Genomic DNA, 53,833 nt, shown 5'->3' with positions numbered 1-53,833 from the left:
GGGTAATCGAGTACGCCGGACGTATCGACCATCAAGTGAAGATTCGCGGCTTCCGTATCGAACTGGGTGAAATCGAGACGCGCCTGCTGGCTCAGGCCAGCGTTCGCGAAGTCACCGTGCTGGCGCTGGACGGGCAACTGGCGGCGTATCTGGTGCCTCAGGATTCAAGCAGCGATCCGCAAACCCTGCGCGAAGAACTGAAAGCCGAACTCAAGGCGCATCTGCCGGATTACATGGTGCCGACTCATTTCGTGTTGCTGGACGCCATGCCGCTGACCGGCAACGGCAAGCTGGACCGCAAGGCCTTGCCGAAACCGGATGCCAGCCAGTTGCAGAACAGCTATGTGGCGCCGCAAAGCGAACTGGAGCAGCAACTGGCAGCCATCTGGGCAGACGTGCTGAGAGTCGAGCGAGTCGGGCTGAATGACAACTTCTTCGAGCTGGGCGGCCACTCGCTGCTGGCAACTCAGGTGATTTCCCGGATTCGTCAGCAGCTGAACCTCGAACTGTCATTGCGTAACCTGTTTGAAGCTCAGAGTCTGGCCAGTTTTGCTCAGGCTGCGGATCAGGGCCAGAGCAGCCAGGCTCCCGGATTCGTTAAAGCAGACCGAAGCCAGCCGCTGGGCTTGTCCTATGCCCAGCAACGTCAGTGGTTCCTCTGGCAACTGGAGCCGGAAAGCACCGCGTACAACATGCCTGCGGCCTTGCGCCTGAGCGGGTCGCTGGATATCGAGGCGCTGGAGCAGAGCTTCACGGCCCTGATTGCCCGTCATGAAACCCTGCGCACGACCTTCCGCCAGAACGGCGAGCAGGCTGTACAGATCGTGCATCCTGCGTCGCTTTTCACCCTGCCTGTCGAACACGTGCCTGCGGGGCAGACACTGCAAGCCTGCGTGCAACAGGAAGTGCAGCGTTCCTTCGATCTGGAGCAAGGGCCGCTTTTGCGGGTCAAGCTGCTTAACCTGGGCGAGAACGAGCATGTGCTGGTGCTGACCCAGCACCATATCGTCTCCGATGGCTGGTCGATGCCGATCATGGTCGATGAACTGGTGCGCCTGTACGAAGGTTACAGCCAGGGGCGTGAAGTCGATCTGGGTGAGCTGGCGATTCAATACGCCGATTACGCCCTGTGGCAGCGCACCTGGATGGAGGCGGGTGAACAGGCCCGTCAACTGGCGTACTGGAAAGAACAGCTGGGCGACGAGCAGCCGATTCTGGAATTGCCTGCGGACCGGCCAAGGCCCGTCGTGCAAAGCCATGCTGGTGCAAGATTCGGCCTTGAGCTGGAAAACGGTCTGGTGGATAGCCTCAGAAACGTGGCGCGTCAGGAAGGCGTGACGCTGTTCATGTTGCTGCTGGCCTCTTTCCAGAGCCTGCTGCATCGCCATTCGGGACAAAACGATATTCGGGTCGGTGTGCCGATTGCCAACCGTACCCGTGCTGAAACCGAAGGTTTGATTGGCTTCTTCGTCAACACTCAGGTGCTGCGCGCCGGGTTCGACCTGCACACCACGTTCAGCGAGCTGTTGCAGCAGGTCAGGCAGACGGCCTTACAGGCTCAGGCCCATCAGGAACTGCCATTCGAGCAACTGGTGGAAGCCTTGCAGCCACAGCGCAGCCTGAGCCATAGCCCGTTGTTCCAGGTGATGTTCAATCACCAGACCCAAGGCAATGCCGAGGTTCGTGAGTTGTCCGGGCTGAGTGTTCAGGGCCTTGAGTCGGACAGCCATGCGGCGCAGTTCGACCTGAGCCTTGGCACCACGGAGCATGCCGATGGCGTGAGCGTAGGCCTGACTTACGCGACCGCGCTGTTCGACAGCGCCACCATCGAGCGCATGGCCGAGCACTGGCTGAGCTTGCTGAAAGCCATCTGCATCAACACCCGCCAGCGGGTCAGCGAACTGCCGATGCAAAGCGAGGCCGAGCGTCAGCAGATTCTGCAAGGCTGGAACCACAGCGCCGCCGCTTACCCGAGCGAGCAATGCCTGCCGGCACTGATCGAGGCTCAGGTTCAGGACACGCCGGATGCGGTGGCATTGGTTCTCGGCAATGAACAACTGACCTATCGCCAGCTCAACAGCCGCGCCAACCAACTGGCCCACAAGCTTCGCGAACTGGGCGTCGGCCCGGATGTGCTGGTGGGTGTCGCGGTGCAGCGCAGCCTGGAGCAGGTAGTCGGTCTGCTGGCAATCCTCAAGGCGGGCGGTGCCTATGTGCCGCTGGACCCGGATTTCCCTCAGGACCGTCTGGCCTACATGATCGAAGACAGCGGCCTGCAATTGCTGCTGACCCAGACGGCGCTGCGCGAGCGTCTGCCGATCCCGGCATCTGTCCAGAGCCTGTGCCTGGATCAGGCCGGTGAGTGGCTGGCAGGCTACAGCGACCAGAACCCGATCAACCCGGCGTATCCGCAAAACCTGGCCTATGTGATCTACACCTCCGGCTCCACCGGTCTGCCAAAAGGCGTGACCATCGGCCATCAGGCGCTGGTCAACTTCCTCCATAGCATGGCGGAGCAGCCGGGGCTGAGTGCTCAAGATAAAGTCCTGTCCCTGACTTCGCTCTCGTTCGATATCGCCGGGTTGGAGCTGTACCTGCCGCTGATGCGCGGAGCTTCGGTGGTGCTGTTGCGCCCTGATGAAAACAAGGACCCGCAAGCCTTGCTGGCGGTGATCGAGCAACAGGTTGTCAGCGTGATCCAGGCCACACCGTCTACCTGGCGCATGCTGCTGGACAGCGCTCCGGCAGGCGCCTTGCACGGCAAGACTCTGCTGTGTGGCGGCGAGGCCTTGAGCGTCGAGCTGGCCCAACGGCTGATCGATCAGGCCGGGCATGTCTGGAACGTCTACGGGCCGACGGAAACCACCATCTGGTCGGCGCGCCATTACCTGACCCGCAGTGACGATATCTGGCTGGGCCGGCCTTTGGCCAATACCCGTCTGCACATCGTCAGTGACGATATCAATGTGTTGCCGATCGGCACCCGAGGCGAGCTGCTGATCGGTGGCGATGGCCTGGCTCGCGGTTATCACCAGCGTGCTGCGTTGACCGCCGAGCGCTTCATTCCCGATCCGTTCGGCCCGCCCGGTTCGCGGCTGTACCGCACCGGCGACCTGACGCGCTATCACGCCGACGGTGTGATCGAGTACGTCGGGCGCCTGGACCATCAGGTGAAGATTCGCGGTTTCCGTATCGAACTGGGTGAAATCGAAGCCAGCCTGCAGGAACACCCAGGCGTGCATGAAGGGGTGGTCATCGATATCGACGGGCCGGCGGGCAAGCAACTGGTGGCTTATCTGGTTCCCGCCCAGGAGGGGCAAGACCCCAACACCCTGCGCGATGAACTGAAGGCGCATTTGCGGGCCGGTCTGCCGGATTACATGGTGCCGAGCCACTTCGTCTGCTTGCAGCATATGCCGCTGACCCCCAACGGCAAGCTGGACCGCAAGGCTCTGCCCAAGCCCGATGCCAGCCAGTTGCAGCGCAGCTATGTCGCGCCGTCTACCGAGCAGGAGCGGCAGATCGCCGAGATCTGGGCGCAGGTGCTGAAGGTCGAGCGTGTCGGCCTGACTGATGACTTTTTCGAGCTGGGCGGGCACTCGCTCTTGGCGGCCCAGCTCATTTCCAGAATCCACTCGGGCCTGGGGATCGATGTCCCTCTGCGCCTTATTTTCGAGAAGCCGCAATTGAACGAATTTATCCAGGCATTTGAAAACAGCGGCTTGTCGCTGACCGAGGACGGTTTGTCCGATATCGAAAAAATGATGAATGAAATGGCGGGTATCTGACATGGACAAGTCTGCAGCAGAACGTATTGCCCAGCGCTTCGTCGGTTTGCCCGTGGAGCAGCGTCGCCAGATCCTCGCCAAGATGAGCGAGACCGGGCAAAGCTTCAGGTTGTTGCCCATCGCGGTAACCCGCCATGACGTGCAACGTATCCCGTTGTCCTACGCGCAGCAGCGCATGCTGTTCCTCTGGCAACTGGAGCCGGGCAATATCGCCTACAACGTTCCGCTGGCTGTGCGTCTGAATGGCCCGCTGGATGAGCGCTCCCTGGCGCAGGCTCTTGAACTGCTGGTGCAGCGCCATGAAACCCTGCGCACCCGATTCGTATCGGTAGACGGCGAGTTTCATCAGGAAATCCTTGAACAGGCGACCGTCGCACTGGACGTCGCCTATGCCAGCCACGACGACATTGAGGCGCAGGTCAAAGCCGAATTGCAGGCGCCCTTTGATCTGCTGAGCGGCACGCTGCTGCGGGTGAAACTGTTCCGCCTGAACGACGCCGAGCATGTGTTGACCGTGTGCATGCATCACGTGGTCTCCGATGGCTGGTCGGGTGAGTTGCTGATTCGTGAATTCGTTCAGCTCTATCAGGCGCAGGTCGCCGGACAGCCTGCTCAATTGCCGCCACTGGCGATTCAATATGCCGACTACGCCATCTGGCAGCGCGCCTGGCTGGAAGCCGGCGAGGGTGAGCGTCAACTCGAATACTGGAAGCAACAACTGGGCACCGAGCATCCATTGCTGGAATTGCCGCTGGACCATGAACGGCCTGTCCAGCCGAGCTATCGCGGTGCCATTGTGCGGGCAGACCTGCCGGAAAAACTCTCCGCCCGGCTCAAGACTCTGGCGCGCAACAACGGTCAGACCGTATTCATGCTGACCCTGGCCGCGCTGTCGGTGGTGCTGTCGCGCTACAGCGGTCAGGCCGATATCCGCATCGGCGCGCCCAATGCCGGTCGTACCCGCAATGAACTGGAAGGCCTGATCGGCTTCTTCATCAATACCCAGGTGCTGCGCATTCAGGTGGATGAGCGCCAGACCTTCGTCGAGCTGCTGGATCAGGTCAAGAACGTGGTGATGGGCGCGCAGTCTCATCAGGAGTTGCCGTTCGAGCATCTGGTGGATGCCTTGGCCCCCGAGCGTAATCTGGGCCACAACCCGCTGTTCCAGTTCAAGATCAACCAGCATGTCTTTGCCGGTGATCAAGGCAACGCCGGTACGGCTGTGGCCGGGCTGACCGTGGCCGAGTTCCCGGTGGGCGGCGGTGATGCGCGTTTCGACCTGGCCTTTGACTTCACCGACACCCCGTCGGGGTTGCGCGGTTATTTCACCTACGCCACCGACCTGTTCGAGGCTTCGACCATCGAGCGTATCGCGGCGTCGTTGCATGACGTGCTGGAAGCGCTGGTGGCGCATTCCGGCGAGCGCCTGGCGGATCATCCGCTTGCCGTCACGGCTCCGGCTGCACCTCGAACTGCCGATTTCGCCAGTTCCGATTTCCTGACCCTGTGGCAAAAAGGCCTGCAAGCCGGGCAGGGCAAGCCGGCATTGCGTGTTGGTCAGCAAGTGCTGAGCTATGACGAGCTGGAACAGCGCTCCAGCCAGTTCGCCCGTTACCTGCAAGGCGAAGGCATTGCCTCTGGCATGACCGTGGCACTGTGTCAGGACCGTTCGGTGGAGTGGGTGGTCAGCCTGCTGGCTGTGCTGAAACTGGGTGCGGTTTACCTGCCGCTGGATACCCAGCAACCTGCCGAGCGCTTGCAGCAACTGGCCAGAGACAGCGGCGCGGTGCTGCTGATCCACGCCCGAGGCGATGACAAGGCTGCCAGCCTGGGTGTCTGCCCGGTGCTGGCCTATGACGCCGGCCTGTGGGCCGATTTCGATACGAGCCCGTTGAATATTCAAGTGCTGGCGCAGCAACCGGCCTACATCATCTACACCTCCGGCTCCACCGGGCAGCCCAAAGGCGTGGTCATCAGCCATGGCGCGCTGGCCAACTATCTGCAAGGCGTGCTCCAGCGTCTTTCTCTGAGCGCCGAGGCGAGCATGGCCATGGTGTCCACCGTGGCTGCGGACCTTGGGCATACGCTGTTGTTCGGCGCCCTGGCATCCGGTCGTCAACTGCATTTGCTGTCCCATGAACAGGCATTCGATCCCGATGGTTTCGCCGCGTACATGGCCGAGCATCAGGTGGCAGTGTTGAAGATCGTGCCGAGCCACCTGCAAGGCTTATTGCAGGCAGCAAGGTCCTCCGATGTGCTGCCGGAGCAGATGCTGATTCTGGGTGGCGAGGCCAGTTCCTGGGCCTTGATCGAACAGATCAGAACCCTCAAACCGGGTTGCAGGATCGTCAACCACTACGGCCCGACCGAAACCACGGTGGGCATTCTGACCCATGAGGTGCAGGAAAAACTCGAGGCCTGCCGCAGCGTGCCGGTGGGACAACCCCTGGCCAACGGCAAGGCGCGGGTGCTGGATGCCTGGCTGAACCCGATGGCCGAGCGGGTGGCCGGTGAGTTGTATCTGGGTGGTCGCGGTCTGGCGCAGGGCTATCTGGGGCGTGCGGCCATGACTGCCGAGCGTTTCGTGCCGGACCCGGAAGGCGATGGCGAGCGTCTGTATCGCGCCGGTGACCGTGCGCGCCGGGTAGACGGTTTGCTGGAATACCTGGGCCGTGCCGACGATCAGGTAAAGATTCGCGGCTATCGGGTCGAGCCGGGTGAGGTCGGCCAGGTGCTGCAAGCGCTGGATGGCGTGGCCGAAGCCGTGGTGCTGGCCTTGCCGCTGGAAAGCGACGAATCCCGCCTGCAACTGGTGGCCTATTGCGTGCCAACGGCGGGTACGAAGCTGGAAGTGGAAGCCCTGCGCGAACAATTGACCGCCAGCCTGCCGGAATACCTGGTGCCTGCGCAGTTCGTGGTGCTGGAACGCCTGCCGCTGACCGCCAACGGCAAGCTGGATAAACGCGCCTTGCCCAAGCCGGGCGTGGTCAAACAGCGCTATACCGCACCGGTCGGCGAGATCGAGGAAAAGCTCGCCGCCGTCTGGGCCGATGTACTCAAGCTGGAGAAGGTCGGCACGACCGACAACTTCTTCGAGCTGGGCGGGGATTCTATCCTCAGCCTGCAAATCATCGCCCGTGCCAAGCGTCAGGGCCTCAAGCTGAGCCCCAAGCAACTGTTCGAGAAACAGACCATCGCCCAGTTGGCGACGGTGGCCAAGCTGATCCAGAAGAAGCCTGCTGCGGTGGTCGAGCAGGTCAGCGGAAGCCTGCCGCTGCTGCCGATCCAGGCACGTTTCTTCGAGATGAACATTCCCGAGCGCCATCACTGGAACCAGTCGGTGATGCTCAAACCCAACAGCCTGCTGGAAGCCAGTCATCTGCTGGCCGCCTTGCAGGCCTTGATCGAGCAACATGACGCCTTGCGCCTGGGTTTTGCCCAACAGGATGGCGAGTGGCAGGCGACCTTCGGGCCGTTGAACACCCGTGACCTGCTTTGGGAACACGAACTCAATGATCTGTCGCGCCTGACCGAACTGGCCGACGAAGCCCAGCGCAGTCTGGACCTGAAAAATGGCCCGCTGCTGCGAGCAGTGCTGGTGGGCCTGCCCGAAGGCGAACAGCGCCTGCTGCTGGTCATCCATCACTTGGTAGTGGACGGCGTATCGTGGCGTGTCTTGCTGGAAGACCTGCAACAAGCCTATGTCGCCCTGAATACCGGCAAGGCTCTGGCGTTGCCTGCCAAGACCAGCTCTCTCAAGGCCTGGGCTGCGCAGTTGCACACTTACGCCCAAAGCCCGGCGCTAGAATCGGAACTGGCTTACTGGCAAGCGCAGTTGCAGCACGTCAGCGATGCCTTGCCGGTCGACCATCCGGACGGCGGGCAGCAGCAGAAACACGCCACCTCCGTGACCACTCACTTGAACGGCGACCTGACACGGCAATTGCTACAGGACGCTCCGGCCGCCTATCGCACCCAGATCAACGACCTGCTGCTGACCGCACTGGCCCGTGTGATCAGCCGCTGGACCGGCCAGCCCGATGCCTTGATCAAGCTGGAAGGCCATGGTCGCGAAGACCTGTTCGACGACATTGACCTGAGCCGCACCGTTGGCTGGTTCAGCAGCCTGTATCCGGTCAGGCTTACTCCGCATGCGGAGCTTGCCGATTCGATCATGTCGATCAAGGAGCAACTGCGTGCCATCCCCAACAAGGGCATCGGTTACGGCGTGTTGCGTTATCTCGGCGCAGAACCTGTGCGGCAGAGCCTGCAACAACTGGCGCAGGGCAGCATTGTCTTCAATTACCTGGGCCAGTTCGATGGCAGTTTCGATGCCAGCGATGCGCTGTTCGCACCCTCGGGGGAAAGCAGTGGCACGTCCCAGAGCAGTGAGGCCCCGCTGGCGGCCCCGATCAGTATCAATGGTCAGGTCTACAACGGCGAGTTGCGCCTGAGCTGGAGTTTCAGCGCGGCGGTTTTCGAGCCCGATACCGTGCAGCGCCTGGCCGATGAATACGCCCGGGAATTGCAGCAACTGATCGCCCATTGCACCACCGAGGGCGCGAGCGGCATTACCCCGTCCGACTTCCCGCTGGCCCGTTTGAGCCAGAAACAACTGGGGCAACTGTCGATCAATCCGCGTGAAATCGAAGACATCTACCCGCTCTCGCCGATGCAGCAAGGCATGCTGTTCCACACTCTGTTCGAGGAAGAGGCGGGCAACTACATCAACCAGATGCGCGTCGATGTGGCCGGTCTTGAAGTCGGGCGCTTCCAGGCGGCGTGGCAGGCGACAGTGGATGCTCATGAAGTGTTGCGCAGCGGATTCGTCAGCCATCTGGAACACTCGCTGCAAGTAGTGCAGCGCACAGTGAACGTGCCGTTTGTCGAGCTGGATGCTCAGGGGCAATCCTCTGTCTGGCTGGATAACTGGGCACAAACGGATCGGCAGAAAGGTTTCGATCTGGCTCAGGGGCCGCTCTTGCGTCTGGCGGTATTGCGCACCGGCGACAATACCCATCACCTGGTCTACACCAGCCATCACATCCTCATGGATGGCTGGAGCAGTTCGCGTCTGTTGGGCGAAGTGCTGCAACGCTACAGCGGTCAGCCAATGCCACAACAGGGCAGCCGTTATCGCGATTACATCGAATGGCTGCAACGCCAGGATGCACAGGCCAGCGAGCGCTTCTGGACCGAGCAGGTGGCCGAGCTGGATGAGCCGACCCGCCTGGTGCAGGCGCTCAAGTCCCATGCCGGTGGGCAGGGCCATGGCGATCACTTCCAGTTGATCGATGCTGCCAGCACTCAGCGCCTGAGCGAGTTTGCCCGCGAGCAGCGTGTGACACTGAACACGCTGGTGCAATCGGCATGGCTGCTGCTGTTGCAGCGCTACACCGGGCAATCCAGCGTGACCTTCGGTGCAACCGTGGCAGGACGCCCGGCGGATTTGCCGGGGGTTGAAGAGCAGCTTGGCCTGTTCATCAATACCTTGCCGGTCATCGCCAGCCCGCGCCCTGAGCAGACAGTGGCGGACTGGGTGCAGCAGGTGCAGGCCAAGAACATTGCCCTGCGCGAGTACGAACATACACCGCTGTACGAAATCCAGCGTCTGGCTGCCAGCGGCGGCGAGGCGTTGTTCGACAACATTCTGGTGTTCGAGAACTACCCGGTGTCCGAAGCCCTGCAACAGGCTTCGCCTGACGGCCTGGCCTTCAGTGGCCTGATCAACCAGGAACAGACGCATTACCCGCTGACCCTGGTGGTGAATCTGGGCGAGACGCTGTCCCTGCGCCTGAGCTACGCCCGTCAGTACTTCAGCGAAGAGGTGGTGACGCAACTGGCCACCCACTTCCAGCACCTGCTTCAGGCGCTGGTGCGTGATCCGGCTGCTGCCATCGGCGAGCTGTCGTTGCTGGATGAACGGGAGCAGCAACAGATTCTGCACGAATGGAACGCCACCTCTGCCGAGTTCCCGGGCGAGCGGTGCGTACAAACCCTGATCGAAGCCCAGGTGCTGGCGACCCCCGATGCTCCGGCGCTGATCTTCGACAATCAGCAGATGAGCTATGCGCAATTGAACGCACGCGCCAACCAGTTGGCCCACAAACTGCGCGAGTCGGGTATCGGCCCGGATGCGCTGGTGGGGATCTGCATAGAACGCAGCCTGGAACTGGTGATCGGCTTGCTGGCGATTATCAAGGCCGGTGGGGCTTATGTGCCGCTGGACCCGGATTATCCGCAGGATCGTCTGGCCTATATGCTGGCTGACAGCGGCATTGGCCTGTTGCTGACCCAGACTTCGCTGCTGCAAGGCCTGCCGGTGCCCGATCATGTTCAGTCGTTGTGCCTGGATCAGGAAGGTGACTGGCTGGAGGCTTACAGTCAGGACAACCCGGTCAATCGCACCCATCCCGAAAACCTGGCGTATGTGATCTACACCTCAGGCTCGACGGGTAAACCCAAAGGCGCTGGCAATAGCCATCGCGCCTTGGTCAACCGCCTGCACTGGATGCAGAAAGCCTACGGGCTGGATGCCAGTGACACCGTGTTGCAGAAAACCCCGTTCAGTTTCGACGTCTCGGTCTGGGAGTTCTTCTGGCCGCTGCTCACCGGCGCACGTCTGGCGATAGCCTTGCCGGGGGATCATCGGGACCCTGAGCGTCTGGTGCAGACCATTACCCGCTACAACGTCACGACCCTGCACTTCGTACCCTCGATGCTTCAGGCCTTCATGACCCATGAGCAGGTGGAAAACTGCCACAGCCTGCGCCGCGTGGTGTGCAGTGGTGAGGCCTTGCCGGCTGAGCTGGCGTCGCAAGTGCTCAAGCGTTTGCCGCAAGCCGGTCTGTTCAACCTCTATGGCCCGACCGAAGCCGCCATCGACGTGACCCACTGGACCTGCACGCCGGACGATACCCTGAGCGTGCCGATCGGCCAGCCTATCGATAACCTCAAGACGCACATTCTGGATGACGGCCTGCTACCGGCAGCCCGTGGCGCTGCGGCCGAGTTGTACCTGGGCGGTGTGGGGCTGGCGCGGGGTTACCACCAGCGTGCTGCGCTGACTGCCGAACGCTTCGTGCCCGATCCGTTCTCGGCCAATGGCGGTCGCCTGTATCGTACTGGCGACCTGGCACGCTACGGTGCCGATGGGGTGATCGACTATGCAGGCCGGATCGACCATCAGGTCAAGATCCGCGGGCTGCGCATCGAGCTGGGTGAAATCGAGGCGCGGCTCAATGAACATCCGGGCGTGCGCGAAGCCCATGTGATCGATATCGACGGCCCGAGCGGCAAGCAGCTTGCAGCCTACTGGGTCGCGAACGATGGCGCGCAGGATGCGAATGGATTGAAGGAGCACCTCAAGACGCTGCTGCCGGATTACATGGTGCCGACGCACTTTGTCGCGCTGGAAGTCATGCCGCTGACCGCCAACGGCAAGCTGGACCGCAAGGCCCTGCCAAAGCCCGATGCCAGCCAGTTGCAACAAGGTTATGTGGCGCCACGTACCGAACTGGAAGAGCGGCTTGCCGGTCTCTGGGCGGACGTGCTGAAAGTCGAGCGTGTGGGCCTCAACGACAACTTCTTTGCTCTTGGTGGCCACTCGCTGTTGGCGGTGTCCCTGGCGGGCAGGATTCGCGAAGCGTTCGATATCTCCATCAAACTGCATGATTTCCTGCTGATGCAGACCCTGGGCGAACTGGCTGACTTCCTGCGGGCAGGCGAGGCGAAGGTCAAGTCTGCGGTCATCCGCATGAACAACAGCCAGTCTGACAAAACCCCGCTGTTCTGCTTGCCGCCCGGTGGCGGCGGCACTTACTCCTATTACCCGCTGGCAGGCAGGCTGAGCGAAGATCGGCCGGTGTATGGTCTGGTCAACAAGGCCTATGTGGTGCCGGGCTGGTTCGACAGGTCATGGGAGGAAATGGTCGGTTACTTCGTCGAGCAGATCAGACTCACCCAGCCTGTCGGACCATACAACCTGCTGGGCTGGTCCCTGGGCGGAGCCTTGGCCATCGATGTCGCTCATATCCTGGAACGCGGCGGCGACAAGGTGAACTTCCTGGCGCTGGTGGACACGATGCTGCCAGCTTGCGCAGGCCTGAGCTGGATCGAGGAAGACCCTGAAGTCCGGGCACAGAATCAGGACCAGAACCTGTTCCAGAGCCTGATCCAGAGTCTGGTGGCGTTCGTGCCGGGGCTGGCCCGTGAGCGTGTTATCGAGTTGATCGCAAGCGCCAGGGTATCGCTCAAGGATGAACGTGAAATCGCTGACCGGGTGATCGAACAGGTTGCACAGGATGCCGGTATCGGCGTCGAAAGCCTGCGCAGCGTGTTCCAGGACATCGCGATCCAAGATGAAATCGAAACCGGCTACAAACTGCTGCACGCCAATGCCGTACTGGCCGAAGCCTTCACCCTCAAGACACTGGACGTGAAAGTGGATTGCTGGTGGGCAGGACAAAGCCGCGAACCGGATCAGATCCTCAAGGCGCAAGCCGTGGTTGAAGAACAATGCTCGGTAAACGGGCTGCGCTCCTCGACCACAATTCAGGAGCGACACGACAATATTGTGATAGGGGAGGCGTTTTTGGATGGGGTTGTAGAAGAACTGAAGGGGAGGTGAGCGGCAAGTGGCAAGCTTTAAGCTTTAAGCTTCAAGTCAAAAGCTTGTAGCTTGTAGCTTGTAGCTTGTAGCTTGTAGCTTGTAGCTTGTAGCTTGTAGCTTGCCGCTGCTGCCTTCGGCAGCTCTAAAACTCCCCACGCAATGTGAGCATGTAATTGCGCGGGTCGCCGTAATAATTCCCTCGGTCGACATCCCCGGTCGCCTTGTAATACTTGCGATCCAGCAGGTTATTGCCGTTCAGGGCCACGCTCCAGTTTTCGTCGATTTTCCAGGAGGCTCTGGCGTCCCAGATGGCTCGGCCGGGGTTTTTGATTTCTGCTGATGATTCCGCTTCCGAATAGCCGCTCTGGGCCGAAACCCCGGCGCCGAGGGTCAGACGGTTCCAGGTGCCGGGCAGGGTGTAGTTGCCGGTCATGCGGAACAGGTGTCGGGGTGTTTCGGCCGAAATGGACTGGCCGTCGCTGCCACGGGTCATATTGAAGGTGTAGCCCGCCACGGTTTGCAGGCCGGGCAAGGGTTCGCCGCTGGCTTCTACTTCAAAGCCCTTGCTGCGCCGGATATTGCCGTTCAGGTAGCAGGTGCCGTAGATATCGTTCATCAGGCACTCGCCAGGGTGGGTGTTGTCCTCTATGGCCACATCCTTTTGCTTGACGTAGAACAACGCAAACGAAAGGTTCAGGCGCTGATCGAACAGTTCGCCCTTGATGCCGGTTTCGTAGTTGGAGCCTATGGCCGGTTCCAGCAGGTTGCCAGCGGCATCCCGGTAAACGCTTTGCGGCAGAAAGATATCGGTGTAGCTGGCATACAGCGACCAGTTCGGGTCCAGGTCGTAGATCGTGCCTATGAACGGCGTGACTTCATGTTCCTCCCTGGACTTACGGGTGACGCCTGCCGCCTGGGTCTGGTAGTCATACCAACTGAGGCGACCGCCCATGACCAGGCTCAACGATTCGGAGAGATGCAGGCGCAGATTGGTGTAGGCACCATAGCGTTTGTCGCTGAAATCGGTGATGGAAGTCCAGTCGGGCTGTGCCGGTTCGGCAATCAGGTGGTTGTCGGGGTTGAAGATGTCGATTGGCTGGTTGGACGTTACGTTGACCTGCCTGGACTTGCGCGTCTGCTCCGACCAGTTGCCGCCGAAGGTCAGTTGGTGCTCCAGGCCGAAGGCCTCGAAATGACCATCCATGTGCGCGTCGAAGCCGTTGCTTTGCAACTGGTCGGAGCGAAACAGGGTCCGGGCGATACGGGAGCCGGTCAATGTCGTCGGGTCGATGGCGCCTTGGGCATAAGCCACTTTCTGCTCGAATGAACCCGTGGAGTGGGTGGCGGACAATGTGCCCGACCAGCTCTCGCTGAAGTGATGATCCAGCTCCGTGAACACTTCGTCCGTACTGGTCTGGTGACGGTTCCAGTCCTGAGCCAGAGAGGTCGAGCGCGGCAGGTCGATGGCACCGCCATCGCTGTAGCGGGGCAGGCCGAAGATGGTGAATCCTTTGATGTCGGCTTCCTGGCGACGCAGACCTACAGCCAGGGTCGTGTCGTCACTCAGATCGGTTTCCAGGATGCCGTACAGCAGAGGTGCAGACTTCTCCAGGCCATCGATGAAGTAACCACGATCCGCATAGGACGCCACGAAACGGCCACGAATGCTGCCTGAATCGTTCAGCTTGCTGCTGCCATCCAGATCGACCCGATAGTTGTCCCAGGTGCCGGCGCGGGTAGTGATCGAAAACTGCGGTATGGCGGTAGGACGTTTACGTACCAGATTCACCGTGCCGCCGGGGTTGCCTGCGCCGATCAGCAGCCCTGCAGCGCCCCGGAGGATTTCCACCCGGTCATAGATTTCCATATCGGGGGTCATCCAGCCGGTCACGCTATAGCCCTGACCGGATATGCCGTCGATGGTGTAGCTCTCGTCCTCCATGGCAAAGCCACGGGAACTGAAGACATGGGAACCGAAATTGCGCTGGGAAAAGGTGACGCCGGTGGCCTGGGCCATCACGTCTTCCAGGCTGTAGAGGTTCTTGTCGTCCATCAACTGGCGGGTCACGACACTCACCGACTGCGGAATTTCACGCAGGGACTGGGCGCTTTTGGTGATGCTCACTGCGGACGTGGTGTAAGAACCCGAGCCTTCGGTCGTCAGGCCTGTCGGCGGCGCCTGAATCGACAAGGGCTTGAGGCTGACCGGAGGCACAATGGCGGTTAGCGTCAGGGTGTTGTTTTCAAGGCTGTAAGGCACTCTGGCCTGTTCGAGCAGGTTTCTGGCTGCCTGCTCGGGGGTGAACCTGCCGCGCACGGTCTGGCTGCTTTTGCCCTTGATATCGTCCGGGTTGTACAGCACTTGCAGATCACCCTGGCGCCCCAGCTCATTCAGGGCGCTGTTCAGGGGTTGGGCGGGGATATCGAACTCGATTTCCTGAGCCAGGGCCTCACCCTTGAACGCCATCAGCAGCGCAAGGCTCACCACTCTCATCGCAGGCCTTGGCTGGAGCAGCAGGCGGACAGGCAGTGGAGGGCGGGTGCGTGATTGCATAGTGATGGCTCTTCGATCAGTAACGCAGGGTAAACCATACAGCCGTATGGGGCACTGCCTCTGGTCGTCCTTTACCAGGCTATGTGAAAACTACTGCGTTCGGTCATGCTGCGTTGAAAGCAGTCTGTTCACGGCACGTTTTTTCAGCGTGATTCATAAAGAATCCATACGAATGAGGTCGGAATCAATTTAGTGAATTCTGTAAATAAAAAAGACCAGAGGTTGGCCTCTGGTCTTTTTGTGGTGCGCTGCGGATCGATTCATCCGCAGACAGTGAGCGGGATCAGAAGTCGCCGCGCAGGGTCAGGACGTAGCTGCGTGGTTCGCCGTACAGGTTGGAGCGATCCAGAGCCACGGCTGTGGTGTAGTACTTGCGATCAAACAGGTTGTCGGCGTTCAGAGCGACGGTCCAGTGCTCGTCGAGCTTCCAGGAGGCGCGTGCATCCCAGATGGCGCGGCCTGCAACACCCAGTTGATCGTTGGACGGTACTGTATAACCGGAGTCAGCCGATACGCCAGCGCCCAGAGTCAGACGGTTCCAGGCGCCGGGCAGGTTATAGCTGGTGTTCAGACGCAGCATGTGTTTTGGCGTCTCGTAGGCCACTTCCATATCGGAACTGTTTGCCAACTGGTTGAAGGTGTAGCCGCCAAAGACCTGAAGCCCTGGCAGTACTTCGCCACTTGCTTCGATTTCAACACCTTTGCTGCGCTTGATGCCGCCCTGGACGTAGCAGGTGTTGTCAGAGCCGCCTGGGCAGAGCTCTTCTGTCGTCTGGTCGACATAGGCCACGTCTTTCTGCTTGATATAGAACAGAGCCATCGACAGGTTCAGTCGCTTGTCGAACAGTTCACCCTTGATACCCGTTTCGTAGTTGGAGCCAATGGCCGGGTCCAGCGGGGCGCCGCCGACCTGTCTGTAAGCGGCTTGCGGGGTGAAGATATCCGCATAGCTGGCATACCAGGACCAGTTGTCGTTGATGTCATAAATCAGGCCGGCGAAAGGTGTAAATTCCTGAGTCTGTTTGGATTCATAGGACAGGGCCGGGCCGTATTTGGCGTTGTAGTCATACTCGAACCAACTGAGGCGTCCTCCCAGTACCAGGCTCAAAGGCTCGGTCAGGTGGATGCGGGTATTGGCGTAGAGGCCAGCTCGTTCTTCAGTCGAGACGTAATTGCTTGTCCAGCCTGTATTCACCGGTTTGGCAAGTGAGCTGGTGTCGACATCGAAGATATTGATGGCAAGGGGAGTCGCGATTGTGACGTTCTTGTTGTCTGCTCTCTGTCTCGACCAGTCAGCACCCAAAGTGACCTCATGGGACAGGCCGAAGGCGTCGAACTTGCCTTCCAGCTGGCTGTTCAAGCCCAGGCTGTTGACTTCATCATCGCGAAACAGCGTGCTCTGGAAGCGTGAGCCAGCCAGTGTTGTCGGGTTGACTGCACCACGTGCAAATGCAACGGCCTGATCGAATCCGCCTTCGGAGTAGGTCAGGGAGGTCTTGTTGAGCCAGTTTTCGTTGAAGCGATGCTCGACTTCAAAGAAGGCTTCGTTCATGTAGGTTTCGAGACGGTTCCATTTGGGAGCCAGGTTCGTCGAACGGGAAAGATCCAGCGACTGCCCGTTGCTATAACGCGGCAGGCCGTAGATCGAGTAGCCGTTGATGACCTTTTCCTGACGACGCAGGCTCATGGTCAACGTGGTGTCGTCGGTCACATCGGCTTCGAGGATGCCATACAGCAGGGGCGTGCGGCTGTTGCGGTTATCCTGATACGAGCCGTTGTCTTCATAAGCGGCCACCATGCGGCCACGGACAGTGCCCGAATCATTGAGCTTGCCGCTGCCATCCAGATCGACGCGGTACTGATCCCATGAACCCGCACGGGTGGTGATCGAGAACTTGTTCTCGGCGGTCGGACGCTTGCGCACCAGATTCACCGCACCACCGGGTTGGCCTGCGCCCACCAGCAGGCCCGAAGCGCCGCGCAATACTTCAACGCGGTCATAAATCGCCATGTCCGGCTGCATCCAGCCGGTGATCTGGTAGCCCTGGCCGCCAATGCCATCGACCAGAAAGCTTTCCGCCAGCAGCGAGAAGCCGCGGGAGGTATACACGTGACCACCGAAGTTACGGTACTGGAAGCTGATGCCTGGGGTGTCTTCCAGCACTTCGCTCAGGCTGGTGAGGTTATTGTCGTCCATGACCTGACGGGTCATGACCGTGACCGATTGCGGCGTTTCACGCAACGATTGTGCTGCGCCCTTGCCGATAGTGGTCGCACCGGTGGTGTAGGAGCCGGTGCCGTCAGTGGTGGTGCCCAGAGACTGGGAGTCAATCGCGGTCGGTGCCAGGTTGATGGCCGCCGATGAGTCCTGCGCACTCAGGGTCAGTGCATTGCCTTGCAGGCTGTAGGTCAGGCCTGCTCCGGCCAGCAGTTTCCCCGCTGCCTGTGCCGGAGTGAACTTGCCTTGTACTGCGCCGCTGGTTTTACCTTGTACGTCCGCCGGGCTATAAACCGCGCGCACACCACCCTGGCTTTCCAGTTGACTCAGGGCACTGCTCAGCGGTTGGGCCGGGATACTGAACTCGATTTCCTGGGCTTGTACCTGGGCGGCCATGGGCATGCTCAGCGCCAGACCAATTGCTGCCATGGCAGGTCTTGGGCGGAACATGCGGCTGATCAGCAAGGCCTTGCTCAGTGGTGTGAGTCGTGATGGTGTGTACATGGAGTGGCTCTTTCTAGTTGGTATTGGCAGGGAGATCAAAGAGCGTTGTTCAGGCCTGTCCGGAAGCTGGCTTGTGCAGAATCGGAGCAGACGCTGTTCAACTTTTTACAGGGAGCCAGGCTGACGACAGATGCCCGCGCAGGTTTGTTGCTAAAGAGAACGAAAATGCCTCTCAGTTATTTAATGAATTTTTCACATTTGCCTTTAAAAAGATAGCGCAAGGCCATTTCTGGTGTTTCCCAAGAGCAAAAAAAGCCCCGCTCGCGGTCTGAGCCGGGCGGGGCCATGTCATGGATAACGGGCTGGATTCAGGCAGATACCTGTTCGGCCTGCACCTGTTCCACGTCGATCTTGCCGGCCTGCATGCGCACCAGTTGGTCGGCAATCGGGAAATACCGGTCGTCGTGGGAGATGACGATGATGGTCTTGCCTTGCTGCTTGAGTTCGGGCAACAGCTCGGTGTAGAACACGCGGCGGAACGCCGGGTCCTGATCGGCGGCCCATTCGTCGAACACCAGCACCTGGCGCTCGTCCAGCCAGGCATTGATCAGGGCCAGGCGCTTGCGTTGGCCGGTGGACAGGTCGGTGGTGGTAAAAGCGCCATCGCGGATGCTGACCTTGTGAGCGATATCCAGACGCTCCAGGTATTTACCCGCATCGGCAGGCAGTTTCGCTTCGCCCTGCATCGGTTCGTCGAACAGGTGGTAGTCGGCAAAGATGGTGGTGAACAACTGGCGATAATCGTCCAGCTCTTCTGGCATGACCGCTTTGCCGTTGAGGCGGATTTCACCTTGCTGTGGCTTGTAAAGCCCTAGCAGCAACTTGATAAGCGTGGTCTTGCCGCAGCCGTTCTCGCCCACAATGAATACGATATCGCCCTGTTTGATGCTCAGGTTGACCGGGCCGAGATGGAAGGACTCGCTGCCTTCCACGGGTGGGTAGTCATAACGCAGTTGATGCAATTCCAGGGTCTGCATGTTTGCCAGCGTATTGGGGCGATCGCTGACCAGCAGGTGCGGCTCGGGGCTGGAGAATTTCCACGACAGTTCGGCGATGCGGCGCATGGCGATCTGGGCGCGGCTGATGCCGGGCAGGGCGGTGATCAGGCGTTCCAGCGGGCCTTTCATATACAGCATGACCAGCACGAAACCGCCCAGCACGGTCTTTTCGGTGCTTGGCCATAGCGCCTGAAAGGCAATGGCGATGCCGATGACGGCGAAGAACAGCATCGAGCCGAAGGTTTCTGCGCTGACGAAAATGTTGGCGGCGCGCACGTTGGATCGGCAGATGCGCTCGGTCGCGCCATGGATCTGCTCATCAAGCATGTGCTGACGGCGTTTGCGCTGGATGCGCAGTTCCTTGGCACCGGCCGACAGGGCCTGATAGTGCTTTTGCAATTCGTCTTCGCCGTTACGTGCTGCGATGATGCTGCGGGTTCCGAAATGATGAGCCAGGTACTGCGCGCCAGTGCCCAGCACCACGGTCAGTACCGTCAGGGCCAGAATTTGCCACGAGAGCAGGGCCAGATACGTCAGGCAGCCCAGAGTGACGGTGAACGAAATCACCATCGGCGCAATCGACAAGGCGAAGGTGCTGAGGGTGTTCACGTCATTGAGCAGCACCGGGATCAGGCGATGTGAGCGGTAGCGCTCCAGTTGCTCGATGGGCGCGACCAGCACCTTGGCGGCCAGCTCCCGGCGCAGGTTGGCGACCACACGCTGGCCGACATAGTTGGTCGACAGGTTCGAGACAGTAGAGCAGGCCAGGGTCAGCACGCACAGGCCGGCGAACAGCAGAGCGGTGTGGGTGTCGGGGCCGCCTGCCATGTTCATCGCATTGTTGATGGTGGCCAGCAGGGCGGTCACGCTCAGGCCGCTGACAACCCCCAGCACAGTGGAGAGAACCACCAGCCACCAGAATGGCTTGAGGATCCTCAGGGTTTCCCGGGCGAGGCTTTCTGATTTGGGTGTCATGCTGTTGTCTCGTTATTGTCCGTTGTAGCGGTAATGCCGATCAGTCAAGGCACAAGCAAAACCTGTGGGAGGCAGCTTGCTGGCGAAAAAGGCCTGAAAACTGGCAGATATTCTGCGTCTGTACGCCAGAGTCGCCAGCAAGCTGCCTCCCGCAAAGTGATTCATTGACCTTGACTGATCGGCATTGCGTTGTGAAAGCGTCAGAGTTCGCGAACGACCCGAAAGCCCAGCCAGTCGCCACGTACATCGGGCTTGCGGCTGTTACGGTTACCGGAGCGGGAGAAGATCGGCGCTTCGGTCCAGTCGTTGCCGCGAATCATCTTCCAGCTGCAATCACCGGCCAGCCAGGCACTGCCATCGGTGGGGGCGCCGTTGTAGTTGCTGGTTTCGCAATCGGCGGTCCACTCATACACGTTGCCGTGGGCGTCATAGATGCCGAAGTCATTGGGGCTGTAGCTGCCGGCGGGGGCTGTGACGCTGAAGCCGTCTTCCGGGCCGTAGGTGTTGGCATGCTTGGCGATGCCGTATTGCTTGCCTTCATCCATGGGGAAGGGGAACGGCCCGGTGCTGCCGCCACGGGCTGCATACTCACGCTCGGCCTCGCTGACCAGCCGGTAGGTTTTGCCGGTCTTCTTCGACAGCCAGGCGGCGTAGGCCTTGGCTTCGTTCCAGTCCATGCACACCGCAGGCTGGCGATCGGTCAGTGGATAGCGCGGCTGTCCGGCCTTGCACTCGCGACCCGGACGGGTATCGCCATCGGGCATCTTGTAGCCGGTGCTTTTGATATAGGCCTTCCACTCGCCGCTCAGCACCTGGAATTGGCTGATGGCGAACGGTTTGGCAAAGGTCACTTCATGCAGCGGGCCCTCGTCGGGCTGGCGGCCGAGTTCGGATTCCGGTGCGCCCATGGTGAAGGTGCCGGCAGGCAACACGACCATTTCCGGACAGTCCTTGCAGTCCTTGAACACCTTGCCCGGTTCGGGCATGGCGGCCATGGCGGCTGCGGGCAACAGCGCACCCAGCAGGGCGGTCAGGGACAGAGTGGACAGCATGTTGTTCATAACGGGCCTCAAGGCAGAAAACTGAAAGCGGGTGACAAGCGTCATGGGCGTTGGCCGAGGACGGCCAGGAAGCGATCTATTTCGGCCTCGTTATTGAGCAGGCCCGGAGCGGTGCGCACGACCGGTCCGATATCCCGATCCACGGCATCGACCACTACATGGTTTTTCATCAGCCAGGCCGCCACGTCGTCGCAGTTGCGGTCCTTGACTCTGAAGAAACTGAACCCCGACGACAGTTCGGGCGCCATGGGCGTGACCAGTTCTATGCCCGGCTGTTCTTTCAGGCGTTGCTTGATGTAGGTGTTGAGCTGGTGGATGCGCGACTGGACATCGGCCTTGCCCAGTTGCAGGTGCAACTCAAAGGCCTTGTCTACCGCCCAGCGGTGCTCGAATGAGTGGTAGCCGCCGGGTGTCATGATCGTGCCGAAGTTGGTCGCTTCCGAAAAACTGGGGATCAGCGGGGTGACATCTTTCAACTGCTCCGAGCGGGCGCAGATGATGCCGGTGCCTCGTGGTCCGAACATCCATTTGTGGGTCCCGGCGACGAAGAAGTCGCAGTTCATGCTCGGGAAGTCCAGGTTCTCGACCCCGAAACCGTGTACGCCATCGATCACGTACAGGATGCGGTCCTTGTCGTCGCGATTACGGTTCTGCTCCTGAACCAGGGCACCAATCTCACCGACCGGCAGCTTGACGCCGCTGCCCGATTGCACCCAGGTCATCCCCAGTACGCGGGTTTCGGGACGAATGGCCCGGGCGATATTGCCGATGATTTCGTCGCTTGAAACAGTGATGGAATCCTTGAACAGGCGGATCTTGCGGACCTGTGTGCCTTCTCTCTTCTTGCGCGAGTTCAGGATGTTGCGGGTACAGAAGTGTTCATGTTCGGTGGTGAGGATTTCCTGATCCGGCCGTACATGAATGCCGCCATAGATAATGGCCAGACCTTCGGTTGTGCTGCCGGTCAGGGCGATCTGACCGGGCCTGGCATTGAAGTACTTGCCGGCCCACTCGCGAACCTTGTCTTCGCGACGGCTGGTTTCCTGCAGGTCCCAGTCCATGGCCAGGCCGGGGTTGCGGTCGATATTGGCCCGGTGTTGCTCGATGGCATCGCTCACCGGCCTGGGGTGCGAAGTAATCAGGAAGTTGGCGAAGTGGATATAGTCCGGGTCCTGATTGAACAGGCCGCGCAAGGTGGTCCATTTGTCCTTGGGAGCCAGTTCGATAGCGGCCGCCGTGGCCGAGTGGGTCAGGCTGGCACCCATGGGCAGTGCAGCCGCGAGCAGGCCAGCCTGTTTGAGAAAGGTTCTGCGGTCAGTCATGAGCGGCCATACCTGAAATGTCGGTGTGCAAGCTGTAGAGGTTCATTGGCGGGTGACCGGTCTGGCCGAGTTCTGCACCTGCTCCCAGACCCGCAGGAAGTTGCCACCCCAGAGCTTGGCAATGTCGGCATCGGCATAGCCGCGCTCGATCAGTTCGGCGGTCACGTTGCGGATCTCGCTGACATCCTTGAAGCCATCCACGCCGCCGCCATCGTTGAAGTCGGAGCTGATGCCCACGTGATCGATGCCGATCTTCTTCACCGTGTAGTCAATGGCGTTGACGAAGTCCTTGACGGTGGCCTTGGGCTCTTCTTCGAGGATGGCGTACAGCTTGCTGGCGTAAGCACCGAAACGTTGCTCCGGCCAGACGGTAATGATCGCGTCGCCCGGCATCAGCGCCATGGCCAGGTTCGGCAGTGGCGGCAGGTCGAAGTCCTTGCGCAGCTTGTTGAGCTTGTCCTGGGTCTTCTGGGTCAGGGGTTTCAGGTAGGCCGGGAACGCCACGACCTGCACCACGCCGCCACTCTGCTTGATGAGCTGCAATTCCTCGTCGCTCAGATTACGTGGAATGTCCACCAGCGCCCGTGGCGCGGAGTGCGAGGCGACCATGGGTGTGCGGCTCAACTGGCTGACCTGCTCCAGGCCCTTGGTCGACATCTGTGACACGTCGATGATCACGCCCAGATCATTCAGGCGATGCACCGCCTGCTTGCCGATCTCGGACAGCCCGCCCAGCGGGTCCTGGGAGTCATTGAAGAACGGCAACGGACGAGAAGAGTCCGCCCAACTGTTGTTGCCCACATAGCTGAAGCCGAACATGCGCATGCCGCGCGCCGTCCACTGGTCCAGCAGATTGATGTCGTTGCCCAGCGGGTAGGCGTTGAGCATGCTGATGAAAATCGCAAACTTGCCTTCGCCATGCAGGCGGCGCATGTCGTCCGGGGTGTAGGCGATGCCGACCTGGTTCGGGAAATCGCGGACCATGCCGGTGATGATCTTGTAGCGGACCTCTTGCTGATGGCGCGCCTCATCCACGAAGCCCGGTGTCGGGCGGTGCGGTGCATTGGGGCCGTTCCAGATTTCCGGCCAGCCAAATACCGTCAGTGCCGCACCCGACAAACGCCCGCGTGCGGTCTTCACCAGATCGAATTGCCCGGAGCCATCCTTGTCCGCTTCGTTGCGCTCGCTGCCGAACTTCAAAGGCACGGTGATGTGGCTGTCAAAGGAAATGATTCGTTCCTGCAGCTCTTCGGCCTGTTTCATCACCTTGACCGGGTAACCCGATGGCGACCAGTAATTCCAGGCCAGCCAGCCTGCGCCTGCACTGATCGCCAGAGCCAGGGGCAGGCCAATGAAAAGAGCCTTTTTCCAACGCGGTTTTGTCATTGCCATCTCTTTCAGGTTCGCCGTTCAGAAGCACGCACAAGGGCCTTTGCTATCTGGGGAGAACGAGCGGATGACGGAAAAATTTAGCGCGGATGCAGTTCGCGGTTCTGCCCCTAAATTTCTCCGTCGATGCTACGTCCTAGCTTGGATAAAGACCGTTTCGGGGCGTTAACAGGTAGGGCAATGACGATTTCTCGACGAGGTTTTATAGCGGGCCTGGCGCTGACCGGTGCTGCGGTACCGGCTGCTTATTACGCACATCGCGAACTCACGCGCGTCGAAGAGCCCGTTACACCGGGGGAAGCGACTGCCGCAGCGGCCGACACCGCCACCCAGAGGCTGGCCGATAAGCTGCGCGGGATATGGGATATCCGTTTCGAGGGGCGTGATGCTGGACTGGCCGGAGCACCGCTCAAGGGCCTGGAAATGTTCCTGGACATTGCCCCGCGTGGTCGTGGCCTGCGGGGTTATATCGACACCGCTGAGCGTCTGCGTGGCGAGGCTGAGCCGCGCTTCCGGGTGATCGGCGACCTGCGTTCTGCCGACGCCTCGAAGCTGTATTTTCGGGTCATTGACGGCCATCTCGATGACAGCCCGCAAAGCGATGCGCCGGACTATGAATTCAGCATGGTTCTGGATGAAGTCTGGGGCAGCTTCGGTAATGCGGGCAGCGGCACCTTGAGTGGGCGCATCGAGCGTCTGGATCGTCCGCTGGCGTTGCCTGAGCTGGAAAATCGTTTTATTGCCACCAAGCAAGTGTTCCCCGAAGCCCGTGACCGTATCGGGCTGACGCCGCCGTTTCTGGCCTGGCTGGTTTCAAAGGAGCATCGCCTGTTTCACCAGCTCTGGCATGCCAGCCGCGACAAGTGGCATCGCCTGCCCGAAGAAAAACGCAATGCCCTGCGCGGTATCGGCTGGCAGCCAGGTCCGCGAGACAAGGAGCGCGATGCCCGTGGTGAGCGCAAGGACCGTAATGGCTCGGGCATCGACTTTTTCTATATGCATCGGCACATGCTGATTCAGGCCCGTCAGTTTCAGGAGCTTCCTTCCTGGCCGCGCTTTCCCTTGCCGCAACCGGAGCTGGAGCGGGATCGTCAGGGCTTTGCCCGTTACTTCGATAATCACGATGGCTGCGCGTTGCCACCGCCCTGGCAGGCCAATGGCGATGCGGAATATAGCCAGTTGGTCAGCGATATCAAAAGCGACGAGACATTCAGCACGCATTTTCAGGCGTGGGAATCCCAATACCGGGACCCGCGCTTCTTGTCGAAACTGACCCTTGGCCAGTTCGGTTCCCAGGTTGAGCTGGAGCTGCATGACTGGTTGCACATGCGCTGGGCGTCCGTTGCGCGAGACCCTTCAAATGGCGAGCCGGTGCCCATGGCCCGTGACTCGGCGGATTTCGCGGCACGCTGGTTCGAGCCGGAAAACGACTTTCTCGCTGACCCGTTTTCATCCCATGTGCATCCGGTGTTCTGGATGTTCCATGGCTGGATCGATGACCGGATCGACGACTGGTTCCGTGCCCATGAGCGCTTTCATCCGGGAGAGGTGAGCCGTCTTGAGGTCAATGGCGTGCCATGGTTCGCGCCGGGGCGCTGGGTTGAGATCAGCGATCCCTGGCTCGGCCCGCAGACTCATGGATGCAGCACCACACCGGGCCTGAATGCCGGGACCACCATGGAAATGGACCCGGAGGTCATGAAACTGGCGCTGCGCATTACTTTTGCGGCCGATGACAAGCTCGGCAACCTCCTGCGCCGCGTGCCGCGTCGGCCGTGGTATGCGAGGAACCTGCTGCCGGAGAAGTGGTTTGGCGGGGTTTGATTCCTGAATCTGTAGGATCGAATTTATTCGGGAAGGCATTATTTCTTCAGATAAAGATGCGGCGGATGTACAGGCCCTTTCCCGGATAAATCCGGTCCTACTCTAGTACGGTGCAAATCTGTAGGAGCGAATTTATTCGCGAGACATTAGTGAAGGGTTTGTGTCCAACCGCCACCCAGGGCCTTGTACAACGCAATACTTGCCTGCACCCTCGACAGCCGAAGCTGCACGCTCACATCCTGGGCCAGATACAGCGTGCGTTGGGTTTCCAGCACGGTCAGCAAATCCTCCGCGCCAGCCTCGTAACGGCTCTGGGCGATGCGGAATGCGGTCTGGGCCTGTTTGAGTTCTTCGTCGTGCCAGTACCTTTGCTGGTCCAGGCCGCTGATGCTGTTCAAGGCTTTCTCCACGTCGGCGAAGCTGTTGATGATCGCGCCGCGATAGGTTTCCAGCAGTTCTTCCTGACGGGCCGTGGCCTTGTCGCGCTCTGCGCTCAGGCGTCCGTTATTGAAGATCGGTCCGGTCAGGCCGGCAGCCAGACTGCTGAAGGGCGCTCGCAGCCAGTCTTCGGCCCGAACCACCTCCGTGCCTAAAGTAGCGCTCAAGGTCAGTTTGGGCAGCAGGGCAGCGCGGGCTACGGTGACATCGGCTTGGGCGGCGGCCAGTTCGGCTTCGGCCTTGGCGATGTCAGGACGACGGGTCAGCAGTTCGCTGGGCAGCCCTGTGCCGATCTGTGGCCAGCTCAGGTTCTCGAAATCCTGATTGCCCAACTGCAGATGTTGCACGGGTTGGCCGAGGAGGGCAGCGAGGGTGATCTGTTGCTCACTGGCCAGTTGCTGAATACGCGGCAGTTCACGTTGTTGAGTTGCAACCAGGTTCTTCTGCTGAGCCAGTTCCAGTGCCGTGGCGGAACCCGAGTCGTAGCGAGTCTGCACCAGTCTCAGCACGTTCCTGGCATTGGCCAGGTTCAGCTCGGCGATATGGCTCTGCTCTCTGGCTGACAGGGTTTGCGCGTAGCGATCGGCCACGCTGCTGAGCAGGGTCAGTTCCACCGTGGCCCTGTCGAACTCACTGGCTTTCAAACTTTGTAGCGCACTGTCCCGAGCGGCGGATACGCCACCCCAGAAATCCACTTCGTAACTGGCGGTCAGGCTGGTGGTAAAGGCGTCGGTATTGTTGTCATCCGAAGGGCTGGCCTTGCGGTCGCTGCTGCGCAGGAACTTGTTGCGCTCGCCCCGGATGTCGTAGGTGAGTTCAGGGCGCGTGGGTGCTCCGGCGATGGTCGCCGTTGCCTGAGCCTGACGTACACGGGCCATGGCGGCTGCGACTTCATGGCTGTTGACCCGGGCCTGTTCGATCAGGCGGTTCAGGTCCGGGCTGCCGAATTGTTGCCACCACTGAGCATCAGTGCGCTGCAAGGCGGCGCCTTGGGCGAACTCCCAGCTTGGCGGTGGCTGGATGCCGCTGTCGATGGAGGGGACAGAAGTGTTGCAGGCCGCCAGAAGCAGGCAGCAGGTCAGCAGGGTCAGGGTTGGCTTCATCGATAGATCATTCGCTGGTGAGGGCCGCAACCGGGTCGAGCCGGGCAGCTTTGCGGGCAGGCATGAAACCGAAGACCACGCCGGTCACCAATGCACAGGCAAAGGCCCCGACAACGGCAAACAGCGAAAACGCCACGGCGATCTTGCCGAGCAGCAGCGCTGCGCCCATGCCGAGGGCCAGTACGATGCCAGCCAGCCCGCCGACCACCGAGAGCATCACGGCTTCGGTGAGGAACTGACGCAGAATGTCGCCCTGGCGTGCGCCGGTGGCCATGCGGATACCGATTTCCCGAGTGCGTTCCCGTACGGTCATCAGCATGATGTTCATTACGCCGATACCGCCCACCAGCAGCGAGATGGCGGCAATCGAGCCGAGCATCAGCGACAGGGTGTTCTGGGTCCGGGCTTCGGCCTGGATCATTGCGGCGTTGTTGGTCAGTTCATAATCGTTCTTGCCGTTGTGCAGGCGCTGCATCAGGTCATTGATCGAACGTTCGGCTTCCTTGACCTTGCCGGCATCCTTGGTGGCGATGGCGATGTATTCCGGGTTCTGGGTACCGAACAGCCGGATGCTGGCCGAGGAGTAGGGGATGGCAATGCGGTTGTCGCTGTCCAGGTCGCCGGAACTGGCGCCTTTTTCCTGCAGGACGCCAACCACCTGGAAGGGCACGTTCTCGATCAGGATGTACTGGCCGATGGGGCTGGCCATATCCTTGAACAGCTTTTGCCGGACCTTATGGCCGATCACTGCCACGGCTGCTGCGTTTCTTTCGTCGGCTTCGGTGAAGTAACTGCCTTCGACCACCGGCCAGTTGAAGATGGCCGGGAAGTGCGTGTCGTTGCCGCCCACGTAGCTGGAGTGATCGGCATTGCCAAAGCGCACGCCTGCCTGTCCGCCATTGACCGGCATGATCATTTTCACCTCGGGCAGTTCGCCCAGTGCGGCGACTTCCTCCAGCGTGATGATGCCTTTGGGAGTGCGCGGGCTGGGGGACTTGCCGTTGAGGTAAATGATGTTGGAGCCGAAGGACGACATCTGCGCCATGACCTGACGCTTGCTGCCTTCGCCCACCGCCAGCATGACCACCACCGAGGCAACGCCGATCACGATGCCCAGCAAGGTCAGTGCGGTACGGAACCGGTTGATCCACATCACCCGCCAGGCGGCCTGGATGGCATCGAGCAATTCACCTTTCCAGGCGCCATTGCGGGTACTGCCTTCGCTCAGGCGCTGGCGCAGGTCGACGGCCTGCAAGGCGGCCGGATTGGTCGGGGCTTGTGCCTGCGGGTTGCCGGATGCCGTATCGCTGACGATCAGGCCATCACTGACTTCAATGACGCGCCTGGCGCGGGCGGCGACTTCCCGGTCGTGGGTGATCAGAATCACCACATGCCCCTGGCTGGCGAGTTCGTCCAGCAGGGTCATGACTTCTGCGCCGCTATGGCTGTCCAGTGCGCCGGTAGGTTCGTCGGCGAGGATGATATGCCCGCCATTCATCAATGCGCGGGCAATGGAAACCCGTTGCTGCTGGCCGCCGGAGAGTTGGTGCGGGCGGTTGCCGGTGCGCGAGGCCAGCCCCAGTCGGTCGAGCAGGGCGGCGGCGCGGGCATGGCGTTCAGCAGCGGGAGTTCCGGCGTAGATGGCCGGCATCTCGACGTTTTCCTGTGCCGAGCCCGACGGAATCAGGTGATAGCCCTGAAACACGAAGCCAAAGGCTTCACGCCGCAACCAGGCCAGTTCGTCGCTGTCCAGCCCTGCCACATCCTCTCCGGCGAACAGATATTGCCCGGAGCTTGGGCGATCGAGGCAGCCGAGAATATTCATCATGGTCGACTTGCCCGAGCCGGAGGCGCCGACAATGGCCACAAACTCGCCGGCATGGATCGACAGGTCGATCCCTCGCAGCACGTTGACCAGCGGGCTGTCGCCACCACCGTAGGATTTGCGGATATCCCGCAGGTCGATCAGCGGCGTTTGCATTCAGCCTCCGCTGCCGATGGACGGGCCGATCAACAGCCGGTCACCTTCATTCAGCCCTTCGAGAATCTGCACCCGCAAACGGTCGCTGATGCCGGTACGGACTTCACGGTTCTGTATGTCGCCGCTGGCGGTGAGAACCCGTGCGGTCTGCAGATCGGCCTGTGGTCCGCTTTTCAGGGCGGCAAGAGGAACGGTCAGGGTGTTCTGGGCGCTATTGGCGACAAAGAAGATCTGCGCGGTCATTTCCGCCATCAGTGCCTGATCGGCATTATCGACATCCAGCAACACGGTATAGAGCACCACGCGGCCGCTGCCGTTCTTGCCCGAGTTGCTCGGGCTGCCGCCACCCTGATTGGCTTGCTCCAGAGGCTTGGGCGGCACCGGGAGAATCTGTCGAACCGTGCTGTTCCAGCGCCGGGCACCGCCGCTCAAGGTGGTGAAGTAGGCGCTCATGCCGGGTTTGACATGGCCGATATCGGCTTCTGACACCTCGGCCCAGACGGTCATGGGCGAGAGGCGGGCGATGCGCAGGATCAGCGGTGTCTGCTGCTGGGCATTGAGGGTCTGGCCTTCCCGTGCATCCAGCGCGACCACGGTGCCGGACATCGGCGCGTAGATGCGGGTGTAGCCCAGCGCGGCTTCGTCACTGCGCAGGCTGGCCTGGGCCTGGAGAATCTGCGCCTTGAACATGTCGACCCGTGCCTGAGTGGCGCGAAACTCGGATTCGGCGGCCTGCACATCCTCGGCGCGAGTGGCACCACCGGCAGCCAGGCTTCTCTGACGCTGCTGTTTCTGCTGGGCCAGTTCGTGCAGGGCACGCTGCTCCTGAAGTTGCGCCTTGAGGTTCTCAATGGCATAGCGTGCGGCGTCGAGCCGGGCCTTTTGCGTGGACGGATCGATCTCCACCAGCAACTGGCCTTCCTTGACCTGATCGCCGACCTGCGCGTGGATCTTCATGATCTGGCCGGTGGCCTGGGAACCCACATCCACATAACTGCGCGGTTGCAGAGTGCCCAGCGCCGTCACGCTGCTTTGAATGTCGCTGCGGGTGACGAGCGCGGTGGCTGCATCGTTGTTGCCCGAAGGCATGATTTGCCAGGCGCATACGGCGATGACCGGAAACATGCACAGCGCCAGAAGGACGGCGCGTCCAGGGTGTCGAGAGCGTTTCATGCAGGGTTCCTGCTTGGAGAATTCAGCCCGTCGGCAGGCGACGGCCACGGGAACTGTCCATTAAACGAGGAGCGGGGGCGGGAATTTAGCGGTATGAGTCAGCAGGTAAGGGCGCCGTGTCTTTTGTCGGAAGGCTCCAGAAGGGGGGTGGTATGGGTAACAGGAGCCCATACCACCCAGGCTTTCTGTTTTGCGTCGCAATCAATAAAAAAGCCCGACATTGTCTTGTTTTCTACCTTCCAGCTTTCCCCAGGGGTCACTAGGGAGGTAGACCTGGACTTTCGTCGCCGTTGAATTACTGAAAGGGAGAGTGGCAAGTTGGGAGTTGGTATTAGTGGTTTTCCCCAGTAAACCATTGGCCACGGCGCGAACCAGAAGGTGCTCGCAGTTGTTGGCCCCTTTCAGATACATGGAGTGCCCGCCCGACACGGTCGGCAGGCAATAGGCGCACAAGATGTTTTTCGCATAGGCATTGGGTATGCCCATGATATGGAAGACTTCCGTACGGCTTTTCCATCTGTCAAAGGCATTATCGGCATAGCCCACATAGGTTGAGTTCTCATGGGTGTTATGAATGATATATATGCAGGCGGTGGTAGCCGGTGCCGGGTTACTTGAATTCGTGATGGTGGTGCCGCAGGCAGGTCCCATGTTCCATGCGTTCTGTGTCTGGAAGTAAAATTCTACTGTGGCCATAAAACGCTCCAATGCCTGACCTGAAATCAAAGAAGTGATACGCAGTTTGTAAATAAGGTGTTGTGTTGTTTTTCCATGCTCAAAGCGTTGCGGTTTTACAGGAGCACACTCATGAAAAAGGGAAGCCAGACTTGCGTCTGCTTCCCTTGTTGTCCTAATCGGCGTGCGCCAATACTTACTGCGACATCATGAAATGGATTTTGTAGTTGTAAGGTGCCGACCATTTCTTGGAAACGTATTCATAGCAGGCACCATCCGATAGTTGTCCGTAACCCTTGGCGCTGCTGGTGTATTGCGGGCCGGTCGAATATTCCTTGTGGCCTGCCTGGAATCGGCATCCGCCGGTGGACTGGCCGCTCGCATAATCAGCCTGCACATCGCTGCTGCTGAAGCCGGATGGCGCGATGAACGTGACGGTTTGATAAGGAGCCAGAGTGGACGGGAAGCCGCTGGTTGAAGAAACAAGCGTCAAGGTCTTTGGCGTGTTGTTCTGCATGGTGACTTCAATGACGGCCGCCATCGATGCCAGTGGGCTCAGCGACAGGGCCAGGGCTGCTGCAGTGAAGGGGAGTTTGAAAGATTTGAACTTCATGTAATCTCCGTATTGTCCTGAATACATTCTGATGCAGGCGATATCGCCTGCTTGTCCATGTGGGCTTTCATCCAGAAAACCACGGACAGATTAGCGGCCCTGCCGGAAATAACTTGAGGTGTTTTTTGCAGGTACAAAAAAAGGAAGCCGGATTCTCGCCCGGCTTCCCTTTCATGTTGCAGTGCAGATTTACAGCACTTGCTTGATCGCGTCACAGACCGCGTCGATGTTCTTCTGGTTCAGTGCTGCCACGCAGATACGGCCGGTATCCAGAGCGTAGATACCGAACTCGTTGCGCAGGCGTTGAGCCTGTTCGGCGGTCAGGCCCGAGTAGGAGAACATGCCGCACTGACGGCCGACAAAGCTGAAGTCCTGACCGGCCGGGTTGTTGGCCAGACGCTCGACCATGGCTTTGCGCATGCCGTGGATACGCACGCGCATTTCGCCCAGTTCTTCTTCCCACATGGCGCGCAGTGCCGGGTCGTTGAGGACCGCAGCAGAGATGATTGCGCCGTGGGTCGGCGGGTTGGAGTAGTTGGTGCGGATCACGCGCTTGACCTGGGACAGGACGCGGGCGGTCTCTTCTTTGGACTCGGTGATGATCGACAGTGCGCCGACACGCTCGCCGTACAACGACAGGGACTTGGAGAACGAGCTGGAGGCGAAGAAGGTCAGGCCCGAATCGGCGAACAGACGGACTGCCAGTGCATCTTCGTCGATGCCTTGACCGAAGCCCTGGTAAGCCATGTCCAGAAACGGTACGTGACCTTTGGACTTGACCACTTCCAGAACCTTTTTCCAGTCTTCCAGAGTCAGGTCGACGCCGGTCGGGTTGTGGCAGCAGGCGTGCAGCACAACGATGGAACCGTTCGGCAGGTTTTGCAGGTCTTCGAGCATGCCGGCACGGTTGACGTCGTGGGTCGGAGCATCGTAGTAGCGATAGTCCTGAACCGCGAAGCCCGCCGCTTCGAACAGGGCACGGTGGTTTTCCCAGCTTGGATCGCTGATGGCGACCACGGCATTTGGCAGCAGGCGCTTGAGGAAGTCTGCGCCGATTTTCAGAGCGCCAGTACCGCCGACGGACTGGGTGGTCAGCACGCGGCCGGAGGCGATCAGTGGCGAGTCGGCACCCAGCAGCAGTTTCTGCACGGCCAGGTCGTAGGCCGAGATACCGTCGATTGGCAGGTAGCCGCGAGGAGCGTGTTGTGCCACGCGAATCTTCTCGGCCTCGGCAACTGCGCGCAGCAGCGGAATGCGCCCGTCTTCGTCACAGTAGACGCCCACGCCAAGGTTGACCTTGGTGGTGCGGGTGTCGGCGTTGAATGCTTCGTTGATACCCAGGATCGGATCGCGGGGCGCCATTTCGACAGCGGAGAACAGGCTCATTGTTTGCGGCAGCTCTGAATGAAGAGTGAAGGGGAGTGCAGTGCATGCTCCGACAGAATGCGCCAGAGCGGTGCACAAACGGGGAGTCAGTATAAAGAGCATCCACTCCGGGAGCGACAGGGCGTAACAGGTTTTTTCAAGGTTTTTCCGGCTTATGGGACAACGTTCGTCTATTCGATAGGCAATCGATGACTTGAAAGATGAGTATATGGCTCCATCTACACTGCATCACTTCAAGCACTGCACGTCCTTCCCGGCGGGATCGGGCGTTGGCGGTGATTTCGTTTTTGCGTGTAGGCTCTGCGCAGACGAACCCTTTGCGCGAACGAATCAAGAGGTAGGTCATGTCCGAGTTTCAGCTCGTCACCCGTTTTGAGCCAGCCGGCGATCAGCCCGAGGCCATTCGCCTGATGGTGGAAGGGATCGAGGCCGGGCTGGCGCATCAGACCCTGCTGGGTGTGACCGGCTCGGGCAAGACCTTCAGCATTGCCAACGTCATTGCCCAGGTGCAGCGCCCGACGCTGGTCCTGGCGCCGAACAAGACCCTGGCAGCCCAGCTATATGGCGAGTTCAAGACGTTCTTCCCCAATAACGCGGTGGAATATTTCGTCTCTTATTACGACTACTACCAGCCTGAAGCCTATGTGCCGTCGTCGGACACCTTCATCGAGAAGGATGCCTCGATCAACGACCATATCGAGCAGATGCGTCTTTCCGCGACCAAGGCTCTGCTGGAGCGCAAGGACGCCATCATCGTCACCACGGTGTCCTGCATCTATGGCCTGGGCAGCCCGGAAACCTATCTGCGCATGGTCTTGCATATCGACCGTGGCGACAAACTCGACCAGCGGGCCTTGCTGCGCCGTCTGGCGGACCTGCAATACACCCGCAATGACATGGATTTTGCCCGGGCGACCTTCCGGGTCCGTGGCGATGTCATCGATATCTACCCGGCCGAATCCGATCTGGAGGCGATCCGCGTCGAACTGTTCGATGACGAAGTGGAGAGCCTGTCGGCGTTCGATCCGCTGACAGGGGAGGTGATTCGCAAGCTGCCGCGTTTTACCTTCTACCCCAAAAGTCACTATGTAACGCCGCGCGAGACGCTGCTTGAAGCGATGGAAGGCATCAAGGTCGAGCTTCAGGAGCGTCTGGAATACCTGCGCAACAACAATAAGCTGGTGGAAGCCCAGCGTCTGGAGCAGCGAACCCGTTTCGATCTGGAAATGATTCTGGAGCTGGGTTACTGCAACGGCATCGAAAACTACTCGCGCTATCTTTCGGGCCGCCCGTCGGGAGCACCGCCGCCCACGCTTTACGACTATCTGCCGCCTGACGCCTTGCTGGTGATCGATGAATCCCACGTCAGCGTGCCGCAGGTCGGCGCGATGTACAAAGGCGACCGCTCGCGCAAGGAAACCCTGGTGGAATATGGCTTCCGGCTGCCTTCGGCGCTGGATAACCGGCCCATGCGTTTCGACGAGTGGGAGGCGGTCAGCCCGCAGACCATATTCGTTTCGGCCACGCCCGGCAATTACGAGGCCGAGCATGCGGGGCGTATCATCGAGCAGGTGGTGCGCCCGACAGGGCTGGTGGACCCGCAGGTCGAGATTCGTCCGGCGCTGACTCAGGTCGATGACCTGCTCTCGGAAATCACCAAGCGTGTGGCGCTGGAGGAACGGGTGCTGGTCACGACCCTGACCAAGCGCATGGCCGAGGATCTGACCGATTACCTGGGCGACCATGGGGTGCGGGTCCGGTATCTGCACTCGGACATCGATACCGTTGAGCGCGTCGAGATCATCCGCGATCTGCGTCTTGGGGCTTTCGATGTGCTGGTGGGGATCAACCTGCTGCGTGAAGGCCTGGATATGCCGGAAGTGTCGCTGGTGGCGATTCTCGATGCCGACAAGGAAGGTTTTTTGCGTTCCGAACGCTCCCTGATCCAGACCATTGGTCGGGCCGCGCGTAACCTCAATGGTCGGGCGATTCTGTATGCCGACCGTATTACAGGCTCCATGGAGCGGGCCATTGGCGAGACTGAGCGGCGTCGTGAAAAGCAGATCGCCCACAACCTGGCCCATGGCATCACGCCCAAGGGCGTCATCAAGGACGTGGCGGACATCATGGAAGGCGCGACGGTCCCCGGTTCGCGCAGCAAGAAACGCAAAGGCATGGCCAAGGCCGCCGAAGAAAATGCCCGCTACGAGAACGAACTGCGTTCGCCCAGCGAAATCACCAAGCGTATCCGGCAACTGGAAGAGAAGATGTACCAGTTGGCCCGGGATCTGGAGTTCGAGGCCGCGGCGCAGATGCGCGACGAGATCGCCAAATTGCGCGAGCGGTTATTGGCAGTTTGATGGGGTATTGGGGCCGCCTCTGTCGCTGCCAAGGCCCCTCCCACTTCAGCCTTGTGCAAGTTTCGTGGGAAGGGGCTTGCCCGCGAAGCTTTTACCCGTGCTGGAGCGCCTGTTAAGATTCCGCGCTTGATCGATCTATTTCGGAATTTTTCATGACCACCGTTCGCACTCGCATTGCGCCATCACCCACTGGCGATCCCCACGTTGGCACCGCCTACATCGCGCTTTTCAACTACTGCTTTGCCAAGCAGCACGGTGGCGAGTTCATCCTGCGTATCGAAGATACCGATCAGTTGCGTTCGACTCGCGAGTCAGAGCAGCAGATTTTCGATGCATTGCGCTGGCTGGGCATTGAGTGGAGCGAAGGTCCGGATGTTGGCGGGCCTCATGGTCCGTATCGGCAGAGCGAGCGGGGCGAGATTTATCAGAAGTACGCTCAGCAACTGGTCGATCTTGGTCATGCCTTCCCTTGCTTCTGTACCGCTGAAGAGCTGGACCAGATGCGCGCCGAACAGATGGCCAGGGGCGAGACGCCGCGCTATGACGGTCGTGCCTTGCTGCTCTCCAAGGAGGAAGTGCAACGTCGTCTGGATGCAGGCGAACCGCACGTCATCCGCATGAAAGTGCCGACCGAAGGCGTTTGCGTGGTGCCGGACATTCTGCGTGGCGAAGTGGAGATCCCTTGGGATCGCATGGACATGCAGGTGCTGATGAAGACCGATGGCTTGCCGACCTACTTCCTGGCCAACGTGGTCGATGACCACCTGATGGGCATCACCCACGTACTGCGTGGTGAAGAATGGCTGCCGTCCGCGCCGAAACTGATTCTGCTCTATGAGTACTTCGGCTGGGACAAACCGCAGCTGTGCTACATGCCGCTGCTGCGTAACCCCGACAAGAGCAAACTGTCCAAGCGCAAGAACCCGACGTCGGTGACGTTCTACGAGCGCATGGGCTTCATGCCCGAGGCGATGCTCAACTACCTGGGTCGCATGGGCTGGTCGATGCCGGACGAGCGCGAGAAGTTCTCTCTGCAGGAAATGGTCGATAACTTCGACCTGTCCCGTGTCTCCCTGGGCGGTCCGATATTCGATATCGAGAAGCTGTCCTGGCTCAATGGCCAGTGGCTGCGCGAGCTGCCTGTCGAAGAGTTTGCCAGCCGGGTGCAGAACTGGGCGCTGAACCCCGAATACCTGATGAAGATCGCGCCCCATGTTCAGGGTCGTGTCGAAACCTTCAGCCAGATTGCGCCATTGGCCAGCTTCTTCTTCGCGGGCGGCGTGACGCCGGATGCGAAGCTGTTCGAGCACAAGAAGCTGTCGGGCGATCAGGTCCGCCAGTTGATGCAGTTGATCCTCTGGAAGCTTGAGTCCCTGCGTCAGTGGGAGAAGGACCCGATCACGGCCTGTATCCAGGCCGTCGTCGATCATCTGGAGCTGAAGTTGCGCGATGCCATGCCGTTGATGTTCGCTGCGATTACCGGGCAGGCCAGTTCGGTTTCGGTGCTCGATGCGATGGAAATCCTCGGTCCGGACCTCACTCGTTTCCGTCTGCGTCAGGCCATCGATCTGCTCGGTGGCGTTTCCAAGAAGGAAAACAAGGAGTGGGAAAAACTGCTGGGCGCCATAGCCTGATGCAGTAGAGGATCACTGTGCGCTCGCAGGGCAGGGCGCACAGTGGTCGATTCGACCTCGGTTTTTCGGGGGCGAAGCGTTAAGTGTTTGTTATGTCGACGAAAAATTTTCAAAAATGTTGAAAATAAATTTGACAGGTTAGCGACTCGCGCTTAACATGCGCCCCGTCCACTGATGTGGGGCTATAGCTCAGCTGGGAGAGCGCTTGCATGGCATGCAAGAGGTCAGCGGTTCGATCCCGCTTAGCTCCACCAAACAAAGAGTTTCAAGGTCGGCTACATTGCCTTGAAACAGTACGATGACCGGAACCAGCGCCGGTCATGTACGAAAGAAGGTTTTGTCCCCTTCGTCTAGTGGCCTAGGACACCGCCCTTTCACGGCGGTAACAGGGGTTCGAGTCCCCTAGGGGACGCCATTTTAAAAGAGTGATGCCGCAAGGTTGATCTCCGCCGCGAGGCGATAAATCAGGGGCTATAGCTCAGCTGGGAGAGCGCCTGCATGGCATGCAGGAGGTCAGCGGTTCGATCCCGCTTAGCTCCACCAATTTTGCCAGGGTTCGCTGTTAGCGAATCTGCTCGAAGGTTTTGCGTCCCCTTCGTCTAGTGGCCTAGGACACCGCCCTTTCACGGCGGTAACAGGGGTTCGAGTCCCCTAGGGGACGCCACGATTTCTCGCTCTGCGAGACCAAGGGTCATTCGATTATTGAATGGCCCTTTTGTTTTTTGGGCCTGTTTTAATTTCGCCCGCTCTGCTGCCACTTCCTCTTTTCCTTTCAGGCAACTTGTCTGTCTTCGGCAGATAAGCCGCGTTGCGCTTGTCATTCGGGATTATGCGAATAATATTATCTGCGTAATTTCTGGAGGTCGGCATGACAGATAAAAAAGCGCAAACTCGTGAGCGGATTCTCGATGCTGCCAGCGCGGCCTTGATCAGTCGTGGCCTGGAGCAGCCGAGCGTCAATGAGATCATGAGTGCTGCCGGGCTGACGGTGGGTGGTTTCTATGCCCACTTCGACAGCAAGGAGTCGCTCATGCTTGAGGCCTTCGCTCGACTGCTGAAGCAGCGACGGTCTGCCATTGCGCAAGTCGATGAGCATCTTCCCTGCCATGAGCGGCGTGCTTTGCTGGCAGCGTTCTATCTGTCACGCAAGCACCGCGACGCCACCGATGAAGCGTGTCCGCTCCCTTCTACGGCGGGGGACGTGCCGCGCTTGCCGGAAGGCTTTCAGGCGGCATTGGCCGAGCATGTGGAGTTGATGGTGGCGCAATTGTCCTCGAACCCTGAAGAGGCGGACAAGGCCCTGGCTGACCTCGCTCTGATGGTCGGCGGTCTGGTGCTGGCCCGTGCGCTGGGCACCGGAGAGTTGTCGGATCGTGTGTTGCGGGCGGCCAAGTCGGCAGTGGTTTAGACTGACCTTTGCCAACTTGTCCGGTGCAGCTGTGCGTAGGAGCGGATTCGTCCGCGAAGACGTCGGTGCAGGGATATAGAGGGCATTCCCTTCGCGACAACAGGAGCAAGTATGGTCTGGGATCGGGCAACGCCTTTTGTGATCGACCTCAATGTGGCAGCCGATGATATCGATGGCCTGGGACACGCCAATAACGCGGTGTATGTTTCCTGGCTGGAGCGCTGCGCCTGGCGGCATTCCCAGCATCTCGGGCTGGACCTGAGCGAGTATCGGCGTCTGGACCGGGCCATGGCGGTGGTGCGGCATGAAATCGATTACCTGGCCAGCGCCTACGAAGATGACGAACTGCAACTGGCCACCTGGATTGTCGACTGGGACAAGCGTCTGAAAATGACCCGCTGCTTTCAATTGAGGCGTCCGGTGGACGGCGTGACCCTGCTGCGCGCCCAGACCACCTTTGTCTGTATCGAGTTGTCCAGCGGCAAGCCCAAGCGCATGCCCGGCGAGTTTATTGAGGGTTATGGGGCTGCCATGTCGGGCGACGTTCCAAATCCCGCCGCCGGGCAGTAAACTGCCGGACTTTTTTTCGAGTGTGACCCATGCAAATTGCTCTGGCGCCCATGGAGGGGTTGGTCGACGACATCCTGCGTAATGTGCTGACCCGCGTCGGCGGCGTTGACTGGTGCGTGACCGAGTTCATCCGGGTGACCGAGCGGGTCATGCCTGCCGCCTATTTCTACAAGCTGGCCTCGGAGCTGCACACTGATGCCAAGACAGCGGCAGGTGTGCCGTTGCACCTGCAATTGCTGGGTTCGGACCCGGTGTGTCTGGCAGAAAATGCCGCGTTTGCCTGTGAGCTGGGCGCGCCGGTGCTGGACCTGAACTTCGGCTGCCCGGCCAAGACCGTCAACCGATCTCGTGGCGGTGCGATCCTGCTCAAGGAGCCTGAGCTGCTGCACTCCATCGTCAGCCATGTGCGACGTGCTGTGCCCAAGGGCATTCCGGTCACTGCCAAGATGCGTCTGGGTTACGAAAATACCGACGGTGCCCTGGATTGTGCGCGAGCGCTGGTGGATGGCGGTGCCGAGCGGATCGTGGTTCATGCCCGGACCAAGGTCGATGGCTACAAGCCGCCTGCCCATTGGGAGTGGATTGCCAGGATTCAGGAAGTGGTCAAGGTCCCTGTGGTTGCCAATGGCGAGATCTGGACGGTGGATGACTGGCGGCGCTGCAAGGAGATCTGCGGTGCGCGTGACATCATGATCGGTCGCGGGCTGGTGGCACGCCCGGATCTGGCCCGGCAGATCGCTGCGGCGAATGCGGGTGAAGAGGTTGTCGAGATGACCTGGGCCGAATTGCAACCCATGCTGCGTACGTTCTGGAAGGATTGTCTGGCCAAGATGACTCTGATCCAGGCGCCTGGACGTCTCAAGCAATGGCTGGTGCTATTGACCAAGAGCTACCCGCAGGCGGTTGTCATGTTCGATACCCTGCGCCGCGAAACGGACTGTGACCGGATCAGTGCATTGATCGGTTTTTCTCCCGACGAACGGTCGTAAACGCTGTAAAAAACGGCTCTTGAAATCTGCAGGGCAGACCTTAATTTGGTGGTTAAGCGATACCGGATACGGATCGCATGACTACCGTCTCACTGATTAAGGAGAACCATTTATGGCAACTGCATTCTCTTTGGCCCCACTCTTTCGCCATTCAGTGGGCTTCGACCGCTTCAATGACTTGTTCGAGTCCGTGGCCCGAAATGATTCAACCAGCAGTTATCCGCCTTACAACGTGGAAAAGCACTCCGACGATCACTATCGCATCGTGATTGCGGCTGCCGGCATGCAGGAAGAGGATTTCGAACTGCAGATCGAAAACGGCGTGCTGACCGTCAGTGCGGGCAAGCGGGGTGATGAAGTCGAAGGTATTACCTATCTGCACCAAGGCATTACCCGGCGAGAGTTCAAGCTGTCCTTCCGCCTGGCGGACCATATCGAAGTCAAGAATGCCAGCCTTTCCCACGGCCTTCTGAATATCGATCTGATCCGGCTGGTGCCTGAAGAGGCCAAGCCAAAGCGTATCCCCATCAATCAGCAGAAAGTTCTGCAGCATTAATGTCAGGTACAGGAAGGCATCCCGCGGATGCCTTCCTTTTTTCTATTCCTGCTCCAGTAGGGAGTGCATGTTGTTTTCGGGCAATCCTCTTTCCAGTCGCAGCAAGGCTTCAAACTCCGCATGGGGCACGGGTTCGCTGAACAGGTAGCCCTGATAGGTGTGGCAATCCAGTTGTTCGAGAAACGCCAGTTGCTCGATGGTTTCCACCCCTTCGGCGATGACGTTCAGATTGAGGCTCTGGGCCATGGCCACGATGGCGCGAACGATCTCGGCATCGTTGGGGTCTGTGGCGGCCTCATGCACGAACGACTGGTCGATCTTCAGAACGTCTACCGGCAAGCGCTTGAGATATGTCAGGGACGAATAGCCGGTGCCGAAATCATCCATGGCAAAGCTGACGCCGATCTTTTTCAGGCGAAGCATCTTGGCGATGGTGTCGTCCAGGTTCTGGATGACAATGCCTTCGGTGATTTCCAGCTTGAGCATGGTGGGCGGCAGGCGATGGCGTTTCAGGCAGCTTTCCACTTGTTCGACAAAGTCGGTCTGGCGGAACTGGCGCGGGCTGATGTTCACGCCCAGCAGGAATTCGTTCAGCGGCAGCAGGCCTTGTTGCAACAACTTGCCTCCGACCTTGCAGGCCTCTTCCAGCGCCCAGCCACCGACTTCCAGAATCATCCCGCTTTCTTCGAGTATCTGGATGAACTGTGTAGGTGCCAGCAGACCGTAATCGGGATGCTGCCAGCGCAGCAAGGCTTCCGCGCCAATGATCTTGTCGCTCTGGGTGTTGACCTGGGCCTGGTAGTACAGGTGCAGTTCGTTGCGGGTCAGCGCCATGCGCAGGTCGTTCTCCATGCGCAGGCGCTGGCTGGCAGCTTTCTGCATGGAGCGGTGGAATAGCTGTGCGGCATTGCGGCCGGAGTCCTTGGCGCGATACAGCGCAATATCGGCACGCTTGAGGATATCGGCGGGGTTAGAGCCGTGATCGGGGATCAGGGCAATACCGATGCTCGGTGTCACTTGCAGCCGCTGCCGGTCGATGAACATGGGTTCTGCCAGCAGCTTGCGCAGGTTGTCGGCCAGTTCCTGCACTTGAGTGGCGACTTCATGCCGTGAACCTTCAAGGCCGCCAATCAGTACCACAAACTCATCGCCGCCCAGGCGTGCGACGGTATCTTCAAGGCGTACGCTGGCTTCAAGGCGGGCGGTCACGATGGTCAGTACGCAGTCGCCCATCGGGTGACCCAGCGAATCGTTGATGTGCTTGAAGTGGTCCAGGTCCAGAAACAGCAGGGCACCGCGCAGGTTGTCCTGCTTGAGCTGAGCGAGTTGCTGGCTGAGCCTTTCCATCAGCATGGCGCGGTTGGGCAGGTTGGTCAGCGGGTCGTGATAGGCAAGGTGCTGGACCTGGGCCTGGGCGTATTTCAACTGGCTGATGTCCCGTGCTGTCACCAGCAGGCAGGCGGTTGCATCCAGCGTGATGCACTCGGCCGATACATCGAGAACGAGAGGGGTGCCATTCTTGTGGCGCCCGTTCATTTCCATATGGTGGAGCTGTCCTTCCTTGCGCAGTTGATCAATCAGTTGCTGAAGCTGGTCCGGTTCTACCCAGAGTCCCGCTTCATAGGCTGTGCGCCCCAGTACTTCCTGGCTGGTGAAGCCGGTCAGGCGGCAGAAACCGTCATTGACCTCTATGTAGTGGCCCGACTCCAGCTCGGTGATGGTGATCGAGTCGGGGCTTGAGTGAAACGCCTTGGCGAATTTCTCTTCGCTGGCCAATAACGCCGAGCGGGCATGCTGCTGGGTGATGTCCAGCAGCGTGCCGGACAGCTTCAGCGGCGCGCCGTTTTCATCCCGATACAGACGGGCGCGGCCTTCCAGCAGGCGGGGTGCGCCATTTTTCAGTTGCAGCCGGTAAGTGATCTGGAAGTGGTCGCTCTGGCTGTCGAGCATGGCGTTGTACGCCTGGCGCATGCGGTTGCGCTCTTCGACAGGTACGTCAGTGAAAAAGATATGCAGGCTGTCGTGGAATGACAGTGCTGGCATCCCGTGCAACTGTGCTGCCTGCGCCGATGCATGCAGCATGTCGCTGGGAATGTCCCAGTCCCAGGTTCCCATCTGTGCAGCACCCAGAGCCATCTCCAGGCGGTCGCGCAGTTCCTTTAACGTTTGTTGCGCACTGATGTGCGTCAGGGAGGAGCTATCTGCTGGGATGGACATGTGATCACGAGCCTTTAATGAATAAAGCCAGTAAAACGATCGAGTTACATTACGTAACCCATATATCAGGGTTACGGTGTTCTGTCTTGGAAATAAACGGCCGGCTGTCAGGCCTGGGCATCCAGGAGCGCCATGAACGTCTTGGCGGCATTCGAGAGCGTGCGCTCGGTGTGCAGGATGTAGCCTAGCTGGCGATTGAGTTGCACGCCTGGCAACGGAATGCGCGCCACCTGTTCATCGAGCATGGTGCGCGGCAGAACGCTCCAGGCCAGACCGATGGAAACCATCATTTTGATGGTTTCCATATAGTTGGTGCTCATGGCGATGTTCGGCTTGAGGCCCTGGGCTTCACAGAGGCCGCTGACGATGTGATGGGTAAAGGTGTTGCTGCCGGGAAAGACGGCCGGGTAGCGCACGATGTCCTCAAGCTTCATCGGGCCGCTGTTGGTCAGCGGGTGTTCCGGGGCTGCGACGAAATCCAGAGGATCATCCCAGACCGGCACGGCGCGTACCAGCGAGTGAGGATGAGGCGCGAGGGTAATGACCGCCAGTTCTGCGCGGCCATGGAGAATTTCTTCGTAGGCCACTTCCGAATCCAGGAACTGAATGTCCAGTGCCACTTCGGGGTAGGCGCGAGTGAACTCCCTTAATAAAGGCGGCAAACGGTGCAGGCCGATGTGATGACTGGTAGCCAGGGTCAGACGGCCGGTGACTTCGCCAGTGAGGTTGGTCAGTGCCCTGCGGGTGTCATCCAGGACATTGAGAATCTGATAGGCGCGAGGCAGAAGGGCGCGGCCAGCCTCGGTCAGGCTGACTTCCCGGCCCAGGCGATCGAAGAGGCGCACATTCAATTGTTGTTCCAGACCGGCAATGCGTTTGCTGATGGCTGGCTGGGTCAGATGCAGTTGTTCGCCTGCTCCCGAGAAGCTGCCGGTTTCGGCAATGGCGATAAAGGCGTTGAGGTTGGCGAGATCCATGGTCGGATTCCAGTTGGTTATCCAAAGCATAAAAAATATGAATTTGAGTTATTTAAGCATATTCCATAGCATTGTCCGCACAAGCCAAGGGGTCATCGATGTCCGATTGCCCAAGGCATAGAAAGAAAGCTGATGAGGAAGTACGTCCGATGGCCGGCAAAACGCTCTACGACAAGCTCTGGGATTCGCATTTGGTCAAACAGCGCGACGATGGTTCGGCGCTGATCTACATTGACCGCCATATCATCCATGAAGTGACCTCGCCACAAGCCTTCGAAGGCTTGCGTCTGGCCGGGCGCAAACCATGGCGCATCGACTCCATCATTGCGACCCCGGACCACAACGTTCCGACCACATCGGAGCGCAAGGGCGGTATCGGTGCCATCGAAGACGAAGTCTCGCGTCTGCAGGTCCAGACCCTGGACGACAACTGCGACGAATACGGCATCACCGAATTCAAGATGAACGACCCGCGTCAGGGCATCGTTCACGTGGTTGGCCCGGAGCAGGGCGCTACCTTGCCGGGCATGAGTGTCGTTTGCGGCGACTCGCACACGTCGACCCACGGTGCATTCGGTGCGCTGGCCCACGGCATCGGCACTTCCGAGGTCGAGCACGTGCTCGCGACCCAGTGCCTGGTCGCCAAGAAAATGAAAAACATGCTGGTATCGGTCGAAGGCCAGTTGCCGTTTGGCGTCACAGCCAAGGACATCGTGCTTGCGGTCATCGGCAAGATCGGTACGGCAGGCGGCAACGGTTACGCCATCGAGTTCGCTGGCAGCGCGATTCGTGACCTGTCCATCGAAGGCCGCATGACCATCTGCAACATGTCCATCGAAGCGGGCGCTCGCGTCGGCATGGTGGCCACCGACGAGAAAACCGTCGAATACGTCAAGGGTCGTCCGTTCTCGCCCAAGGGCGCAGAGTGGGACCTGGCTGTCGAGGCCTGGAAGGACCTGGTTTCCGATCCTGATGCGGTGTTCGACACTGTGGTCGAGCTGGACGCTGCGCAGATCAAGCCGCAGGTCAGTTGGGGTACTTCGCCTGAAATGGTGCTGGCCGTCGATCAGAACGTGCCCGATCCTGCCCAGGAAGCGGATCTGGTCAAGCGTGGCTCCATCGAGCGTGCCTTGAAATACATGGGCCTGAAAGCCAACCAGCCGATCACCGATATTCAGCTGGATCGCGTGTTCATCGGCTCCTGCACCAACTCGCGGATCGAAGACCTGCGCGCCGCGGCGGATGTCGCCAAGGGCCGCAAGGTGGCTGCGACTGTCAAGCAGGCCATCGTGGTTCCGGGTTCGGGCCTGATCAAGGAGCAGGCCGAGAAGGAAGGTCTGGACAAGATCTTCATCGAAGCCGGTTTTGAATGGCGTGAGCCGGGCTGCTCGATGTGTCTGGCCATGAACCCGGACCGTTTGGGTTCCGGCGAGCATTGCGCTTCCACCTCGAACCGTAACTTCGAGGGACGCCAGGGTGCCGGTGGTCGTACTCACCTGGTCAGCCCGGCGATGGCGGCAGCGGCAGCGGTCAACGGTCGTTTCATCGATGTCCGTGACTTGATCCAGCACTAAGGAGCCCAGCATGAAAGCGTTTACCCAGCACAACGGCCTTGTCGCTCCTCTGGATCGTGCCAACGTCGACACCGACCAGATCATCCCCAAGCAGTTTCTCAAGTCGATCAAACGCACGGGTTTTGGCCCGAACCTGTTCGATGAGTGGCGTTACCTGGATGTGGGTCAGCCTTATCAGGACAACTCCAAGCGTCCGCTGAACACCGATTTCGTGCTCAACCATGCCCGTTATCAAGGCGCCAGCGTGCTGTTGGCCCGCGAGAACTTCGGCTGCGGCTCCAGCCGTGAGCACGCGCCATGGGCGCTGGAAGAATACGGTTTCTGCGCAATCATCGCGCCGAGCTATGCCGACATCTTCTTCAACAACAGCTTCAAGAACGGCCTGCTGCCGATCATTCTGGCTGAAGACGAAGTCGATCAGTTGTTCCAGCAGGTTGAAGCCAATGAAGGCTACCAGTTGAGCATTGATCTGCAGGCGCAGACCGTGACCCGTCCTGACGGCAAGGTCCTGAGCTTCGAGATCGACGCCTTCCGCAAACACTGCCTGCTCAACGGTCTGGACGATATCGGCCTGACCCTGGTGGACAGCGATGCCATCGCGGCCTTTGAGAGCAAGCACCGCGCCAGCCAGCCTTGGTTGTTTCGTGGCTGATCTTTGATCGCGAATGAATTCGCTCCCACACACCCGTAGGAGCGAATTCATTCGCGAAAAGCGACATGTCAGGTGCCGCCCAAGGCACCGATGCACAAAATTGAGGATGTTATGAGCAAGCAGATTCTGATTCTCCCAGGCGATGGTATTGGTCCGGAAATCATGACCGAAGCGGTCAAGGTGCTGGAAGTGGCCAATGAGAAGTATCAACTGGGCTTCGAGCTGACCCACGACGTGATCGGCGGTGCCGCCATCGACAAGCATGGCGTGCCTCTGGCTGACGAAACCCTGGACCGTGCCCGTGCTGCCGATGCGGTGTTGCTGGGTGCCGTGGGTGGTCCGAAGTGGGACACGATCGAGCGTGACATTCGTCCTGAGCGCGGTCTGCTGAAGATCCGTTCGCAACTGGGCCTGTTCGGCAACCTGCGTCCGGCGATTCTGTACCCGCAACTGGCCGATGCTTCCAGCCTGAAACCGGAAATCGTTGCTGGCCTGGACATCCTCATCGTCCGTGAGCTGACCGGCGGTATCTACTTCGGCGCGCCACGTGGCACCCGCGAACTGGAAAACGGCGAGCGTCAGTCCTACGACACACTGCCTTACAGCGAAAGCGAGATTCGCCGTATTGCGCGTGTCGGTTTCGACATGGCCATGGTTCGTGGCAAGAAGCTGTGCTCGGTGGACAAGGCCAACGTACTGGCTTCCAGCCAATTGTGGCGTGAAGTGGTCGAGCAGGTCGCCAAGGACTATCCTGAAGTCGAACTGAGCCACATGTACGTCGACAACGCCGCCATGCAACTGGTACGCGCGCCCAAGCAGTTCGACGTGATAGTGACCGACAACATGTTCGGCGATATTCTCTCCGACGAAGCTTCGATGCTGACCGGTTCCATCGGCATGCTGCCGTCGGCCTCGCTGGATGCCCACAACAAGGGCATGTACGAGCCTTGCCACGGTTCGGCGCCGGATATCGCCGGTCAAGGCATTGCCAACCCGTTGGCGACCATCCTGTCGGTATCGATGATGTTGCGTTACAGCTTCAACCTGACCGCTGCCGCTGATGCCATTGAACAGGCTGTCAGTCTGGTTCTGGATCAGGGTTTGCGTACCGGCGACATCTGGTCGGCCGGTAACGTCAAGGTCGGCACGCAGGAAATGGGCGACGCAGTAGTCGCCGCGCTGCGGAATCTGTAATCTCTCTGGCCCGCTGCTCGCTGTGCATGGCACATGTGCGGCAGCGGTCCCACTTTTATTCAAGGTGTAGTTGCGATGAAACGTGTAGGTCTGATCGGTTGGCGTGGCATGGTTGGTTCCGTGCTCATGCAGCGGATGCGGGAAGAGCAGGACTTCGATCTCATTGAACCGGTGTTCTTCACTACCTCCAATGTCGGTGGCCAGGCTCCGTCGGTAGGCAAGGATGTTGCGCCGCTGAAGGATGCTTACAGCATCGACGAACTGAAAACCCTCGACGTGGTTCTGACCTGTCAGGGCGGCGACTACACCAATGAGGTGTTCCCGAAGCTGCGCGAAGCCGGTTGGCAGGGCTACTGGATCGACGCGGCCTCCAGCCTGCGCATGCAGGATGATGCCGTGATCGTGCTGGATCCGGTGAACCGCAAGGTCATCGACCAGCAACTGGACGCGGGCACCAAGAACTACATCGGCGGCAACTGCACCGTCAGCCTGATGCTGATGGGCCTGGGCGGCCTCTTCGAGGCCGGTCTGGTCGAGTGGATGAACGCCATGACTTATCAGGCGGCCTCCGGTGCCGGCGCGCAGAACATGCGTGAACTGATCAAGCAGATGGGTACTGTCCATTCGTCGGTTGCCGATGACCTGGCCAACCCGGCCAGCGCCATCCTCGACATCGACCGCAAGGTTGCTGAAGCCATGCGCAGCGAAGCCTTCCCGACCGAGAACTTCGGTGTGCCACTGGCTGGCAGCCTGATTCCCTGGATCGACAAGGAACTGCCGAACGGCCAGAGCCGTGAAGAATGGAAAGGCCAGGCCGAGACCAACAAGATTCTGGGTCGCTTCAAGAGCCCGATTCCGGTCGACGGCATCTGCGTTCGTATCGGCGCCATGCGCTGCCACAGCCAGGCACTGACCATCAAGCTGAACAAGGATGTACCGATTGCGGACATCGAAGGTTTGATCAGCCAGCACAACCCGTGGGTCAAGCTGGTCCCGAACCATCGCGAAGCCAGCATCCAGGAACTGAGCCCGACTGCTGTAACCGGCACCATGAGCGTTCCGGTGGGTCGTCTGCGCAAGCTGAACATGGGTTCGCAATACCTGGGCGCCTTTACCGTAGGCGACCAGCTGCTGTGGGGCGCGGCCGAGCCGTTGCGTCGCATGCTGCGGATTCTGCTGGAGCGTTGATTCGCTGAAGCCGTACAAAAGAACGCCCCTTGTCCGGGGCGTTTTTTATGGCTGCGATTCAGGGGGCCGTTTCCTGGTGTTGTGCTCGGGCGTCGGCAGTACCCGTGACCTTGCGACCCCATGCCTTGCCCAGTTCAATGCCTGGTAGCTCGATATAGCGGTACGTCAGCATCGACAGCAGCAATACCATCCCCAGGCTGATCGCAATGATCAGATTGTCGAGCGCCATGCTTTGTGTGTGGATGTAGCGCAGAGCAACGCCCGGGATTTCACTCGGAATGTCGATCAACAGTTCCTGTCCGGTGATCTTGCCGTACAGCATCAGGCCCGTCGTCACGGAGAAGAGCACGATGGTGTGAGTCATGTAGATCGAAAAGGACAGGGTGCCAGCCCATTTGAATGGCCGGGTACACAGCCCTCGCGAAATCCCGCCAGCCTCAAAGGCAAATAGACCGATCACCCAGCAGAACAGCAGGCTCAGGGAAATGTTCTGCGAGGGGCCGCTGTAGGTGATTGCCATGTACACCGCAACCAGACTCAGTGCCTCCAGCAAGGTCGCCCAGCCTTTGTGGAACTCAAAGCCTTTGAATCTTGCATACAACCGATAAGTCATTACTCCGCTGAAGAAGCACGCCAGGCCTGTCAGTGCTCCTTCGTTGAAGAAGGTGTCTTTGAAGTACAGCGCGACGAAAGCCAGAACAGCGATGGCCGCGAATATCTGCCGCGACATCCCTGGTATCCCGACGGCAATCAGGGCGAAGAGCAGGTACAGATAGAACTCGACGCTGATGCTCCATGACGGGAAGTTGAACGACAGCTGATTGAAGCCAGGCCACCAGGATTGCAGCAGCAACAGATTGGGCAGGATTTCTTCGGCAGCTCTGGGGCCGGTAAAGCTGCCCGCGGCAAAAAGGATGCCCTGTTGTTCGGCGGCCAGCTTCAGGAACTCGAACAGCAGAGCCGCTAGCAGGGTCGCCAGATGCAGCGGGTACAGGCGGCAGATGCGTGCAATCACAAATCGTTTGAGCTGTGCGGTGCTGCCCAGTCGGTCGGCGTAGATGTGATAGAGCACAAAGCCGCTGAGCACGAAGAAAAAATTCACCAGGTAATTGGCGTGCTGGAAAAACGGCAGCTCAGTGACGCTTTGCGTTGCATGAAAGTGATGCAGGACCACCGCAAGGGCACAAAGCCCGCGAAAGCTGTCGAGCACAAGAAATCGCTTCATGGCTTGGGTTCCTTGAAGGGCGTTTGAGGCTGCAAACAGCGCAGGAGGGCAGTGCTGAGGGATGGGGCGTCGATATGTCGGGCACGTTACCACTGCGGCAAGGCTGCCGAGGGAAAGGGTATTTAGAGAGACGTTACCAACGTTAGCGCATTACGACGCAAGGCAGGGTTTAAATTAATCCCTATATATGGGATTGAAAATTACATATTGAGATTTATCGTTCGATGGGCTTATAGTCCGCCTCGCACTCACTTTTAAAAAAACAACAGGTGAAGCGATGGCGGCGCAATTGATCGCGCTCGATTGGGGGACAACCTCACTTCGTGCTTATCGACTTGGCGAACACGGCCAGGTCCTGGAACAACGCTCCTTGAGCGCAGGCATCATGCAATTGCCGGATACTCCCCGGCTGATCGCAGGTGCCATGTGCAGCGATGGTTTTGAACTGGCCTTTGATCAGGCCTGTGGCGACTGGCTCGATGCGCAACCGGATCTGCCGGTGATTGCCTGCGGCATGGTGGGCAGTGCCCAGGGCTGGCGCGAGGCGGTGTACCGGGAAACTCCGGCCAGCGTCGGTGAACTGAGCGCAGCCTTGCAGACCGTGCGCAGCCTGCGCGGCGTCGATATCCATATCATCTCCGGTGTATTGCAGCGCTCGACCCTGCCCAATGTGATGCGTGGTGAAGAAACCCAGGTGCTTGGCGTACTTGCCTCGCTTGATGAGGAGTCGACCCGTCGATCGCTGTTGATCGGTCTTCCCGGCAGCCACTCCAAATGGGTGCGTGTGGTTGAAGGCTGCATCGTCCATTTCGATACCTTCATGACCGGCGAGGTATACGCCGCCTTGTGCGGGCACACCATTCTCGGCCGTACCATGCGGCCCGGCGAAACCTTCGATACCAATGCGTTCGACTGCGGGCTGTCCATTGCCCTGTCGCCAGAGGGCGCGTCCGGTCTGCTCTCGACCATTTTCAGTTCCCGGACCCTGGGCCTGACCGGCCAGCTTGATGCCAGCGCCCAGCCTGACTATCTGTCCGGCCTATTGATCGGGCATGAGCTGGATGCCCTGACCAGAATCCAGCAAAGAAGCCTGAAGCAACTGCCTGCCGTGATCCTGATCGGCAGCGAGTCGCTTTGCGCACGCTACACACGCGGCCTTACGGCTTGCGGTTTCGATCAGGTGACCACAGCCGCGCAAGCGACCGAACGGGGCCTGTGGCAAGTGGCCGTTCAGGCCGGCCTGATCGCGTCCGGGCCTTCAACAGATCCCTACGAGGTGTGAAATGCTCAAGCAAGCCCTGAAGGAAAACGGACTGGTCGCGATTCTGCGCGGCCTGCGTCCCGAAGAAGCTCCAGCCATTGGCGAGGTCTTGTATCAGGCCGGTTTCCGGGTGATCGAGGTGCCGCTCAACTCGCCGCAGCCTTATGACAGCATCACTCTGTTGCGCCAGTACTTGCCTGCCGATTGTCTGGTCGGTGCCGGAACCGTGCTGACACCGGAGCAGGTCGATCAGGTCAAGGAGGCGGGCGGTCAGGTCATTGTCATGCCACATAGCGACCCGAAGGTCTTGCATGCGGCCAAGGCTGCCGGATTGTTCCTGTCGCCAGGCGTCGCCACGCCGACCGAAGCCTTTGCGGCTCTGGCCGAAGGCGCCGATGTGCTCAAGCTGTTTCCGGCCGAGCAAATGTCGCCTGCGGTGGTGAAGGCCTGGCTGGCGGTGCTGCCTGCGGGCACGGTGCTGCTGCCGGTGGGTGGCATTACGCCGGAGAACATGAAGGTCTTCCTCGATGCCGGCGTAAAAGGCTTTGGCCTGGGCTCCGGGCTGTTCAAGCCGGGCATGAGCGCGGCGGATGTGGAGCTGCGCGCCAAGGCTTACGTCAGCGCCTGGCATGAACTGACTTCCAACTGACCGGCGCGCCGAGCGCTTCTTCCCCTACCTAATAAGAGAGAAATTGCACACATGAAAATCACCAAGCTCACGACCTTTATCGTTCCGCCACGCTGGTGCTTTCTGAAAGTCGAAACCGATGACGGTGTTGTCGGCTGGGGCGAGCCGGTTGTCGAAGGCCGTGCCCATACCGTCGCTGCGGCAGTGGAGGAGCTTTCCGATTACCTGATCGGCAAGGACCCGCGCAACATCGAGGATATCTGGACGGTGCTGTATCGCGGCGGTTTCTACCGTGGCGGCGCTGTACACATGAGCGCGCTGGCCGGTATCGATCAGGCGTTATGGGACATCAAGGGCAAGGCATTGGGCGTTTCGGTCAGTGATCTGCTGGGTGGTCAGGTGCGGGACAAGATCCGCGTCTATTCATGGATCGGCGGCGACCGGCCAGCCGATACCGCACGTGCTGCCAAAGAGGCCGTAGGGCGAGGCTTCACTGCCGTGAAAATGAACGGCACCGAAGAGCTGCAATTTCTCGACACCTTCGACAAGGTCGATCTGGCACTGGCCAACGTTGCGGCGGTGCGTGATGCGGTCGGGCCGAATGTCGGCATTGGCGTGGACTTCCATGGCCGGGTTCACAAACCCATGGCCAAGGTGCTGATGAAAGAGCTGGACCCCTTCAAGCTGATGTTCATCGAAGAGCCGGTCCTCAGCGAGAACTACGAAGCGCTCAAGGAGCTGGCGCCACTGACCAGCACGCCTATCGCTCTGGGTGAGCGGCTGTTCTCGCGCTGGGACTTCAAGCGGGTCTTGAGCGAAGGCTACGTCGATATCATCCAGCCGGATGCCTCTCATGCAGGCGGTATCACCGAAACCCGCAAGATCGCCAATATGGCCGAAGCCTACGACGTCGCGCTGGCGCTGCATTGCCCGCTTGGGCCGATTGCGCTGGCGGCCTGCCTGCAACTGGATGCGGTTTGTTACAACGCCTTCATTCAGGAGCAGAGCCTGGGTATTCACTACAACGAAAGCAATGACCTGCTGGATTATGTGAAGCACCCCGAAGTGTTCGATTACGACAAGGGTATGGTGAAGATCCCCAACGGTCCGGGCCTGGGCATCGAGATCAATGAAGAGTACGTCAAGGAGCGTGCTGCCATCGGTCATCGCTGGCGCAACCCGATCTGGCGCCATGCCGACGGCAGCTTTGCCGAGTGGTGATGGAGATCTGAATGATCGTGCAGCCCTTGTGCGCTGCACGGTCAGGCATTGCAGAACGCAGTCCTCACATAAATCCAACAAGGGGCAATCTTCATGCAAACCCGCACTCTCGAAGGGGCGGCGTCTTTAGTCACGCCTACTCGCAAGCGTTTCTTCATCATGGTGCTGCTGTTCATTACGGTGGTGATCAACTATCTGGATCGCAGCAACCTGTCCATTGCGGCGCCGGCCTTGACCAGCGAACTGGGCATCGATCCGGTTCATGTCGGCCTGATTTTCTCGGCTTTCGGCTGGACCTATGCGGCCATGCAGCTTCCAGGCGGCTGGCTGGTGGATCGTGTTCCGCCGCGCATTCTCTACACCGCCGCGCTGCTGCTGTGGTCGATTGCTACCGTCATGCTGGGCTTTGCGGCGAGTTTCATTGCGCTGTTCGTGCTGCGCATGGCCGTGGGTGCGCTTGAAGCGCCTGCCTATCCGATCAACAGCCGCGTGGTCACCACCTGGTTTCCCGAGCGTGAGCGGGCGACGGCCATCGGTTTCTACACCTCGGGGCAGTTTGTCGGCCTGGCGTTCCTGACCCCGGTACTGGCCTGGCTGCAAGCTCATTACGGCTGGCATATGGTGTTTGTCGTCACCGGTGGCGTCGGCATACTCTGGGCCGTGATCTGGTATGCGGTGTATCGTGAACCGCGTGATTTCAAAGGCATCAACAAGGAAGAAATCGACCTGATCCGCGAAGGTGGCGGGCTGGTGGATATTCAGGTCGATACCGAAAAGCAGAAGCGTGGCTTCAGTTGGAAGGACCTGGGTGTAGTGCTGAGCCAGCGCAAGCTGTGGGGCATTTATCTGGGGCAGTTCTGCCTTAATTCGACTCTCTGGTTTTTCCTGACCTGGTTCCCGACCTATCTGGTCAAGTACCGCGGCATGGACTTCATCAAGTCCGGGCTACTGGCGTCGCTGCCGTTTCTGGCAGCCTTTGTCGGCGTGCTCTGCTCGGGGTTCTTCTCTGACTGGCTGATCCGTCGCGGCCACAGTATTGGTCTGGCCCGCAAGCTGCCGATCATTGCCGGTCTGCTGATCTCGACATCGATCATCGGTGCCAACTATGTGGAATCCACGCCCCTGGTGATCGCGTTTCTGGCGTTGGCGTTCTTTGGCAATGGTCTGGCATCGATTACCTGGTCACTGGTCTCGACCCTGGCGCCGGCCCGTCTGCTGGGGCTGACCGGCGGCACCTTCAACTTCATCGGTAACCTGGCGGCCATTGCCACACCTATCGTGATCGGCTTCCTGGCGTCGGGCGACTCCTTTGCGCCTGCAATTACCTATATCGCCATACTGGCGCTGATTGGCGCGCTGTCCTACATCCTGCTGGTGGGCAAGGTGGAGCGTATCGAGTTGTGATCACTGGCATGCAGAAGAGCTGGCGATGATAATGCTGCCAGCTTTTCATAGGCCCGCTCTGGCCCTTGAGCGTGAAACTAAAACCCGGTGTTCACCCCCCAGCAGCGACCACCTGATGACGACCAGACTTCTTGGCCATATAGAGCTGACTGTCTGTTTCTC

The 53,833-nt window shown here is 59.7% G+C and carries 33 protein-coding genes and 4 tRNA genes (1 of these 37 running past the window's edge); 21 read left to right on the top strand and 16 right to left on the bottom strand.

What is annotated here, in order from left to right; genetic code table 11:
• Both JL015_RS25580 and JL015_RS25575 read left to right on the top strand, forming a co-directional pair.
• Positions 1 to 3,788 (top strand): non-ribosomal peptide synthetase (locus JL015_RS25580; protein WP_201020435.1); only part of this gene is annotated, 3,788 nt, incomplete at its 5' end.
• Position 3,789: 1 nt separating this feature from the next.
• Positions 3,790 to 12,417 (top strand): non-ribosomal peptide synthetase, encoded by an 8,628-nt coding sequence (locus tag JL015_RS25575; protein WP_201020434.1) that lies wholly within the window; start codon positions 3,790 to 3,792, stop codon positions 12,415 to 12,417.
• A gap of 124 nt (positions 12,418 to 12,541) precedes the next feature.
• On the opposite strand, the gene JL015_RS25570 is transcribed toward JL015_RS25575, so the two are convergent.
• From JL015_RS25570 to pvdM, 6 genes are all read right to left on the bottom strand, one after another.
• A complete protein-coding gene (locus JL015_RS25570; protein ID WP_201020440.1) occupies positions 12,542 to 14,893 on the bottom strand; it encodes a TonB-dependent siderophore receptor in 2,352 nt (783 codons plus the stop codon).
• Between the two features lie 343 nt (positions 14,894 to 15,236).
• Positions 15,237 to 17,675, bottom strand: coding sequence for a TonB-dependent siderophore receptor (locus JL015_RS25565; protein ID WP_374063493.1), 2,439 nt, complete (start codon positions 17,673 to 17,675; stop codon positions 15,237 to 15,239).
• A 308-nt stretch (positions 17,676 to 17,983) separates the two neighbouring features.
• Positions 17,984 to 19,648 carry a cyclic peptide export ABC transporter gene (locus JL015_RS25560; protein ID WP_201020433.1) on the bottom strand — a complete coding sequence of 555 codons (1,665 nt, stop codon included), beginning with the start codon at positions 19,646 to 19,648 and terminating at the stop codon, positions 17,984 to 17,986.
• Between the two features lie 200 nt (positions 19,649 to 19,848).
• Positions 19,849 to 20,709, bottom strand: a complete 861-nt coding sequence (gene pvdO / locus JL015_RS25555; RefSeq protein WP_374063491.1) for a dihydropyoverdine dehydrogenase — start codon at positions 20,707 to 20,709, stop codon at positions 19,849 to 19,851.
• 41 nt (positions 20,710 to 20,750) lie between these two features.
• Positions 20,751 to 22,031 carry a pyoverdine-tailoring periplasmic protein PvdN gene (gene pvdN, locus JL015_RS25550; protein WP_201020432.1) on the bottom strand — a complete coding sequence of 427 codons (1,281 nt, stop codon included), beginning with the start codon at positions 22,029 to 22,031 and terminating at the stop codon, positions 20,751 to 20,753.
• A gap of 42 nt (positions 22,032 to 22,073) precedes the next feature.
• Positions 22,074 to 23,417 carry a pyoverdine-tailoring dipeptidase-like protein PvdM gene (gene pvdM / locus JL015_RS25545; protein WP_201020431.1) on the bottom strand — a complete coding sequence of 448 codons (1,344 nt, stop codon included), beginning with the start codon at positions 23,415 to 23,417 and terminating at the stop codon, positions 22,074 to 22,076.
• Positions 23,418 to 23,600: 183 nt separating this feature from the next.
• Between pvdM and pvdP the strand changes: the two genes are divergently transcribed.
• Positions 23,601 to 25,244, top strand: coding sequence for a pyoverdine maturation tyrosinase PvdP (pvdP, locus tag JL015_RS25540; RefSeq protein WP_201020430.1), 1,644 nt, complete (start codon positions 23,601 to 23,603; stop codon positions 25,242 to 25,244).
• A gap of 146 nt (positions 25,245 to 25,390) precedes the next feature.
• Here the strand turns inward: pvdP and JL015_RS25535 are convergent, their stop codons facing one another.
• The 6 genes from JL015_RS25535 to JL015_RS25510 form a co-directional block, all read right to left on the bottom strand.
• Positions 25,391 to 26,785 (bottom strand): efflux transporter outer membrane subunit, encoded by a 1,395-nt coding sequence (locus tag JL015_RS25535; RefSeq protein ID WP_201020429.1) that lies wholly within the window; start codon positions 26,783 to 26,785, stop codon positions 25,391 to 25,393.
• Positions 26,786 to 26,792: 7 nt separating this feature from the next.
• Positions 26,793 to 28,766, bottom strand: coding sequence for a MacB family efflux pump subunit (locus JL015_RS25530; protein WP_201020428.1), 1,974 nt, complete (start codon positions 28,764 to 28,766; stop codon positions 26,793 to 26,795).
• Positions 28,767 to 29,939, bottom strand: coding sequence for an efflux RND transporter periplasmic adaptor subunit (locus tag JL015_RS25525; RefSeq protein WP_201020427.1), 1,173 nt, complete (start codon positions 29,937 to 29,939; stop codon positions 28,767 to 28,769).
• 201 nt (positions 29,940 to 30,140) lie between these two features.
• A complete protein-coding gene (locus tag JL015_RS25520) occupies positions 30,141 to 30,635 on the bottom strand; it encodes a hypothetical protein (protein WP_201002610.1) in 495 nt (164 codons plus the stop codon).
• Between the two features lie 175 nt (positions 30,636 to 30,810).
• Positions 30,811 to 31,227, bottom strand: a complete 417-nt coding sequence (locus JL015_RS25515; RefSeq protein ID WP_201002608.1) for a hypothetical protein — start codon at positions 31,225 to 31,227, stop codon at positions 30,811 to 30,813.
• Positions 31,228 to 31,416: 189 nt separating this feature from the next.
• On the bottom strand, positions 31,417 to 32,613 hold the full coding sequence (locus tag JL015_RS25510) for an amino acid aminotransferase (protein WP_201020426.1): 1,197 nt from the start codon (positions 32,611 to 32,613) through the stop codon (positions 31,417 to 31,419).
• A 344-nt stretch (positions 32,614 to 32,957) separates the two neighbouring features.
• Between JL015_RS25510 and uvrB the strand changes: the two genes are divergently transcribed.
• The 10 genes from uvrB (at position 32,958) to JL015_RS25460 (ending at position 40,130) form a co-directional block, all read left to right on the top strand.
• The gene (gene uvrB, locus JL015_RS25505) at positions 32,958 to 34,973 is read left to right on the top strand and encodes an excinuclease ABC subunit UvrB (RefSeq protein WP_201002605.1); all 2,016 of its coding nucleotides are present in this window, start codon (positions 32,958 to 32,960) and stop codon (positions 34,971 to 34,973) included.
• Between the two features lie 152 nt (positions 34,974 to 35,125).
• Positions 35,126 to 36,607, top strand: coding sequence for a glutamate--tRNA ligase (gene gltX, locus JL015_RS25500; protein WP_201002603.1), 1,482 nt, complete (start codon positions 35,126 to 35,128; stop codon positions 36,605 to 36,607).
• A 178-nt stretch (positions 36,608 to 36,785) separates the two neighbouring features.
• Positions 36,786 to 36,861: transfer RNA gene (locus tag JL015_RS25495), tRNA-Ala, on the top strand.
• Between the two features lie 85 nt (positions 36,862 to 36,946).
• Positions 36,947 to 37,022, top strand: a tRNA-Glu gene (locus tag JL015_RS25490).
• 52 nt (positions 37,023 to 37,074) lie between these two features.
• Positions 37,075 to 37,150 (top strand) — tRNA-Ala (locus JL015_RS25485).
• Positions 37,151 to 37,195: 45 nt separating this feature from the next.
• Positions 37,196 to 37,271: transfer RNA gene (locus JL015_RS25480), tRNA-Glu, on the top strand.
• 204 nt (positions 37,272 to 37,475) lie between these two features.
• Positions 37,476 to 38,015: a TetR/AcrR family transcriptional regulator gene (locus tag JL015_RS25475; RefSeq protein WP_201020425.1), complete on the top strand. Its 540-nt coding sequence runs from the start codon at positions 37,476 to 37,478 to the stop codon at positions 38,013 to 38,015.
• Between the two features lie 111 nt (positions 38,016 to 38,126).
• Positions 38,127 to 38,585, top strand: a complete 459-nt coding sequence (locus JL015_RS25470; RefSeq protein WP_201002599.1) for an acyl-CoA thioesterase — start codon at positions 38,127 to 38,129, stop codon at positions 38,583 to 38,585.
• Positions 38,586 to 38,614: 29 nt separating this feature from the next.
• A complete protein-coding gene (locus JL015_RS25465) occupies positions 38,615 to 39,574 on the top strand; it encodes a tRNA dihydrouridine synthase (protein WP_201020424.1) in 960 nt (319 codons plus the stop codon).
• 112 nt (positions 39,575 to 39,686) lie between these two features.
• Positions 39,687 to 40,130 (top strand): Hsp20 family protein, encoded by a 444-nt coding sequence (locus JL015_RS25460; protein WP_025260662.1) that lies wholly within the window; start codon positions 39,687 to 39,689, stop codon positions 40,128 to 40,130.
• A 42-nt stretch (positions 40,131 to 40,172) separates the two neighbouring features.
• Here JL015_RS25460 and JL015_RS25455 read toward each other — a convergent pair whose 3' ends face one another.
• A complete protein-coding gene (locus tag JL015_RS25455; RefSeq protein WP_201020423.1) occupies positions 40,173 to 42,347 on the bottom strand; it encodes a putative bifunctional diguanylate cyclase/phosphodiesterase in 2,175 nt (724 codons plus the stop codon).
• Positions 42,348 to 42,454: 107 nt separating this feature from the next.
• Complete coding sequence (locus JL015_RS25450; protein ID WP_201020422.1) at positions 42,455 to 43,324, bottom strand: LysR family transcriptional regulator; 870 nt, start codon at positions 43,322 to 43,324, stop codon at positions 42,455 to 42,457.
• 149 nt (positions 43,325 to 43,473) lie between these two features.
• On the opposite strand from JL015_RS25450, the gene leuC reads away from it, so the two are divergent.
• The 4 genes from leuC to asd all read left to right on the top strand — a co-directional run bounded on the left by leuC (position 43,474) and on the right by asd (position 47,932).
• Positions 43,474 to 44,898 carry a 3-isopropylmalate dehydratase large subunit gene (leuC, locus tag JL015_RS25445; RefSeq protein WP_095066918.1) on the top strand — a complete coding sequence of 475 codons (1,425 nt, stop codon included), beginning with the start codon at positions 43,474 to 43,476 and terminating at the stop codon, positions 44,896 to 44,898.
• 10 nt (positions 44,899 to 44,908) lie between these two features.
• Positions 44,909 to 45,550 carry a 3-isopropylmalate dehydratase small subunit gene (leuD, locus tag JL015_RS25440; RefSeq protein ID WP_095066919.1) on the top strand — a complete coding sequence of 214 codons (642 nt, stop codon included), beginning with the start codon at positions 44,909 to 44,911 and terminating at the stop codon, positions 45,548 to 45,550.
• Positions 45,551 to 45,661: 111 nt separating this feature from the next.
• Entirely contained in the window at positions 45,662 to 46,744 is a 1,083-nt protein-coding gene (leuB, locus tag JL015_RS25435) for a 3-isopropylmalate dehydrogenase (protein WP_095066920.1), read from the top strand.
• 75 nt (positions 46,745 to 46,819) lie between these two features.
• The gene (gene asd, locus JL015_RS25430; RefSeq protein ID WP_201002591.1) at positions 46,820 to 47,932 is read left to right on the top strand and encodes an aspartate-semialdehyde dehydrogenase; all 1,113 of its coding nucleotides are present in this window, start codon (positions 46,820 to 46,822) and stop codon (positions 47,930 to 47,932) included.
• A 58-nt stretch (positions 47,933 to 47,990) separates the two neighbouring features.
• On the opposite strand, the gene JL015_RS25425 is transcribed toward asd, so the two are convergent.
• Entirely contained in the window at positions 47,991 to 49,157 is a 1,167-nt protein-coding gene (locus JL015_RS25425; RefSeq protein WP_201020421.1) for an acyltransferase family protein, read from the bottom strand.
• A gap of 277 nt (positions 49,158 to 49,434) precedes the next feature.
• On the opposite strand from JL015_RS25425, the gene JL015_RS25420 reads away from it, so the two are divergent.
• The 4 genes from JL015_RS25420 to JL015_RS25405 all read left to right on the top strand — a co-directional run bounded on the left by JL015_RS25420 (position 49,435) and on the right by JL015_RS25405 (position 53,671).
• Positions 49,435 to 50,439, top strand: coding sequence for a 2-dehydro-3-deoxygalactonokinase (locus JL015_RS25420; RefSeq protein WP_201020420.1), 1,005 nt, complete (start codon positions 49,435 to 49,437; stop codon positions 50,437 to 50,439).
• Between the two features lies 1 nt (position 50,440).
• Positions 50,441 to 51,067, top strand: coding sequence for a 2-dehydro-3-deoxy-6-phosphogalactonate aldolase (locus JL015_RS25415; protein WP_201020419.1), 627 nt, complete (start codon positions 50,441 to 50,443; stop codon positions 51,065 to 51,067).
• A gap of 51 nt (positions 51,068 to 51,118) precedes the next feature.
• Positions 51,119 to 52,267: a galactonate dehydratase gene (dgoD, locus tag JL015_RS25410; RefSeq protein WP_198725817.1), complete on the top strand. Its 1,149-nt coding sequence runs from the start codon at positions 51,119 to 51,121 to the stop codon at positions 52,265 to 52,267.
• A 93-nt stretch (positions 52,268 to 52,360) separates the two neighbouring features.
• The gene (locus tag JL015_RS25405; RefSeq protein WP_201002584.1) at positions 52,361 to 53,671 is read left to right on the top strand and encodes an MFS transporter; all 1,311 of its coding nucleotides are present in this window, start codon (positions 52,361 to 52,363) and stop codon (positions 53,669 to 53,671) included.
• 91 nt (positions 53,672 to 53,762) lie between these two features.
• Here JL015_RS25405 and JL015_RS25400 read toward each other — a convergent pair whose 3' ends face one another.
• Positions 53,763 to 53,833: the final stretch of a diguanylate cyclase gene (locus JL015_RS25400; protein ID WP_201020418.1), read on the bottom strand. It continues 868 nt past the right edge of the window; 71 of the gene's 939 nt are visible here — the last part of the coding sequence; its start codon lies off the right edge, out of view; its stop codon occupies positions 53,763 to 53,765.

This window comes from Pseudomonas cichorii, from assembly GCF_015471405.1.
GTDB lineage: Bacteria > Pseudomonadota > Gammaproteobacteria > Pseudomonadales > Pseudomonadaceae > Aquipseudomonas > Aquipseudomonas serbiensis.
Note: the sequence above shows the minus strand (reverse complement) of the source record. Positions and strands in the feature narration are given on the sequence as shown.

Bases quoted from the DNA above. Each gene is read 5' to 3' on its own strand.
- pvdP (WP_201020430.1), top strand. From the start codon at position 23,601: ATGACGATTTCTCGACGAGGTTTTATAGCGGGCCTGGCGCTGACCGGT.
- leuC (WP_095066918.1), top strand. From the start codon at position 43,474: ATGGCCGGCAAAACGCTCTACGACAAGCTCTGGGATTCGCATTTGGTC.
- JL015_RS25515 (WP_201002608.1), bottom strand. From the start codon at position 31,227: ATGAAGTTCAAATCTTTCAAACTCCCCTTCACTGCAGCAGCCCTGGCC.
- JL015_RS25535 (WP_201020429.1), bottom strand. From the start codon at position 26,785: ATGAAGCCAACCCTGACCCTGCTGACCTGCTGCCTGCTTCTGGCGGCC.
- pvdN (WP_201020432.1), bottom strand. From the start codon at position 22,031: ATGACTGACCGCAGAACCTTTCTCAAACAGGCTGGCCTGCTCGCGGCT.
- JL015_RS25465 (WP_201020424.1), top strand. From the start codon at position 38,615: ATGCAAATTGCTCTGGCGCCCATGGAGGGGTTGGTCGACGACATCCTG.
- JL015_RS25415 (WP_201020419.1), top strand. From the start codon at position 50,441: ATGCTCAAGCAAGCCCTGAAGGAAAACGGACTGGTCGCGATTCTGCGC.
- JL015_RS25460 (WP_025260662.1), top strand. From the start codon at position 39,687: ATGGCAACTGCATTCTCTTTGGCCCCACTCTTTCGCCATTCAGTGGGC.
- JL015_RS25510 (WP_201020426.1), bottom strand. From the start codon at position 32,613: ATGAGCCTGTTCTCCGCTGTCGAAATGGCGCCCCGCGATCCGATCCTG.
- asd (WP_201002591.1), top strand. From the start codon at position 46,820: ATGAAACGTGTAGGTCTGATCGGTTGGCGTGGCATGGTTGGTTCCGTG.
- JL015_RS25570 (WP_201020440.1), bottom strand. From the start codon at position 14,893: ATGAGAGTGGTGAGCCTTGCGCTGCTGATGGCGTTCAAGGGTGAGGCC.
- JL015_RS25525 (WP_201020427.1), bottom strand. From the start codon at position 29,939: ATGAAACGCTCTCGACACCCTGGACGCGCCGTCCTTCTGGCGCTGTGC.
- JL015_RS25575 (WP_201020434.1), top strand. From the start codon at position 3,790: ATGGACAAGTCTGCAGCAGAACGTATTGCCCAGCGCTTCGTCGGTTTG.
- leuB (WP_095066920.1), top strand. From the start codon at position 45,662: ATGAGCAAGCAGATTCTGATTCTCCCAGGCGATGGTATTGGTCCGGAA.
- JL015_RS25520 (WP_201002610.1), bottom strand. From the start codon at position 30,635: ATGGCCACAGTAGAATTTTACTTCCAGACACAGAACGCATGGAACATG.
- JL015_RS25475 (WP_201020425.1), top strand. From the start codon at position 37,476: ATGACAGATAAAAAAGCGCAAACTCGTGAGCGGATTCTCGATGCTGCC.
- gltX (WP_201002603.1), top strand. From the start codon at position 35,126: ATGACCACCGTTCGCACTCGCATTGCGCCATCACCCACTGGCGATCCC.
- JL015_RS25470 (WP_201002599.1), top strand. From the start codon at position 38,127: ATGGTCTGGGATCGGGCAACGCCTTTTGTGATCGACCTCAATGTGGCA.
- uvrB (WP_201002605.1), top strand. From the start codon at position 32,958: ATGTCCGAGTTTCAGCTCGTCACCCGTTTTGAGCCAGCCGGCGATCAG.
- dgoD (WP_198725817.1), top strand. From the start codon at position 51,119: ATGAAAATCACCAAGCTCACGACCTTTATCGTTCCGCCACGCTGGTGC.
- JL015_RS25455 (WP_201020423.1), bottom strand. From the start codon at position 42,347: ATGTCCATCCCAGCAGATAGCTCCTCCCTGACGCACATCAGTGCGCAA.
- JL015_RS25560 (WP_201020433.1), bottom strand. From the start codon at position 19,648: ATGACACCCAAATCAGAAAGCCTCGCCCGGGAAACCCTGAGGATCCTC.
- JL015_RS25530 (WP_201020428.1), bottom strand. From the start codon at position 28,766: ATGCAAACGCCGCTGATCGACCTGCGGGATATCCGCAAATCCTACGGT.
- JL015_RS25565 (WP_374063493.1), bottom strand. From the start codon at position 17,675: ATGTACACACCATCACGACTCACACCACTGAGCAAGGCCTTGCTGATC.
- leuD (WP_095066919.1), top strand. From the start codon at position 44,909: ATGAAAGCGTTTACCCAGCACAACGGCCTTGTCGCTCCTCTGGATCGT.
- JL015_RS25405 (WP_201002584.1), top strand. From the start codon at position 52,361: ATGCAAACCCGCACTCTCGAAGGGGCGGCGTCTTTAGTCACGCCTACT.
- pvdM (WP_201020431.1), bottom strand. From the start codon at position 23,417: ATGACAAAACCGCGTTGGAAAAAGGCTCTTTTCATTGGCCTGCCCCTG.
- JL015_RS25420 (WP_201020420.1), top strand. From the start codon at position 49,435: ATGGCGGCGCAATTGATCGCGCTCGATTGGGGGACAACCTCACTTCGT.
- pvdO (WP_374063491.1), bottom strand. From the start codon at position 20,709: ATGAACAACATGCTGTCCACTCTGTCCCTGACCGCCCTGCTGGGTGCG.
- JL015_RS25450 (WP_201020422.1), bottom strand. From the start codon at position 43,324: ATGGATCTCGCCAACCTCAACGCCTTTATCGCCATTGCCGAAACCGGC.
- JL015_RS25425 (WP_201020421.1), bottom strand. From the start codon at position 49,157: ATGAAGCGATTTCTTGTGCTCGACAGCTTTCGCGGGCTTTGTGCCCTT.